50 protein-coding genes and 1 tRNA gene (1 of these 51 cut by a window edge) are annotated in these 57,671 nt (G+C 56.0%); 26 read left to right on the forward strand and 25 right to left on the reverse strand.

Features of this window, described 5'->3' with window-relative positions; translation table 11 throughout:
• Positions 1–185: 185 nt before the first annotated feature.
• From mutY to IBT47_RS08660, 4 genes are all read left to right on the forward strand, one after another.
• Positions 186–1,274, forward strand: a complete 1,089-nt coding sequence (mutY, locus tag IBT47_RS08645) for an A/G-specific adenine glycosylase (RefSeq protein WP_200560267.1) — start codon at positions 186–188, stop codon at positions 1,272–1,274.
• A complete protein-coding gene (locus IBT47_RS08650; protein WP_200546306.1) occupies positions 1,274–1,546 on the forward strand; it encodes an oxidative damage protection protein in 273 nt (90 codons plus the stop codon). Before mutY ends, IBT47_RS08650 begins: the two co-directional genes overlap by 1 nt.
• A 79-nt stretch (positions 1,547–1,625) precedes the next feature.
• Complete coding sequence (mltC, locus tag IBT47_RS08655) at positions 1,626–2,705, forward strand: membrane-bound lytic murein transglycosylase MltC (protein WP_200560120.1); 1,080 nt, start codon at positions 1,626–1,628, stop codon at positions 2,703–2,705.
• A 448-nt stretch (positions 2,706–3,153) separates the two neighbouring features.
• On the forward strand, positions 3,154–3,762 hold the full coding sequence (locus tag IBT47_RS08660; protein WP_200560121.1) for a TetR/AcrR family transcriptional regulator: 609 nt from the start codon (positions 3,154–3,156) through the stop codon (positions 3,760–3,762).
• Positions 3,763–3,822: 60 nt separating this feature from the next.
• Here IBT47_RS08660 and IBT47_RS08665 read toward each other — a convergent pair whose 3' ends face one another.
• Complete coding sequence (locus IBT47_RS08665) at positions 3,823–5,973, reverse strand: ornithine decarboxylase (RefSeq protein WP_200560122.1); 2,151 nt, start codon at positions 5,971–5,973, stop codon at positions 3,823–3,825.
• A 686-nt stretch (positions 5,974–6,659) separates the two neighbouring features.
• Here IBT47_RS08665 and IBT47_RS08670 point away from each other — a divergent pair.
• A tRNA-Phe gene (locus IBT47_RS08670) sits at positions 6,660–6,735 on the forward strand.
• Positions 6,736–6,862: 127 nt separating this feature from the next.
• On the opposite strand, the gene IBT47_RS08675 is transcribed toward IBT47_RS08670, so the two are convergent.
• From IBT47_RS08675 to IBT47_RS08685, 3 genes are all read right to left on the reverse strand, one after another.
• Positions 6,863–7,792 (reverse strand): alpha/beta fold hydrolase, encoded by a 930-nt coding sequence (locus IBT47_RS08675; RefSeq protein WP_200560123.1) that lies wholly within the window; start codon positions 7,790–7,792, stop codon positions 6,863–6,865.
• An 82-nt stretch (positions 7,793–7,874) separates the two neighbouring features.
• Entirely contained in the window at positions 7,875–8,486 is a 612-nt protein-coding gene (locus IBT47_RS08680; protein WP_200560124.1) for a TetR/AcrR family transcriptional regulator, read from the reverse strand.
• Positions 8,487–8,654: 168 nt separating this feature from the next.
• Positions 8,655–9,281: a helix-turn-helix domain-containing protein gene (locus IBT47_RS08685; RefSeq protein ID WP_200560125.1), complete on the reverse strand. Its 627-nt coding sequence runs from the start codon at positions 9,279–9,281 to the stop codon at positions 8,655–8,657.
• A 408-nt stretch (positions 9,282–9,689) separates the two neighbouring features.
• On the opposite strand from IBT47_RS08685, the gene IBT47_RS08690 reads away from it, so the two are divergent.
• Positions 9,690–10,322, forward strand: coding sequence for an acyl-homoserine-lactone synthase (locus tag IBT47_RS08690; protein ID WP_200560126.1), 633 nt, complete (start codon positions 9,690–9,692; stop codon positions 10,320–10,322).
• Here IBT47_RS08690 and IBT47_RS08695 read toward each other — a convergent pair.
• Complete coding sequence (locus IBT47_RS08695) at positions 10,294–11,043, reverse strand: LuxR family transcriptional regulator (RefSeq protein ID WP_200560127.1); 750 nt, start codon at positions 11,041–11,043, stop codon at positions 10,294–10,296. The genes IBT47_RS08690 and IBT47_RS08695 overlap by 29 nt on opposite strands.
• A 668-nt stretch (positions 11,044–11,711) precedes the next feature.
• On the opposite strand from IBT47_RS08695, the gene IBT47_RS08700 reads away from it, so the two are divergent.
• Genes IBT47_RS08700 through IBT47_RS08720 form a run of 5 tightly spaced genes read left to right on the forward strand, consistent with a single transcriptional unit; the run spans position 11,712 to position 18,400 of the window.
• The gene (locus IBT47_RS08700; protein ID WP_200560128.1) at positions 11,712–13,298 is read left to right on the forward strand and encodes an ABC transporter substrate-binding protein; all 1,587 of its coding nucleotides are present in this window, start codon (positions 11,712–11,714) and stop codon (positions 13,296–13,298) included.
• Positions 13,299–13,358: 60 nt separating this feature from the next.
• Positions 13,359–14,324: an ABC transporter permease gene (locus tag IBT47_RS08705; RefSeq protein ID WP_200560129.1), complete on the forward strand. Its 966-nt coding sequence runs from the start codon at positions 13,359–13,361 to the stop codon at positions 14,322–14,324.
• Positions 14,321–15,208, forward strand: coding sequence for an ABC transporter permease (locus IBT47_RS08710; RefSeq protein ID WP_200560130.1), 888 nt, complete (start codon positions 14,321–14,323; stop codon positions 15,206–15,208). Before IBT47_RS08705 ends, IBT47_RS08710 begins: the two co-directional genes overlap by 4 nt.
• A 26-nt stretch (positions 15,209–15,234) precedes the next feature.
• On the forward strand, positions 15,235–16,761 hold the full coding sequence (locus IBT47_RS08715) for a Sapep family Mn(2+)-dependent dipeptidase (protein WP_200560131.1): 1,527 nt from the start codon (positions 15,235–15,237) through the stop codon (positions 16,759–16,761).
• Positions 16,748–18,400, forward strand: coding sequence for an ABC transporter ATP-binding protein (locus IBT47_RS08720; RefSeq protein ID WP_200560132.1), 1,653 nt, complete (start codon positions 16,748–16,750; stop codon positions 18,398–18,400). The genes IBT47_RS08715 and IBT47_RS08720 overlap by 14 nt, the downstream gene beginning before the upstream one ends.
• Here the strand turns inward: IBT47_RS08720 and IBT47_RS08725 are convergent.
• From IBT47_RS08725 to IBT47_RS08735, 3 genes are all read right to left on the reverse strand, one after another.
• Positions 18,378–19,052 (reverse strand): DUF3142 domain-containing protein, encoded by a 675-nt coding sequence (locus IBT47_RS08725; protein ID WP_370569872.1) that lies wholly within the window; start codon positions 19,050–19,052, stop codon positions 18,378–18,380. The two genes, IBT47_RS08720 and IBT47_RS08725, sit on opposite strands and share 23 nt — an antisense overlap.
• A 236-nt stretch (positions 19,053–19,288) precedes the next feature.
• Positions 19,289–21,457, reverse strand: coding sequence for a hypothetical protein (locus IBT47_RS08730; RefSeq protein ID WP_370569868.1), 2,169 nt, complete (start codon positions 21,455–21,457; stop codon positions 19,289–19,291).
• A 55-nt stretch (positions 21,458–21,512) separates the two neighbouring features.
• Positions 21,513–21,938, reverse strand: coding sequence for a GNAT family N-acetyltransferase (locus tag IBT47_RS08735; protein WP_200560133.1), 426 nt, complete (start codon positions 21,936–21,938; stop codon positions 21,513–21,515).
• Positions 21,939–22,301: 363 nt separating this feature from the next.
• Here IBT47_RS08735 and IBT47_RS08740 point away from each other — a divergent pair, with 363 nt between their 5' ends.
• The 3 genes from IBT47_RS08740 (at position 22,302) to yjiA (ending at position 25,723) form a co-directional block, all read left to right on the forward strand.
• Positions 22,302–24,455 (forward strand): carbon starvation CstA family protein, encoded by a 2,154-nt coding sequence (locus IBT47_RS08740; RefSeq protein WP_200560134.1) that lies wholly within the window; start codon positions 22,302–22,304, stop codon positions 24,453–24,455.
• Between the two features lie 75 nt (positions 24,456–24,530).
• Entirely contained in the window at positions 24,531–24,734 is a 204-nt protein-coding gene (locus IBT47_RS08745) for a YbdD/YjiX family protein (protein WP_105592421.1), read from the forward strand.
• Between the two features lie 11 nt (positions 24,735–24,745).
• A complete protein-coding gene (yjiA, locus tag IBT47_RS08750) occupies positions 24,746–25,723 on the forward strand; it encodes a GTPase (protein ID WP_200560135.1) in 978 nt (325 codons plus the stop codon).
• A gap of 127 nt (positions 25,724–25,850) precedes the next feature.
• On the opposite strand, the gene IBT47_RS08755 is transcribed toward yjiA, so the two are convergent.
• Positions 25,851–27,881: an alpha-amylase gene (locus IBT47_RS08755; protein ID WP_200560136.1), complete on the reverse strand. Its 2,031-nt coding sequence runs from the start codon at positions 27,879–27,881 to the stop codon at positions 25,851–25,853.
• Positions 27,814–28,053 carry a hypothetical protein gene (locus IBT47_RS08760; RefSeq protein ID WP_200560137.1) on the reverse strand — a complete coding sequence of 80 codons (240 nt, stop codon included), beginning with the start codon at positions 28,051–28,053 and terminating at the stop codon, positions 27,814–27,816. The genes IBT47_RS08755 and IBT47_RS08760 overlap by 68 nt, the downstream gene beginning before the upstream one ends.
• A gap of 142 nt (positions 28,054–28,195) precedes the next feature.
• Between IBT47_RS08760 and IBT47_RS08765 the strand changes: the two genes are divergently transcribed.
• Positions 28,196–29,023 carry a protein bax gene (locus tag IBT47_RS08765; protein ID WP_200546288.1) on the forward strand — a complete coding sequence of 276 codons (828 nt, stop codon included), beginning with the start codon at positions 28,196–28,198 and terminating at the stop codon, positions 29,021–29,023.
• A 35-nt stretch (positions 29,024–29,058) separates the two neighbouring features.
• On the opposite strand, the gene btsR is transcribed toward IBT47_RS08765, so the two are convergent.
• The 5 genes from btsR to IBT47_RS08790 form a co-directional block, all read right to left on the reverse strand.
• Entirely contained in the window at positions 29,059–29,778 is a 720-nt protein-coding gene (gene btsR, locus IBT47_RS08770; protein WP_105592425.1) for a two-component system response regulator BtsR, read from the reverse strand.
• On the reverse strand, positions 29,772–31,460 hold the full coding sequence (locus tag IBT47_RS08775) for a sensor histidine kinase (RefSeq protein ID WP_200560138.1): 1,689 nt from the start codon (positions 31,458–31,460) through the stop codon (positions 29,772–29,774). Before IBT47_RS08775 ends, btsR begins: the two co-directional genes overlap by 7 nt.
• 155 nt (positions 31,461–31,615) lie before the next feature.
• The gene (locus tag IBT47_RS08780; RefSeq protein ID WP_200560139.1) at positions 31,616–32,371 is read right to left on the reverse strand and encodes an amino acid ABC transporter ATP-binding protein; all 756 of its coding nucleotides are present in this window, start codon (positions 32,369–32,371) and stop codon (positions 31,616–31,618) included.
• Between the two features lie 12 nt (positions 32,372–32,383).
• Positions 32,384–33,052 (reverse strand): amino acid ABC transporter permease, encoded by a 669-nt coding sequence (locus tag IBT47_RS08785; protein ID WP_123331230.1) that lies wholly within the window; start codon positions 33,050–33,052, stop codon positions 32,384–32,386.
• A 4-nt stretch (positions 33,053–33,056) separates the two neighbouring features.
• The gene (locus IBT47_RS08790) at positions 33,057–33,854 is read right to left on the reverse strand and encodes a transporter substrate-binding domain-containing protein (RefSeq protein WP_105592429.1); all 798 of its coding nucleotides are present in this window, start codon (positions 33,852–33,854) and stop codon (positions 33,057–33,059) included.
• A gap of 228 nt (positions 33,855–34,082) precedes the next feature.
• Here IBT47_RS08790 and IBT47_RS08795 point away from each other — a divergent pair, with 228 nt between their 5' ends.
• The 4 genes from IBT47_RS08795 (at position 34,083) to mdtI (ending at position 37,340) form a co-directional block, all read left to right on the forward strand.
• Positions 34,083–35,411, forward strand: a complete 1,329-nt coding sequence (locus tag IBT47_RS08795) for a CapA family protein (RefSeq protein ID WP_200560140.1) — start codon at positions 34,083–34,085, stop codon at positions 35,409–35,411.
• Between the two features lie 73 nt (positions 35,412–35,484).
• Entirely contained in the window at positions 35,485–36,234 is a 750-nt protein-coding gene (locus IBT47_RS08800; protein WP_200560141.1) for a hypothetical protein, read from the forward strand.
• Positions 36,235–36,661: 427 nt separating this feature from the next.
• Positions 36,662–37,024: a multidrug/spermidine efflux SMR transporter subunit MdtJ gene (gene mdtJ, locus IBT47_RS08805; RefSeq protein ID WP_370569873.1), complete on the forward strand. Its 363-nt coding sequence runs from the start codon at positions 36,662–36,664 to the stop codon at positions 37,022–37,024.
• Positions 37,011–37,340, forward strand: a complete 330-nt coding sequence (mdtI, locus tag IBT47_RS08810) for a multidrug/spermidine efflux SMR transporter subunit MdtI (protein WP_200560143.1) — start codon at positions 37,011–37,013, stop codon at positions 37,338–37,340. Before mdtJ ends, mdtI begins: the two co-directional genes overlap by 14 nt.
• Positions 37,341–37,510: 170 nt before the next feature.
• On the opposite strand, the gene IBT47_RS08815 is transcribed toward mdtI, so the two are convergent.
• From IBT47_RS08815 to IBT47_RS08830, 4 genes are all read right to left on the reverse strand, one after another.
• A complete protein-coding gene (locus IBT47_RS08815) occupies positions 37,511–38,269 on the reverse strand; it encodes an ABC transporter ATP-binding protein (protein WP_105592436.1) in 759 nt (252 codons plus the stop codon).
• The gene (locus IBT47_RS08820) at positions 38,266–39,162 is read right to left on the reverse strand and encodes an iron chelate uptake ABC transporter family permease subunit (protein ID WP_200560270.1); all 897 of its coding nucleotides are present in this window, start codon (positions 39,160–39,162) and stop codon (positions 38,266–38,268) included. Before IBT47_RS08820 ends, IBT47_RS08815 begins: the two co-directional genes overlap by 4 nt.
• 70 nt (positions 39,163–39,232) lie before the next feature.
• A complete protein-coding gene (locus IBT47_RS08825) occupies positions 39,233–40,192 on the reverse strand; it encodes an ABC transporter permease (RefSeq protein ID WP_200560144.1) in 960 nt (319 codons plus the stop codon).
• The gene (locus IBT47_RS08830; protein ID WP_200560145.1) at positions 40,193–41,137 is read right to left on the reverse strand and encodes a siderophore ABC transporter substrate-binding protein; all 945 of its coding nucleotides are present in this window, start codon (positions 41,135–41,137) and stop codon (positions 40,193–40,195) included.
• 404 nt (positions 41,138–41,541) lie between these two features.
• Here IBT47_RS08830 and IBT47_RS08835 point away from each other — a divergent pair, with 404 nt between their 5' ends.
• The 4 genes from IBT47_RS08835 (at position 41,542) to lldD (ending at position 47,604) form a co-directional block, all read left to right on the forward strand.
• A complete protein-coding gene (locus IBT47_RS08835; protein WP_234471800.1) occupies positions 41,542–43,677 on the forward strand; it encodes a TonB-dependent siderophore receptor in 2,136 nt (711 codons plus the stop codon).
• A gap of 347 nt (positions 43,678–44,024) precedes the next feature.
• Positions 44,025–45,677, forward strand: a complete 1,653-nt coding sequence (gene lldP / locus IBT47_RS08840; RefSeq protein WP_200560147.1) for an L-lactate permease — start codon at positions 44,025–44,027, stop codon at positions 45,675–45,677.
• On the forward strand, positions 45,674–46,438 hold the full coding sequence (gene lldR / locus IBT47_RS08845; protein WP_200560148.1) for a transcriptional regulator LldR: 765 nt from the start codon (positions 45,674–45,676) through the stop codon (positions 46,436–46,438). Before lldP ends, lldR begins: the two co-directional genes overlap by 4 nt.
• A gap of 20 nt (positions 46,439–46,458) precedes the next feature.
• Complete coding sequence (lldD, locus tag IBT47_RS08850; RefSeq protein ID WP_105592442.1) at positions 46,459–47,604, forward strand: FMN-dependent L-lactate dehydrogenase LldD; 1,146 nt, start codon at positions 46,459–46,461, stop codon at positions 47,602–47,604.
• A 32-nt stretch (positions 47,605–47,636) separates the two neighbouring features.
• Here lldD and IBT47_RS08855 read toward each other — a convergent pair whose 3' ends face one another.
• A complete protein-coding gene (locus tag IBT47_RS08855) occupies positions 47,637–48,059 on the reverse strand; it encodes a DUF2000 domain-containing protein (RefSeq protein ID WP_105592443.1) in 423 nt (140 codons plus the stop codon).
• Between the two features lie 155 nt (positions 48,060–48,214).
• Here IBT47_RS08855 and IBT47_RS08860 point away from each other — a divergent pair, with 155 nt between their 5' ends.
• The gene (locus tag IBT47_RS08860; RefSeq protein WP_200560149.1) at positions 48,215–48,685 is read left to right on the forward strand and encodes an Lrp/AsnC family transcriptional regulator; all 471 of its coding nucleotides are present in this window, start codon (positions 48,215–48,217) and stop codon (positions 48,683–48,685) included.
• 99 nt (positions 48,686–48,784) lie between these two features.
• Here the strand turns inward: IBT47_RS08860 and IBT47_RS27340 are convergent, their stop codons facing one another.
• Positions 48,785–49,642 (reverse strand): AraC family transcriptional regulator, encoded by an 858-nt coding sequence (locus IBT47_RS27340; protein WP_172606577.1) that lies wholly within the window; start codon positions 49,640–49,642, stop codon positions 48,785–48,787.
• Positions 49,643–50,238: 596 nt separating this feature from the next.
• Here IBT47_RS27340 and IBT47_RS27345 point away from each other — a divergent pair.
• Complete coding sequence (locus IBT47_RS27345) at positions 50,239–50,355, forward strand: small membrane protein (protein WP_146114129.1); 117 nt, start codon at positions 50,239–50,241, stop codon at positions 50,353–50,355.
• A gap of 1,199 nt (positions 50,356–51,554) precedes the next feature.
• Complete coding sequence (locus tag IBT47_RS08875; protein WP_200546273.1) at positions 51,555–52,559, forward strand: LacI family DNA-binding transcriptional regulator; 1,005 nt, start codon at positions 51,555–51,557, stop codon at positions 52,557–52,559.
• Between the two features lie 865 nt (positions 52,560–53,424).
• On the opposite strand, the gene IBT47_RS08880 is transcribed toward IBT47_RS08875, so the two are convergent.
• From IBT47_RS08880 to IBT47_RS08895, 4 genes are all read right to left on the reverse strand, one after another.
• Positions 53,425–54,402, reverse strand: a complete 978-nt coding sequence (locus tag IBT47_RS08880; RefSeq protein WP_105592597.1) for an ABC transporter permease — start codon at positions 54,400–54,402, stop codon at positions 53,425–53,427.
• A gap of 17 nt (positions 54,403–54,419) precedes the next feature.
• Complete coding sequence (locus tag IBT47_RS08885; protein WP_200560150.1) at positions 54,420–55,907, reverse strand: sugar ABC transporter ATP-binding protein; 1,488 nt, start codon at positions 55,905–55,907, stop codon at positions 54,420–54,422.
• Between the two features lie 54 nt (positions 55,908–55,961).
• Entirely contained in the window at positions 55,962–56,879 is a 918-nt protein-coding gene (locus IBT47_RS08890; protein ID WP_105592446.1) for an ABC transporter substrate-binding protein, read from the reverse strand.
• A 74-nt stretch (positions 56,880–56,953) separates the two neighbouring features.
• On the reverse strand, positions 56,954–57,671 hold the 3' portion of the coding sequence (locus IBT47_RS08895) for an alcohol dehydrogenase catalytic domain-containing protein (RefSeq protein WP_105592447.1). It continues 350 nt past the right edge of the window; 718 of the gene's 1,068 nt are visible here — the last part of the coding sequence; the start codon falls outside the window, past its right edge; the stop codon is at positions 56,954–56,956.

Genomic DNA, 57,671 nt, shown 5'->3' on the forward strand with positions numbered 1-57,671 from the left:
TGCTGCCAGCCTTTCAGCCAGTGGAGATCGCCCGGTGAAGGCGCTTCGTTTCGCTTAAGGGCAAGAAAGTGGCACAAAGCCCCTGTCCAATAACAAAATGCAGCGATTATCCGGTTTACACACCCTTTGGTCTGTGCTGGAATTCCTGCCTGATTTAACTGAAACAAGAGATCGTGGTTTACATGATGCAAGCGTCGCAGTTCGCACAGCAGGTACTGGACTGGTATCAGCTCTATGGCCGTAAAACCCTGCCGTGGCAGCTGGATAAAACCCCTTATACCGTCTGGCTCTCTGAAGTGATGCTGCAGCAGACGCAGGTGGCCACGGTGATCCCCTATTTCGAGCGCTTTATCGCGCGTTTCCCCACCGTCAGCGATCTGGCCGCCGCGCCGCTGGATGAGGTTCTGCATCTGTGGACCGGCCTCGGTTACTATGCGCGCGCCCGCAATCTGCACAAGGCGGCGAAAACGGTGGTGGAAAAACACGGTGGCATCTTCCCGCAAACCTTTGAGGAAGTCGCCGATCTGCCAGGCGTTGGCCGCTCCACTGCCGGGGCGATCCTTTCCCTTTCGCTGGGCAAACACTTCCCCATTCTCGACGGCAACGTGAAGCGCGTGCTGGCCCGCTGCTACGCCGTGGACGGCTGGCCGGGTAAGAAAGACGTGGAAAAACGCCTGTGGCAGGTCAGCACCGAGGTGACGCCAGCGGTCGGGGTCAGCCAGTTTAATCAGGCGATGATGGATCTGGGCGCGATGGTCTGCACCCGTTCCAAACCCAAATGTGAGATCTGCCCGCTGAAGAACGGCTGCATCGCCACCGCCCACGGCAGCTGGGCAAAATACCCCGGTAAAAAGCCGAAACAGACCATCCCGGAGCGCACCGGCTGGCTGCTATTGATGCAGCAGGGCCAGCACGTGTGGCTTGAGCAGCGCCCACCTGTCGGTCTTTGGGGCGGGCTATACTGTTTCCCACAGTTCGCCACCGAAGAAGAGCTGCGCAAGGCGCTTCGCCAGCGCGGCATTGACGATCGGCATCTGCGCCAGATGATCGCCTTCCGCCATACCTTCAGCCATTTCCACCTGGATATTGTGCCTATGTGGCTGGATCTGCCATCGCCCCGTGCGGCAATGGATGATGGTCCGGGTCTCTGGTATAACTTAGCGCAGCCGCCCTCTGTGGGGCTGGCCGCGCCGGTAGAGCGCCTGCTACAGCAGCTGCGCCAGCCACAACAAATGGTGCTGAGTGCTCGCGCTACAGAAGAAGAGGAAGAGTAATGAGCAGAACTATTTTTTGCACGTTCCTGCAACGTGACGCCGATGGACAGGATTTCCAGCTTTACCCGGGCGATCTGGGTAAGCGCATCTATAACGAGATTTCAAAAGAAGCCTGGTCAAAATGGATGGCCAAGCAGACCATGCTGATCAACGAAAAGAAACTCAGCATGATGAATCCTGAAGACCGTAAGCAGCTGGAGCAGGAGATGATCAAGTTCCTGTTCGAAGGTAAAGAAGTGCATATCGAAGGTTACACACCGCCAGCAGAGTAACGCAACCTGACTGGCGAAGCAGGCATACGTTGGGCCTTGATGATGAGGCCCTTCTACATTGTGGGCAATACACTGAAAGATGAATAAAAAACTCCTGAGTTTGCTGATTATCGCACCGCTGCTGGTCTCCTGCTCCGGCAAAAAGCAGAATGCTTACCATGAAGAATGGGTGAAAGACACCAACGGCTTTGATATTTTGATGGGACAGTTTGCCCACAACATCGAAAATATCTGGGGTATGAATGAGGTGCTGATCGCCGGTCCGAAAGACTACGTGAAGTACAGCGATCAATACTACACCCGCAGCCACATCAACTTTGACGCCGGTAGCATCACCATTGAGACGATCGCCGGTACCGATCCGATGGCCAGCCTGCGCCAGGCGATTATTACCACCCTGCTGATCGGCGACGATCCGGGTAATGTCGATCTCTATTCCGACGCCAACGATATTCAGATCAGCCGCGAGCCGCTGCTTTACGGCCAGGTGCTGGATAACACCGGCCAGCCGATTCGCTGGCAGGGCCGCGCCGGAAACTTTGCAGACTATCTGTTAAAGAACAAGCTCCAGCGCCGCACCTCGGGGCTGCACGTGATCTGGTCCGTAACCATTCCGATGGTACCGAACCACCTCGATAAGCGTGCACACAAATACCTGCCGCTGGTGCGTCAGGCCGCTGAAAAATACGGCGTTGATCAATCGCTGATTCTGGCGATTATGCAGATCGAATCGAGCTTCAACCCCTATGCGGTCAGCCATGCCGATGCGCTGGGACTGATGCAGGTGGTGCAGCACACCGCGGGCGTTGACGTGTTCCGCATGAAGGGTAAATGGGGCAAACCAAGCCGCAGCTACCTGCTCGATCCGGCCAACAACATTGATGCCGGTACGGCGTATCTGTCACTGCTGCAGGGTAACTACCTTGCCGGTATCAGCAACCCGACCTCGCGCCGCTATGCGGTTATCACCGCCTATAACGGTGGCGCGGGCAGCGTGCTACGGGTGTTCTCCAGCGATAAAGACACCGCCTTCAGCAAGATTAACAACCTGTCGCCGTCGGACGTTTATCAGCAGCTGACTACCAACCACCCTTCCGCTGAGTCTCGTCGTTATCTGTATAAAGTGAATAACGCGCAGAAGAGCTATCACCGCTACTAGCCTTATCCCACGGGGCGCACGCTGCTGCGCCCCGCACTCCTTACCGTCGCCTGTCGCCACCATCAACGCTTCGCATTAAATCACCAAATTTCGTTAATATCCCTCATGAATTAAATGTATTTTTCGTGCGCCATTTTCTCATTTTCATTTTTAGAAGACGCCATTTAGATTAATAACGAATTGATTAAACTGAATTAAAAAACTTAAATAGCAATAAACAGATAAAGATGGCCTGATTGACACTTTCATCGGGTCTTAAAATATTGTTAAATCAATCGAATGAAACTGAGATACTCATAATGTATTGATAATCCATAACGATCGTGAGGAATGGCACGCTCCTCAGACTGTTTACGCCGGTTCACGGTACGGTTTGCCGCCCGGTCCAATATTAGGCAGGTTTATACCAAGAGATGAGGTTACTGTGGAGCAAAGGGATTCCGCCGGGATGTTAGGACTAACATCTACACGCGCAAGAACGCGTCGCTTACTGATTGAAACCGCTATGCGATTATTTGATAGCGGTGCATTCCCTTCTATTACCGAAGTCGCCCATGAGGCGCAGCTTTCGCGGGCAACCGCCTACCGCTATTTCCCTACTCAGAGTGCGCTGGTGTCGGCGATTGTTTCCGAGACGCTTGGCCCGATTAAAAACTGGCAGCCGACCCGACAGGATGCCACCGGGCGCATTGATGAGCTGTTCAGTTTCGCCTTCCCCCGCATGCTGCAACACGAGGGTACACTCCGCGCTGCGCTTCACCTGTCGCTAACCCAGTGGGCGCAGGAACAGGCTACCGACACCTTTCCGGTTAAGGAGAAGCTGGTGCGCGGCAACCGCAAAGCGATTCTGGCTCAGGTGGTGAAACCGCTAAACGATGAACTCCCGCCGGAGCTGATGGATCGGGTTATTCGCTCGCTGTCGCTGGTTTATGGCTCAGAGATTTTCGTGGTAATGAAGGATATCTGGGGCTGCCATAATGACGAGCTGGAGGATATTGGTAAATGGATTGCTAAAGCGATTGTGCGCCAGGCGCGGGAAGATGCGCAGGTAGTCTGAGCCAGCCAGCCAGCCAGCTGGCCAGGATAATCATTTATACTGGCTGGCTGTCGTCAACATTTACTCGGTGATTACATAGCCATACAGGTGCTTAATCCCGTTTTCATCGGCCTCGGCATACACGCCCTGTAGCTCCGGCGAGAAGCCCGGCAGCAGGTTAAGCCCCTCTTCCAGCGCCAGGAAGTAGCTCTGCACCGCGCCGCCCCACACTTCGCCTGGCACCACGCACAGCACGCCCGGTGGATAAGGTAGCGCGCCCTCGGCGGCAATACGCCCTTCCGCCTGAGCAATCGGCACCAGCTCAACGTTGCCACGGATAAATTCGATATTGGCATCCTGCGGATTCATCACCACTTTCGGCAGGCTCTGCTGGCGGAACATCGCCTTCTGCAAATCCTTCACCCCGTAGCTGACGTAAAGCTGGTGCATTTCAAAGCACAGACGACGCAGGGTATAACCGGCGTAGCGCTTGACGTTTTTACGGTAGATGGTCGGCAGCACGTCGCTCAGCAGCGCATCTTCCTTCACGTGCTGTTCAAACTGCGCCAGCTTGGCCACCAGGTGCGCCATCTTCTCCACGCTTTCCGCCGGAGTCAGCAGGAACAGGATTGAATTCAGATCGCACTTCTCCGGCACCACGCCGTTTTCCCGCAGATAGTTGGCAAGAATCGTCGCCGGAATGCCGAACGACGCGTACTGGCCGCTGGCGGCGTCAATACCCGGCGTGGTCAGCAGCAGCTTGCAGGGATCGATCAGATACTGATCTTTCTCATAGCCGGCAAAACCGTGCCAGTCTGCCCCCGGCGCAAAGCTGAAATAGCGCGGGTCGCGGGCGATGGTTTCGGTTGGCGCATCCTGCCACGGCTTGCCGTCCACGTCATCCGGGATAAACGGGCGGATCATTTCGCAGCGTGCGAGGATCGCCTTGCGGGTATCAATCCCCAGCGTAACGCACTCGTGCCACAGGCGGCGGCCCGCCTCGCCCTGATGCATTTTGGCGTTGACGTCCAGCGCGGCAAACAGCGGATAAAACGGGCTGGTTGAGGCATGCAGCATAAAGGCATTGTTCAGCCGCTTGTGGCTGCAAAAACGCTGCTGGCCGCGAATGTGGTTATCTTTTTTGTGGATCTGCGAAGTTTGCGAGAACCCGGCCTGCTGTTTATGCACCGACTGGGTGACGAAGATCCCCGGATCTTCCGGCTTCAGATCGAGCAGCAGCGGCGAACAGGCCTCCATCACCGGAATAAACTGCTCGTAGCCGACCCACGCAGAGTCAAACAGGATGTAGTCGCACAGGTGCCCGATGCTGTCGATCACCTTACGGGCGTTGTAAACCGTGCCGTCGTAGGTGCCCAGCTGGATCACCGCCAGGCGGAACGGACGTTCCTGCTGCGCGCAGTCTGGCGCTACCTGACGGATCTGATTGCGGATATAGGTCTCATCAAAGCAGTGCGCATCAATACCGCCAATAAAGCCGAACGGATTACGCGCCGTTTCCAGATACACCGGCGTGGCCCCGGCCTGGATCAGCGCGCCGTGGTGGTTCGACTTATGGTTATTGCGATCGAACAGCACCAGATCGCCGCGCGTCAGCAGCGCGTTGGTCACCACTTTGTTGGCGCTGGAGGTGCCGTTCAGCACAAAGTAGGTTTTGTCGGCGTTAAACACCTTCGCGGCAAACTTCTGCGCGTGCTTGGCCGAACCTTCGTGGATCAGCAAATCGCCGAGCTTCACGTCGGCATTGCACATATCGGCACGGAAGACGTTTTCACCGAAGAAGTCGAAGAACTGCCGCCCCGCCGGGTGCTTTTTAAAGAACGCACCGCCCTGATGGCCTGGACAGGCGAAGGTACTGTTGTCCATCGCCACGTACTTGGTCAGCGTATTAAAGAACGGCGGCAGCAGCCCGCTCTGATACTCCGCGGCAGCGGCTTCCAGGCGGATAGCATCGTCGGCGGCACCGTTCAGAATACCGGTTACTTCCGGCAGTTCCTGTTCCTGGGCCTGCTCCGGATAATCCAGCGCGATAAACACCGGCAGGTTAAAGCCGGTGTGGCGCAGCAGCGCCAGCATACCGCTTCGCGAGTCAGCAACGGAGACGACCACGGCCGCCACATCGGTAAAGTCGGTTTTCTCCAGCGTAACGACTTCGCGCCCGGTCTGGAGGTGGATGGCAACGGTAGTACTGGCTGCAATTTTTAATGGTGTCATAACACAAATCCTCAGGCGGCAAGGATGAGTGGGTGCCAGAGGCACACAATAGGAACGCGAGCAGAGCACGGCATTCCCGGCGAAAGGTGTCAGAGAGCTGTCAGCAGAATGGGTATCCGCTTCGACCGCCAGACATCAGTAAAATCAGATCGCACCTGTTTTTACTGATGGCTAAAAGTAAAGCGTATGAAAACCTCACCGCATGGTGAGAGATTTTATCGACAAGGTGTGACAAAGCGGAGATCGGCAGGCGCACGGCATCATCAGATGACGGGTAACAGTGCTGATATGCAGCAGTGAACCTTTCATGGCGGCGACCTCAAAGTAGAATGGATGCGGCTAACGCAAAATTTGCGCAATAATGGCATCTTTTAAAGGCAGGTACAACCCGCTCCGGGCAGTTAATTATGCATAAAAAGTGAGGAAACATTCAGTCATAAATAGCTGGCGCGATCGACAAAAGAGACGAGATTGCCAGGGGAAAAGGCATCGGCTGAAAAATAGCCATGCGCTAAGTAAGGATTGGACGCCCGGTCAGCAGAATAAAAAGCGCCCTTCCCCGCTGGGCATTTAATGTCCTTAAAGGTGATATTTTGCCACCTTTGATGAAAAAGAGTGCAATCAGTCTGATTTCCAACATAAAGCCATTGACGCCACAGGCCGGTTACGGTTTAATGCGCCCCGTTGCCCGAATAGCTCAGTCGGTAGAGCAGGGGATTGAAAATCCCCGTGTCCCTGGTTCGATTCCGGGTTCGGGCACCACATTTAAAGAACCCGCCTAACGGCGGGTTTTTGCTTTTTGGGGTTTGGTGGATTTGGGCTGTAATGAACGTCAATTTCATCATTCTGCTTTGCGCTGTGCCTTAAGACTTAATCTGCTCCCTAATCATCAACCCCTAAAAAACGCCTCCAGCTCCCGCGCAATCCTCGGCCCCGTCTCTTCAGGCAGATAGTGCCCTGCCCCCTCAACAACCACACCTGTGACATCGTTACCCAGCGGCTTCAGCGCTTCCAACATGGTGGCACCCACGCTGCGCTCTGCGCCAAATACCCTGACCGGCATCGCCAGTTGAGTTTCAGCGCGCTGACGATTGGCCGCCAGCCCTTCGGCACCATAGGCCGCGCGGTAGTAGCAGCCTGCGGCGCGCAGAATTCCCGGCACCGCCATCTGACGGGCGTAAAAGGCGATATCTTCTGCGGCGATGGCCGACGTATTTTGCGATTTGGCGCGGAAAAACCACGTCAGGAACGCTTCTTCCCTGCCGGATATCAGTATCTCGGGCAGATCGTGCAGGCGGTTAAAGGCGAAGTGCCAGTTCCGCAGGGCAATCTCCTCGGAGGGAAGATCGCTGCGCGGCACCGACAGGCCCGGGATCAGCGCATCGAGCAGTGCGATTTTACGAATGTCCTGCGGCCAGTCGGCAGCATACGCGTAGCCGATCCACGCGCCAACATCGTGACCGGCAACGTCGATTGGCCCCCGTTCGGTCAGCTTCATCGCGGTCACGAAACCGTGGATATCCGCCGCCGTCGTGGTCAGATCGTAACCGTCCAGCGGCGCATCGCTGTCCCCCATGCCGCGCGGGTCCAGCGCAATTACTCGCCGCCCGGCCTTTACCAGATCGTCCATCACGTAGCGCCACGTATACCAGCTCTGCGGCCATCCCGGGATCAGCAGTATCGGCTCACCTTCACCGCCCTCAACATAGTGCATTTTGATTTCGCCAACGCGGATATGGCCGTGGCGGAACGTCTGCCAGAAGTTGCTGCGGTTGAAAAATTCCTGGCCAACGTGGCGGGGTTTGTCCTGTTCCTGCATGTTTTCCTCCAAATGGAAATGTTCATTTCCTAATTAGGTCAAAATAAACCCCGATGCGGTCATCGGGGTTTAACGAATTGGGCTAGTGCTGGAGCAGCGAAATCGCCTTATCGGCAATCGCCTGCATTCTCTCACGCGAACTGCCGGATTTACCCAGCACGCGCATTCCCTGGGTCATGGCAATCAGTAGATCGGCGCAGCTGGCGATATCATCCTGTTTTGGCAGCGAGCCGTCGCGTTCCGCCTCCTGCAATAGCGCCGTAAACTGGGCCCGGCGGCTGGCTTCCTGGCGGGCCAGCCGTGCGGCAATGACCTCATCGCTTGCCGACAGCTCCATGGCCGTTTCCACCACCAGGCAGCCGACCTCACCGGAATTTCCACTGCTGATATCGGCATAATGCCCAAGCAGCGCCTCAAGCTTTGCCAGGCCATTAGGCGCAACGCTGAGTAACTGTCCGACCGCCGCCGAGCGCAGCTCGATGTAGCGTTCCAGGGCGGCGATCAGCAGCCCGTGCTTGTCGCCCCAGGCTTTATAAATACTGCCCGTGGTCAACCCCAGCGCCGCGTTCAGGTCGCTGATTGAGCTGCCATGATAGCCATGGACGCTGAAATGATGGATGGCACTCTCCAGCGCGAGGTCGGTGTTGAACTCGCGCGGACGGCCAGCAGTGAGGGTTCGGGATTTTTTTTGCATAGCGCATCATAGGAAACAATCATTCCCTAATAAAGGATAAATTTCCATAGCTATATTGCTAAAGCGTGGAAGACTGCAAGATATACTCTGGAGCAGACGCACCGATCGGACTGGTGATGTCCGATTATCTCCGACGGGCTAAAGATTAACTCACAATATCATTGAGTTTCAGACCGCCCGATACACCGGCACCCGCCGCAGCGTACCGGTCAGGCTGTCAAAGATCTCGGTTTCCGCCGTCGCAATTCTCATTCCGCTCTTTCTCAGCCGCTGGATATCCGCCGCCATCCGCTGAATGCCGAACCAGAACATGCCATCAAGCACCGTCACCTGTAGCCCGCTTTCCAGCGCGGTTCTCAGACGATCGCGCGGTGCTTTGGTGTCTTTGGCTATCTGCTGAAAGGGTGCCGCCGAATTACCTGTGGCATCTTCTCGCCGGATGCGGGTTGATAAACGGTACTGAAATGCGTCAGGGATCGCGCTCAGATCGGTTTTGAGACTGTAAACACAGCCGAATCGTTTACCGTTGAAAATGACGTTTTTCTGCCGGACGGGAAGCGTTTCGCGCACGCTGGCGATCAGCTGCGGTGCACGAATCAGCAGCAGCCGGAACGGCAGTTCGAAGCTGGTAACGTAGTCCACGTTTTGCAGGGCCAGCCGCAGTCGTTCCTCAACCCCGGCGTGTACCTCACGGCATTGTTCAGTGACTTCAGCCCACTGCCGGGTAAGATGTTGCGGCTCGTTAAGCTCGGTAAAGCTGTATTTTTCAATCTGATAATCTATTCTTCCGGCCACTCTGAATTCCCTTTTGGCTACGTTTCAGCATCGGTTGTTCACTTTACCAACACCGGGATACAAGCGGAAGCCTGGCGGGCGGGCAAACCCGCAGCAAATGGGGTTTGGACCATGAAAAACGTTAATTTTTTTCGTTATAACGCCTGTATATTTCTTTTACAGAATGGATATTTCACCCCTCCGCCATGCAGGAATAAACCACAGGTTATGCCTGAAATCCGCGGATCAACGTCTGAAATTTAAGGTTTTTGCTGATAGAGCATGCGCAGTGAACTAAACAGCCTGCTTCGCTAGCATAAAATCACTTTTACGCCATAAATTGTTTTTACACTGAACGGAACGTTAAAAAATTTGTAGAATCCTCTTGGAAGCGGCAAGAAGAGCTGCGGATTTTTTAGGGGATAAGGAATGCTTGAACTGTTTGACGTTAGTTATGAAGAGTTGAAAACCACTCGCTCTGAAGAGCTGTATAAACTGAGGAAAACAACCTTCAGCGATCGCCTCGGGTGGGACGTTGTGTGCAGCCAGGGAATGGAGTCAGACGAGTTTGACGAACCGGGAACCCGCTATATCCTCGGCGTTTATCAAGGTCAGCTGGTGTGCAGCGTACGCTTTATTGCCCTCAAACGCCCGAATATGATTACGCACACCTTTAATGCCAGCTTTAATACTGTCGCGCTCCCTGAGTACGGTACAGAATCCAGCCGATTTTTTGTCGATAAGGCCCGTGCACGCCAGCTGCTGGGGGAACACTACCCGGTGAGCCAGGCGCTGTTTTTGGCGATGGTTAATTGGGCACAGCGTCATGATTATGCCAGGATTTACACCATCGTAAGCCGCCCGATGCTGACGGTTCTGCGGCGTTCAGGATGGAATATCACCGTGCTTAAAGAAGCTTATCTCAGCGAAAAGGAGCGAATTTATCTGCTGACGCTGCCCGCAGAAGACAAGGACAGAGCAATGTTGTCGAAAAAGTTTCTTAGCCGCGCGGCCTGCGAGGAACAATCTCTGGCTATCTGGCCGCTGAAGCTGCCGGTCTGATCAGATCCAATTCAACGCCCAGCCGGATAGCCTGCCGGGCGTTACTGACCCCAAGCTTGGCCACCACATTTTTGATATGAAACTTTACCGTACTGACCGAAATGCCGGTGATAGCGGCGATTTCTGCATACGTTTTTCCCATACTGGACCAGTAAAGCACTTCGTTCTCCCGCAGCGTAAACATCGCCCGATCTGCCCCCTCACGCTTTACCTGAGTCCTCTCAGCATTTAAGCCCGCCAGACGGTACATCTGCTCATTAAAATCAATCAGCAGCATCTGTAGCTCGCCCTGTCCGGTGGACAGCCGCTGCTCCAGCGCGCCCTGATCGTTACCGTCAATGATCAGCGACAGCAGTGCAAGGTTATTCATATGGTCGTGCAGAACGAAAGTGAAGCCGTTAAGAATGTTGTACTGCTTCGAAAGCGAGAAGATTTTAGTAAACCGAAGGTCCGACATCAGCGTGATGTTTTCGTCCCAGGCAAAAGGTGAGGTTCGTTTAAAGGCATTAAGGATTACCGGATCGGTGAGCTGGAAATTATTGGAGCGATAGAGACTCACCCACTCATCGGGATAACTGGAAATAATTAGAACATCTGAAGGATTCTTCTTACTGACAACGGTGAATGCATACGCAGGATTGCCATAAGGGAAAAGTTTTCTCTGTATGTATGCCTGAAGAGTATCCGTTACTGTTTGGTTTTCATCGAAGAAAGAAAACATTCAAGCTCCATGTGAATTCTGACACAACGTTAGAGCAGCACCTGCACTTTAGTATAGGCATCACAATACTTAAGAACCAATTACAAATAAACCCCTAAAGGTTACACTCATCCCCGTTGTTAAAGCATTAAAAAACCTGACCTATTGGGTCAGGTCGCTAAAACAGCCAACACCAGGAAAAAATTCCGGTCAGACGAGACATCAGTATAAAGTCATCGCTGGCCGGGAATCCCATGCTATCACCGCTTAAAAGCCCAATCAAACCACCATCAGATTGCCCGTCATCTTCAATACCCCATGCGAGTAACAGGCCGGTAATGGCTGCGCCCACTCGATGTTTACAGGAGCATCAGCGGACAAAAATGGATAAATTTTGATCGCATTCATTTCGCAAAAAACAACGGCGTCACCTTCTTTTCCCCATCATTCGCTAATCCAATAATCAGATATTTTAAGCCTATTTCCGCATTTGCCTGCATCCCTGCCCTTCTGTTAGCTTTAATTACAGCACCTCGTTTTATGTATCTTATTCAGGAGTTTGAATATTCAGCATCTGAAAAATAAATCAATCAAACTCAGGCGATGTTAAATAACCATCCGAATTTCACTCCCATTGATGGGATGTTTTACTTTAGTAAAAATAACAAATAACACTACCCGGGGTTTTCATGAAAGCATTATCAAAAGCCATATTTATTGCCGCCGTCGGAATAAGCGCATTCGGTGCCTCAGCCGCCAGCGACAATAGCGTGATTCGCTATGCCATCTGGAGTAATCCGAACGGAACCTTTAACCCGACGCTTTATTTCACCGATTACGATCGCGCGGTCATTTTTAACGTCTTTGGCCGCCTGTTTACCCTGGATAAAAATCAAAATCCACAGCCGTCACTGGCCGAGCGCTATGATTATTCTGACGACGGAAAAACGCTGACGCTGCACCTGCGTCAGGGCGTGAAATGGCACGACGGCAAACCGTTTACCGCCGAGGATGTCGCCTTTACCTATGGCTCAGAGGCGGCACCAGACTTCCCACGCGACCAGCCTGACTTCGTTAAGCACCTGGTCGGCTATGAGGATTACCATAGCGGTAAAAGTGCCGATCTCTCCGGAATAAAGGTCATTGATCCGCAAACGGTCAGCTTCTCCTTCACCGCGCCGTACGCCGCGGCCTTTGCCCACTTCGCCGATCGCCCGGTGCTGGCAAAGCACATCTGGAATGCTATTCCGGTAAAAGAGTGGAATACCGCCACCTCGCTGCTGCGTAATCCGGTCGGCACAGGGCCGTATAAATTCGTTGAATTCGTCTCCGATCAGTACGTCAAACTTGAGCGTAACGAGGCGTACTTTGGCGGTGCACCAAAGATTAAAACCTTTATTTTTAAAGTCTCCAATGCCCAGACGGTACAGAACGAATTAATTAACGGCGATGTCGATATTGCCGAGCTGTCATCATGGAACAAACGTGATGTAGAAACTTATCAGAAAGCAGGCATCCGTATTGTTGAACAGCCTGGCGTCACAGCACAATATTTAAGTCTGGATACGCGAAACCCTAATCTCAGCGACCCGCGCGTGCGCCAGGCGCTGGCTTACGGCATCGATCGCCAGCTGATTGTGGATAAATTACTTTTCGGTCACGGGCTGGTATTTAATACCAAAGATCACCCGCAGAGCCAGTATTACCCGAAGGACCTCAACACCTATTCTTACGATCCGAAAAAAGCGCAGGAATTATTAAAAGAAGCAGGCTGGAGCGATACTAACGGTGATGGCATCGTGGATAAAAATGGCCAGAATCTGACCTTCACCCTGAATTATCCGACCGGCAACCGCACCCGCGAATTAACCGCGCCAATTATTCAGCAGAACCTGAAAAAGATCGGCATTAACGTGGTGCTGAACGTAGCGGACTTCAATGCCACGCTGGCCATCCTGCAGGATAAAAACAAAGTTTACGACGGCGTGCTGATGGGCGGCACCTTCAGGCCGGGGCTGTATGAAAACAACTTCTGGTGGGAACGTTTCTCCACGCCGAAGCTGGATGCCCTCGCAGAGCAGTTTAATACCACCGTGGATGCCGAAAAGCTGAAAACCAGCATCGGCGACTGGCTGAAAGAGGTCAATCAGCAGGTGCCGCACGTGTGGCTTTATATCCCGAATCAGGGTTACGCGCTCAGCAAGCGGGTCAGCCACTACAGCGCCTATCCCTACGAGCCGTTTGCCGACGTCACGCAGTGGACGGTTAATCAGTAATAACGCCCGCCGCAGCCGTGGCACTCCAAGCCACGGCATCATCGTTAATCAGGAATCGCTATGCTGCGCTACGTATTACACCGACTGTTGATCCTCATTCCCGTGCTGATCGGAATTTCGGTGGTGGTGTTCTTCCTTATTAAGCTTCAGCCAGGCGATCCGTTCGTCGGTATGATCGCGCCGGAAACTACTCCGGAACAGAAGCAGGAGCTGCTGCGTCAGGCCGGCTATCTCGATCCGATCTGGATTCAGTACCTGCGCTGGGCATCGCACGCCTTTGTGGGTGATTTTGGTTACTCAACGCAGAGCGGTGCGCCGGTCCTGATGCTGATTCAGGAACGGATAGTGAATACGGTGTTACTGGCGGTCAGTTCGTTATTTTTAACCCTGCTGATTGCTTTTCCACTGGGTATTTACCTTGGACTACACCGTGGTGGAAAGGTGGATACGGCCATTTCACTGATCTACTTTGTTGTTGTGTCCGTTCCGGTGTTTTTTATCGCCATTCTGCTGGTTAAGGTTTTTGCCATGAATCTGAAGTGGTTCCCGGTATCGGGGGCCACCACGCTGGGCAGCAACTACAGCGGCGTAAAGCATCTGCTGGACGTGCTCAGCCATTTGTTCCTGCCTGCAATGGCGCTGGCCGTTGCCAATATCGGGATATTCAGCCGCTATCTGCGTTCGGGCATCAGTGAGTTAATCAATCAAAACTTTGTGAAGGCGCTGTTTGCACGTGGGGTAAGCCGCTCGCGGGTGATTTTCCCCCATCTGGTTAAAAACGCCGCCAGGCCGCTGATTACCGTAGTCGGCATGGAAATCCCTTCGCTGCTGTCGGCCACACTGCTGACGGAAATCATCTTTAACTGGCCCGGTATCGGCCGCCTGAGTTTTGATGCGATCCAGGCACGCGACTACTCGCTGTTGATGGGCATCGTGCTGTTTCTGGCGGTGATTACTCTGGTGACCAATTTCCTGGTCGATATTCTCTATGCGCTGGTCGATCCGCGCATCAGGCTCAGCCAATGACGACACCCGATACCCTCAACCTTACCGCTGGTCGCGCAGGCCATCCCCTGCTGCGCGATCGTTATTTCCTCACCGGACTGGTGATTTTGCTGCTGCTGACTCTGGCTTCGCTCAGTGCGCCGTGGCTGGTCGCCTTCCACCCGGACGATATCGACCTGATGGCAATCGAAGCACCACCGGGAGACGGGCACCTGCTTGGCACCGATGAAATCGGCCGTGATGTGCTGTCCCGCCTGCTTTACGGCGGCAGAGTATCGCTATTTGTGGCGCTGGCGGCGGTCATTTTTCAGGGTGCAATCGGCATTACCCTGGGCAGTCTGGCCGGATATAAAGGCGGCGTGGTGGATACGCTGATCATGCGCCTGATCGATATCATTATGTGTTTCCCGTTTTACGCTCTGGCCATCACCCTCGCGGCGATTATGGGTGCCAGCTCGTGGAACGTGATTTTTATTATCGGCATCCTGCACTGGACCGGCATTGCCCGCCTGGTACGTGCAGAATTCCTCTCGCTGCGCGAAAGTGGCTACGTCTTTGCGGCGAAATCGATCGGCGTCAGCGGCGTCACGGTTGTATTCCGCCATCTGCTGCGTAACGCCTGTGCCCCACTGATTATCAACCTCACCCTCGCCGTGGCGAATGCGATTCTGGCGGAAGCCGCGCTGAGCTTTATCGGCCTCGGCGTTAAGCAGCCGCAGCCCTCCTGGGGAAATATGCTGGCGGCAGCGCAGAGCATTCGGGTTATCGACTACGAATGGTGGCTGTGGGTGCCACCCGGCCTGACGATTGTGTTGATGGTACTGGCGATCAACTTCATCGGCGAAGGGCTTTCCCGCGTACTGAATCCACGACCGGCGGTGCCGGTAAAAGACATCTTAAATTAAACCGATCCCCCAAACAGGAGTGTGTAATGGCGACTGAAAACTATCACCATCTGAGCCAGGACGAGCTGGCGCTGAGCGAGAAACTGGAACACTGGTTCGATCAACATCGTGCGGAGTTCGTGCAGGATCTGCTGGAGCTGGTCGCCTTTCCCAGCGTCGGGGATGAGAAGCTCGCCGCACCGGGTAAACCCTTTGGACAGGAAGTAGAAAACGTCTTCCAGCACGTTATCCGCAAGGCTCAGAGTTACGGCTTCACCACTGAACAACACGACGGCTACGCCATTTCGGTACTGGCCGATACGCGGGATAGCGTGCCGGAGCTGGGGCTGATTTCCCATCTCGACGTTGTGCCGCCGGGGGATAACTGGACCTTCGAGCCGTTTAAACCGTTTGAGAAAGACGGTTTTGTCATTGGCCGTGGATCGTCAGACAACAAAGGCCCGGCGCTGCTGGATCTCTATCTGCTGCGCGCCTTCCGCGATCTCGGCGTGCCGCTGCATCACAAGCTGCGCATCGTTTACGGCGGAGCGGAAGAGATCGGCATGGCCGACATTAAATACTTCGCCGAGCACGGACCGGTTCCGCGTTTTTCGATCATTACCGACGGCGCGTTCCCGGTGAACCACGCGCAGAAAGGCGGGCTGAATCTGGTGTTGCATATTCCGGTGGGATCGGTGCTTACAGGCGTAAACGCGGGCGTGGCGGAGAATGCCGTTCCCGCTACGGCAACGCTGACGCTGCCCGCCAGCGAGGCGGCGCGGCTGGAGCAGGCGATTGCCGCCCTGCCGGAGGAGCAACGTCAGGTGCTGGCGATTGCTGCCGTTGAGCAGAACGTCCAGCTGACGGCGCGCGGACAGTCCGGCCACGCCGCGTTCCCGGAAAATACCCGCAACGCAATCCCGCTGCTGCTGGATGCGTTGCTTGCCGCAAACCTGCTGGAGGGGGACGATCTGACCGCTGCACGAATTATCAGCCAGCTGCTGGCCGATCCCTGGGGCATCAGCGCCGGTTTCGTCGCCGAAGATGGGCCAACCGGTAAACTTACGCTCAACGGCGGCCTGCTTACCCCACATCACAACGGCCTGAATCTGCATCTGGATATCCGCTATCCGCTGGCGACCGACAAAGACGCACTGCTGGCAACCCTGCGCAAGGCCATTGCCCCGCTGAACGGCACCCTGAGCATTACCAGCGATGCGTCGCCGATCCACGTCGATAAAGAGAGCGAGCTGGTGAAGCGCCTGCAGCAAACCTACGACACCATCGCCGAGGTGATTACCGAGCCTTACTCCATGGGCGGCGGCACCCACGCACGCTACCTGCCGAACTCGATCACCTTTGGGCCGGGCTTCCGCCGCATTGAAGGCGAACTGTTCCAGGGCGAGTCGGTGCGTACCAAACCGGCGTTTATTCCGGCCGGTCACGGTTCTCCCCACGGCCCGGATGAGTTCGTGGTGATTGAAAACCTCAAGCGCGCGTTTAAGGTGTACGCGGTAGCGATACCCCGCCTGGACAGCTGGCTGGAGCAGGGACTGATTGATGGCGTCCACTAACTCTGTACCGCTGTTAGCCGTTAATCAGCTGTCGGTCATTTATCCGGGCCATCAGGGTGAGGTGAAGGCGGTGGACGGCGTATCGTTTAGCCTGGCCGCCGGTGAGATTCTGGCGGTGATCGGTGAATCCGGCGCGGGTAAATCCGCCATTGCGCAGGCCATCCCAGGCCTGCTGCCGGGGAATGCGCGCCTGGCAGGACAGATCCTTTACAAGAATCGCGACCTGCTGAATCTGGACCGCCGCTCGCTGGCGGCGCTGCGCGGCCGGGAAATTGCCATGATTTTCCAGGACCCTTCCGCATCGCTGGACCCGGTTTTCTCCATCGGCCGACAGATGGATGAAGCGATTGCACTGTATGAACCACAGCTTTCCGCCGCGCAGCGCCGCTCCCGGGCGGTTGAGCTGCTGACGCTGACCGGTATCCCCCAGGCGGAAAAACGCCTGCGCAGCTACCCGCATCAGTTCTCCGGCGGCCAGATACAGCGCATCATGATTGCCGTTGCGCTGGCCGGAAGGCCGAAAATCCTGATTGCCGATGAGCCAACTACCGCGCTGGATGTCACCACCCAGCAGGAGATCCTCGATCTGCTGTTTCGCCTGAACCAGCAGTATCAGATGGCGGTGCTGCTGATCACCCATGATATGGGCGTGGTGGCGGATATCGCCCACCGCGTGCTGGTTATGCGCCATGGTAGAGTCGTGGAACAGAACGCGGTTGAGCCACTGTTCTCCGCGCCCGCTCATGCCTATACCCAACAGCTGCTTGCCGCCGTGCCTTCTGCGACGGGAGAACATCACGCAGCCACATCGCCACCCGAGCCGCTGTTGCAGGTTGAGCATTTGCACATTAGCTACGCGTCCACGCTGGGCAGACGGCATCCGGTGGTTAACGATGTCTCTTTTGCTATCGGCAAGGGGGAGTTTCTTGGCCTGCTGGGTGAATCCGGGTCGGGGAAAACGACCATCGGGCGCAGCCTGCTGGGCATGATCAAACCGGACGGCGGCACCATCTGCCTGGCGGGAGAGCCGCTTTACGATGCAAAGCACCGCACCACAAAGGCCAGCCGGGCCAAAATTGGGGCGATCTTCCAGAACCCCGCAAGCTCTCTCAATCCGAAGATGAGCATCAGCCAGTCGATTGCCGAGCCGCTGATAACCCACACCTCGCTGGATCGCGCCGCGCTCGATAAACGGGTCAGCACGCTGATCGACCTGGTCGGTTTGCCTGCCGCCTGGCGGGACAGATATCCGTATGAGCTTTCCGGCGGCCAGTGCCAGCGTATTGCGATTGCGCGAGCCATTGCGCTTCGGCCACAGTTGCTGATTGCCGATGAACCCACTTCGGCGCTGGATGTTTCTATTCAGCAGGCGATTCTGACCCTGCTGCGCAATCTGCAGCAGGAATATCAGTTTGGCTGTCTGTTTATCAGTCATGACCTGGCGGTGGTACGCAGCCTGTGCCGGTCAATTGTGGTACTGAAAAACGGCCAGGTGGCCGAACGGGGCAGCGTGGAACGCATCTTCACGCGGCCGGAGAGTGACTACACGCGTACGCTAATCGACAGTATCCCTCTGGCCGATCCGCGCTATCAGCAGGATAAGCGACGGCTTCGTACTAACGCCCTGGACGCAGCATAAACACCACGGTTCCGCGATACCAGCGTGAGGTGGAAAGCTCACGCTCATAGCGCGGTTCCCATTCGCCGTTCTGAACCAGCCCGACACGAAACGGAATATGTAACTTTTGCAGTGCGGGCAAATAGCTGGCATAGCCCTGCACACTGTGCCGCCCCTGATAGGTCTGCACCACCAGCTCATCCACCGGCAGGCGGTTCAGCGTGGCGATGTCCCCGGTACTGGCCCAGTCAAGCAGCCCGGTCACCCCCAGGGCATACTCTCGCGGCAGCTTTTGCCGCAGCGCGGTCAGGAACTGTGCGTAATCATCCAGCTTTCGGGTTGCCGCATCGAAGTCGATTTGCAGGCCGACAACGTGATTACCACTCTGGCTCCAGCGCGTCATCAGGCCGATGATTCTTGCTGAGATATCGTCCGGCATCTCCAGCGTGGTTAAGCGCACGGTTAGCCAGATACGGGGGAAGCTAAGCCTGCTGACCGGCAGGCCCACGCGTTCAAATACCGGGCTGCCGCGATGCAGATTCACTTCCCCCTGATGCAGATAGACCACCTCTGCTTCACGCATTTCTGCCGAGCTGCCGACGCCCGACCACAGCCAGAAGGCTCGGTGGTCGGCGGCGCGAACACGATGGCCAGGCGCTGATAAAACGGCGATAGTCGGCGAGTTGGCGCTGGCAGCGACGTTTTCATCAGCACTGGCATCAGCACTACTGACATCAGCATTATCATTCGCAAAGGCACCGGGATTTTCACCTCTGACACCGACACGCTCATTGGCACTGACGTTAGCATCAACACCGGCAACGGCACCCGGATTTTCCCCCCTGCCATCAGCACGATCGCTCGCGCTGGAACTGACACTGCCGACAGCCACCAGACTGCACAGCATCATTACCAGTAGTATTTGAGCCGCTGCGCCCATGGCCCGCCCCGATAGTCCGCTTTCAGACGGTTAAACCAGGCTTTACGCGCCGCCGGTTCAGCATCCTGCCCGCCGCAGTCGTTGTAGCCCGACGGCGCATAGCACATCACCGCACGGTAAAGCGCAAAGCTTTTATCTTCCGGCTCGGCACGCGGATTCTGGATCACCTGCGTATAGTACGCCTGACGATTGGGTGCGCCGCCACTGCCCTCACCCACTGCGGCTCCCAACGCCAGCGTCCCATCCTGTTCCGGCCAGCTGTCCACCTTCGCCTGCGTGGTGCGGAAAAACTCGCCGAGGCAGTTCAGCGCGTGGGGGTCGTCGGAACGGGCGTTCAGCGTGCTGACCGTCTGCTCCAGCGAGGCACAGCGATAGCCCGGTTCGGCTTTTTCGCCCGTCCAGTTAAATACCGTCAGATCGACGTCGGAAAAACTGTTGTCCACCAGCGGCTGGGTGATATGGCTGCCCAGCGCCTTATCCTGTAGCCAGTCGCCGTAGCGCCCGGCAATCAGGTCTTTTACCAGCAGGGTGTGCAGTGCGATGGTCTTCTCTTCGCTGCTGCTCCCCTCTTTTACCTGCTGACGCAGCAGGTCGGGGGTCGCCAGCTTCTTCAATACCAGCGAGCGGTAGCGCAGGTTGGTCACCGGGCTGTCGGCGGCAAAGATTTGTCCGGTCTGCCCGCTGTTGACCAGCGTCGCCGCCAGCATCGCCTGTAGCATCTGCTGCTGCTCTTTATCTTTGGCTATCGTGAGCAGATGCAGCCAGTGCTGGCGCGCGGCATCCCAGTTTTTCTGATCCATCAGCACGTCGCCGTACAGCACCTGCTGACTGAAGGCCAGAATGTCATGCTCGGGCAGGGATTCCACCGGTTTAATGGCGTCGAGCACCGTGGCGTAATCCTGCTTCTGCTCTGCCAGCAGCAGCGTCAGGTACTGCCACAGCGGCAGCTGCTGGCCCCTGTCGAAAATCGGTTTGATCTGCTCAAGATACGCCCGATCCACACAGGGTGCTTTGCCGTCGCATTCCGTGCTGCGCATCAGGCGCAGCGTCTGGGTAAAGGTCAGTAGCGGGGCGTCCGGCGCATTGAGGAAATACGCCTCGTTGCGGGTCAGATCCTTACTGAGCAGCTTATCGTCGACCTCGGCTATCAGTGAAATGAGCGATTCCACGCTGCCCGCCTGCTTCAGCGCCTGCTCGGATTCCTGCGCCAGCGAGTCCCAGCCCTCAAGATACCAGTTAATGCGGCGCAGCATGCCGCGTGCCGATTCGGCATACAGGCCATCCGGCCATTTTTGCAGATAGGCCTGCGCCTGATTAAGCGCCTCCGTGGCGGCGGCTTTATCAATGTTTTTCACATCAAAATCACCGTACATGCCGCTGGCGTTAGCGCTACTGCGGTTTAATCCTGTACGCATCAGCATATAGGCGGCCGTTTCAGCCAGCCACGGCTGCTGACCTGCACTCAGCGCGGTAAAGGCGGTGGCCGCCGCCGCATAGTCACCGGCATAGAACTGGTTTGCCGCCAGCAGATAGTGCTGAAACTGCCCGGCCACGGTGTTTTCCGGGTAGTTCAACGCCGCAATAGCAGCCTGCGCTTCAGCGCTGCCGTTGACCTTGAGCCGCGCCAGAGCCAGCGACTGGCGCTGTTCCGGGGTCAGCGAGGTTTCCGCCAGCAGCGCGCGGTAAAACTGTTCGACGGATTCGAGCGTGTTGGACACGCGGCGATCTTCCAGGCCATCGTTCTGCTGGCGGAAGCCGTCCAGCAGCGCATCATCAACGCCTATCTGCCTCGCCTGCATCGCCAGCGGCAGCTCGGCGACCGAGGCATCCGGTGTCGCCTCATCCTGCATATGGTCGTACCATTCCGACAAATGCGGTGCAAAATAGTAGTTACGACTGTGAACAACATCGATGGATTCCGGCAGTACCGGCAGCGGGAAGGCCTTTTTCTCACCCAGCAGCCGCAGCAGGTTATCGCGGGTATCGTTACCAATATCGAGCACCGGCGGGCTGCTTATCAGGCACCCTTTAGCACTCCAGGGGCAGCTCCCCATATCCGACGAAGCCTGCGCCCACTGGCTGAACAACCCCACGCTGCCTGCTGCCAGCATCCATCCCAACACGTTGTTATGTTTCACTATCGGCTCCTTTCCTGCGAAATCACGCATTATCATCCTGAAGAGTAGTACCTATTTAAGCAGGAAACTCACCGGCCTTAATGGTCCAGGCGCTGTGGTGGTGCTCCATGCCGATTTTCGGGTAGTAGCCTTCTGCCAGCGGTGCCGCTATCAGTATCAGGCGACAGGCGGCATCAAGCTGGCGGCAGGTTTCCGCAATCAGCGCCTTGCCGATGCCGCCCTTCTGGACCTTTTCGGACACGGCGAGGTCGGACAGGTAGCAGCAGAAGGTGAAATCCGTCACCGAACGGGCAACGCCAACCAGCGCCTCACCCTGCCACGCGGTTACCGTCAGGTTGGCATGCTTCAGCATCTTCGCAATGCGATCGTCATCCGCCAGCGGCCTTCTTGCGCCTAACGAGGTTTCACTCAGCAGATCGATAAACTGCTGCGAAGTGATCGGATAATTCACCCGATAAACAATATCTGCGTCGTTTTCCATAGCCCGGTCATCCCCTGTTCGATTACACATATCTTTGTGAAACATCACCTTATGCCAGTTATTTCTGCTTAGCAACGTCGCTCAGATTAGCACTTGCCGGTGACACACGCATGAAGCTGCACCGCTTTCGCTGCCAGCGAGATCTGCATCACATAATTCAGTGGGTTAGCTTCAGAGCGAAACCGCTCAGCCCCTCAAGCAACCGCTCACTGCTGCATATGACCGCTTAACCACTCTTTCCACCGCTCAGGGGGAAAAATTGCCACCATATACCCAGCATGATTTTGTGCCCTTCGATAAAAACTCAGAGGCTCAGCCGGGATGCTGAGATCGTTTTCATCAATTATAAAAACCAGGTTTCCTATGAATAAAAACTCATTATTCAAACACATCCCCTGGATGATTCTTGGAATCATCGGGGCATGTTGTCTGGCCGTCGTTGCCCTGCGGCGCGGCGAGCATATCAGTGCACTGTGGATCGTCGTCGCTTCCGTGTCGGTCTATCTTGTCGCTTACCGCTACTACAGCCTGTATATCGCCCAGAAGGTGATGAAGCTCGATCCAACGCGATCGACACCGGCGGTGATCAATAACGACGGCCTGAACTACGTACCGACCAACCGCAACGTGCTGTTTGGTCACCACTTTGCGGCAATTGCCGGTGCCGGTCCGCTGGTTGGTCCGGTGCTCGCCGCGCAGATGGGCTATCTGCCCGGCGTGCTGTGGCTGCTGGCGGGTGTAGTGCTGGCCGGTGCGGTGCAGGACTTTATGGTGCTGTTTATCTCTTCCCGCCGTAACGGCGCTTCGCTCGGCGAGATGATCAAAGAAGAGATGGGCCCGGTTCCCGGAACCATCGCGCTGTTCGGCTGCTTCCTGATTATGATTATTATTCTCGCCGTGCTGGCGCTGATCGTCGTGAAGGCGCTGGCGGAAAGTCCGTGGGGCGTATTTACCGTCTGCTCGACGGTGCCGATCGCGCTGTTTATGGGCATCTACATGCGCTACCTGCGGCCCGGCCGCGTGGGTGAAGTGTCGGTGATCGGTATCGTGCTGCTGGTCGCCTCTATTTACTACGGCGGCGTAATTGCGCACGACCCGTACTGGGGCCCGGCGCTGACCTTTAAAGACACCACCATTACCTTCACGCTGATCGGTTACGCGTTCGTTTCCGCCCTGCTGCCGGTATGGCTGATTCTGGCACCGCGCGACTATCTGGCTACCTTCCTGAAAATCGGGGTGATCGTCGGCCTGGCTATCGGCATCGTGATCCTCAATCCTGAGCTGAAAATGCCGGCCATCACCCAGTATATCGATGGTACGGGTCCGCTGTGGAAAGGTGCGCTGTTCCCGTTCCTGTTTATTACCATCGCCTGCGGCGCGGTGTCCGGCTTCCATGCGCTGATCGCCTCCGGCACCACGCCGAAGCTGCTGGCCTGTGAAACCGACGCACGCTTTATCGGCTACGGTGCCATGCTGATGGAGTCCTTCGTGGCGGTGATGGCGCTGGTAGCGGCGTCGATTATCGAACCGGGCCTCTATTTTGCGATGAACACCCCACCGGCCGGTCTGGGCATCACCATGCCTAACCTGCACGAGCTGGGCGGTGAAAACGCGCCGATGATCATGGCGCAGCTGAGAGAAGCGACCGCGCATGCGGCGGCAACCGTCAGCTCCTGGGGCTTCGTGATTACCCCGGACCAGATTCTGCAAACGGCAAAAGATATCGGTGAGCCTTCGGTACTGAACCGTGCCGGTGGTGCGCCAACGCTGGCGGTGGGTATCGCCCACGTCTTCCACAAGATTGTGCCAGTGGCCGATATGGGCTTCTGGTATCACTTCGGTATTCTGTTTGAGGCGCTGTTTATTCTGACCGCGCTGGATGCCGGTACGCGTTCAGGCCGCTTTATGCTGCAGGACCTGCTGGGTAACTTCGTGCCGTTCCTGAAGAAAACCGACTCGCTGGTGGCAGGAGTTGTAGGCACAGCAGGCTGCGTGGGCCTGTGGGGCTACCTGCTGTATCAGGGCGTGGTTGATCCGCTGGGCGGCGTGAAGAGCCTGTGGCCGCTGTTCGGTATCTCTAACCAGATGCTGGCCGCCGTGGCGCTGATTCTGGCAACCGTGGTGCTGGTGAAAATGAAGCGCACCAAATACATCTGGGTCACCGTGCTGCCAGCCGTCTGGCTGCTGATCTGCACCACCTGGGCGCTGGGCCTGAAACTGTTCAGCAACAACCCACAGATGGAAGGCTTCTTCTATATGGCCGGGCAGTATAAAGAGCGTATCCAGGCAGGCGGTGCCGAGCTGACCCAGCAGCAGATCAACAATATGCATCATATTGTGATCAACAACTACACTAACGCCGGACTGAGTATCCTGTTCCTGATTGTGGTGTACAGTATTATCTTCTACGGCATTAAAGCGTGGATGAAGGCGCGCCAGACAGACCAGCGCACCGACAAAGAAACGCCTTATGTCCCGGTGCCGAAAGAAGGGGTGAAAGTCTCTTCCGGCCACTGATAATCTCTGAATCTCAGCCCCGCGATGCGGGGCTGTCTCCTGCCTGACGGCGGGGGATCACCAAAGGAGCGGCGTATGTTTGATAACTTAGGCGCGGCAAAAAAATACCTCGGTCAGGCGGCAAGAATGCTGGTAGGCATCCCCGATTACGATACCTACGTCCTGCATATGCAGACCAATCATCCGGACAAACCGGTGATGACCTATAAGGAATTTTTCCGCGAACGCCAGCAGGCCCGCTACGGCGGCGACGGCAAAGGCGGAATGCGCTGCTGTTAACAGGAACGATTATGACCCCGATTGCAGTTACCGTTTTAACCGGTTTCCTCGGCGCAGGTAAAACCACCCTGCTGCGCCATATCCTGCACGAACAGCAGGACTACAAAATCGCCGTCATTGAAAATGAGTTCGGCGAAGTCTCGGTAGATACCCAGCTGATTGGCGATCGCGCCAGTCAGATTACCACCCTGACCAACGGCTGTATCTGCTGCACTCGCTCTAACGAGCTGGAAGATGCGCTGCTGGATCTGCTCGATGGTCTGGACAACGGCAGCCTGAGCTTTGACCGGCTGGTGATTGAATGCACCGGCATGGCGGACCCTGGCCCGATCCTGCAAACCTTCTTCTCCCACGAAATTATCTGCGAGCGCTATCTGCTGGACGGAGTGATTACCCTGGTGGATGCGGTGCATGCAGACCAGCAGTTAAACCAGTTCAGCCTGGCGCAGTCACAGATCGGCTACGCGGATCGCATTCTGCTGAGTAAAACCGACGTCTCCGGCGATAACAGCGCGCTGACCGAACGCCTCCAGCGCATCAACGCCCGCGCGCCGATCTATCCGGTGATCCACGGCCAGATCGACCTTGCCCTGCTGTTTGATACCCGCGGCTTTATGCTGGAGGAGCAGGTGGTGGTGGCGAAACCTCGCTTCCAGCGCATTCACGAGGCGCAGAACGCCATCTCGTCGATCGTGGTGGAGTTTGACTACCCGGTGGTGCTGGGTGATGTGTCGGCGGTAATGGAAAACCTGCTGGGCAGCTTTGCCGAAAGCCTGCTGCGCTATAAGGGGATGCTGTGGATCGCCGACCAGCCGTGCCGCCTGCTGTTCCAGGGCGTGCAGCGGCTCTACAGCGCCGACTGGGATCGCCCGTGGGAAGCGGACGAACAGCCGCACAGCACGCTGGTGTTTATTGGTGTGAACCTGCCGGAAGCGGAGATCCGCAGCGCCTTTAACGGACTGAAAACGAACCCGCCTGCCGCACAGTAGCCATTTCATCCTGTTCTGTTAGCGACGGCGAACCGGCATGGTTTAGCCGTCGCGCAACGGCAGTGCATCCCACCACATCCTTGCCGTTACCCGCTCGCGATCGCTGCATCATCGCCGGGCAAGCGCCTCACTTTTCCCGGCCAGCCCACACCACCATCACCCGGTCATCGCCCTTTTCGCGCACAAAGCCGTAGCCCTGCGGCAGCGTCAGCGCGGTCTGCTTCCCGGCACCCAGCGCCGGATGGCGGGCGCGAAACTGCCCGATCCGCTGCCAGTGCCGCAGGCTGGCCGCCGCGCTGCCGTTGAGATCCTGCCAGTTCATGTCCGATCGTGTGCCCTGTAGCGGGTCCGATCCGGTCGGGCCAAACGGACGTGCGGACTCATCACCGTAAAAGATCTGCACGGCGCCGGGTGCCAGTAACAGCAGCTCTGCCGACGTTGATCCACCTTCGCGGAACAGGCGGGTATCGTGTGAAGAGAGATAGCTAAGGACGTTGAAATCCTGGAGTTTTTCCGCCATCTGCTGCCAGACACCGTCCATATTCGCCAGACAATTCGCCGCGCTGGCGGCCTGATCCTGGTAATCAAAATTGATCATCGCATCGAAGCCGTGCTGGTAGTAGGCGCTTTGCATCACGCCGTGCCCCCAGGATTCACCGGTCATCCAGAACGGCGCATCATCGATTTTTTTCTGCGGGTTAGCCTGTTTCCACGCCGCCAGCGCCTCGCTGGCCTGCGTTTTTAGCTGCTGCCAGGCTTCCAGCTCAACGTGTTTGGCGGTATCCACGCGGAAACCGTCGATGCCGTAGTCGCGCACCCACTGGCTCAGCCAGTGAGTCAGGTAATCGCGCGGCGTGGCTCCGGCGATTTCCCGCGCGGCGGTATCGGGCTTATGGCGATAAAACAGCGGCAGCCCGGAAGGTTCGGTGGATTCGGTTTTCAGATCCGGTAAAAAGGCCAGCGACATGGTCAGATCGTCAAAACCGGGGTTGTCGTAATCGCCAATATCGGTACGTATCCACTTTTTTCCCCACCAGTTTTGCCAGGCGGTTTTGTCGCTGAAGTTGATGTAGTCGTTAAAGCTGTGCCAGTTCTGCCCGGCGGCGGGCTGCCAGTCGGTCCAGCTTTCACCGAGGATCTTGCCGCGCTCGGGCTCGTTCAGATAGAGCGCGCCGAACTGATAAGTTTGCATATCCGCCAGCGTCGCGTAGCCCGCGTGATTCATCACCACGTCAAACAGCACACGGATGCCGCGCCGGTGTGCCTCATCCACCAGCGTACGCAGGTCGTTTTCATCGCCCATGTTGGCATCCAGCCGCGTCCAGTCCTGGGTGTAATAACCGTGGTAAGCATAGTGCGGGAAATCGCCTTTCGTGCCGCCGCCCACCCAGCCGTGGATCTGCTCCAGCGGCGAGCTGATCCACAGCGCGTTCACGCCCAGCTGCTGCAAATAATCGAGTTTGCCGGCCAGGCCTTTCAGATCGCCGCCGTGAAAGGTGCCGATCTCCTGCATGCCGTCTTTATGCCGTCCGTAGCTGTTATCGTTTGACGGATCGCCATTGGCAAAACGGTCGGTCAGCACGAAATAGACCGTGGCGTTGTGCCACTGAAACGCTGCTGCCTGATGGGTTTTCTCCGCTTCCAGCAGCAGGAGTCCGTTACTTTCCGCCGCCGGCTGCAGGGTAATTTTTCCGTCGCGGACGATGGCAGTTTGCTGGCTGTAAAAGTCCCGCACCACGCTGCCTTCGGCAAAGGTTTGCCCGACGGGGATAGTCAGCGGTTTCCCACTGCTCACCGGGCACTGGCGAGCCACGAGGGCAGGCGCATCGCCCGCACCCTTCACGCTCAGCAGCAGCGTGGGCGTACCGGAACGGGTATCCAGCTGCACCTGATAATCGCCGTCGCGGAACCGTCGCCACTGCGGCGCACTGCCGCTACAGGGCTTCAGCGACAGCATCTGATTAAGCCTGATGTCGCCCGATGGCTGCCAGCACTGCTCGCCCTGCTTCAGAGTTATCGGATGCGCGCCTTTTTTCAGCGCGGCCTGGCTGCGCCAGACACCGGTGCCGTCGTCGGTCAAGGGAGGGAAGTCAGACGCTGTCCAGCTGGCGCAGGCAATACCGGGCAGTAAGAGCAGAAGTAACGCTGAATGTTTCATTAAAGAGCCCCGTCATGGCGATTTTCCCCAGTGTGCCGCTGAAGTCAAACGGGTGAATCATCCCCTTTAAAAATCCGCAGGGAGGAGAGGCGGGGATGAGATAACAGACCGTTTTCGCGACATTCTTCAGGGCGAAAAACACTATTTGCATCAATATTTGATCGATTTTCATACGATTTATCGTGACATGATTTCGGAATTGGACTATTTCTGTACGTGCCCTGCGAGGTTATTTTTGGTACAATTTCCGATTCATCCGACAAAAAAGCGCATAACGAAAGGATTGGAATGCTTACATTCGACCAGGAGAGCTAATGATATCGATACCCAAGCGACGACCTGGGGCGGCGATACTCATGTTTTTCACCCTGATGTTTTCAGGGGGCGTGCTGGCAAAGACGCACGCAGAAACAACGAGTCACAAAGCCCACGTAGTTAAGACCAGCGTTAAGAAACAGGCAAGCAGTAAACAAGAGTATTCTCGCAATAGTGTTAAGAGTAGTTCACTTCCTGATTTGCGAAAATACCCTTCCGGAACCCCAAGGAAAAAAGCGTTTCTCCGGACGGTTATGCCTTATATCACCAGCCAGAACGCGGCGATTACCGCCGAGCGTAACTGGCTGCTCAGTAAGCAGTACACCAGTCAGTGGTCGCCTGCTGAACGCGCGCGCATGAAGGATATTGCCACACGCTACAAAGTGAGCTGGTCCGGTAATACGCGCCGTATCCCGTGGGACGCGCTGCTGGACCGCGTGGATATTATCCCCGACAGCATGGTCGCCACCATGGCGGCGGCAGAGAGCGGCTGGGGCACCTCGAAGCTGACGCGCAGCAACAACAATCTTTTCGGCATGAAATGCGCGAAAGGGGGCTGTAAAAATGGGCCAGGCAAGGTGAAAGGCTACTCCCGCTATGATTCCGTGCAGGAGTCAGTTGCGGCTTACGTGGCTAACCTGAATACCCACGCGGCCTATGCGTCGTTCCGTAAATCCCGCGCTCAGCTGCGCAAAGCGGATCAGGAAGTGACGGCAACGGCGATGATCCACAAGCTGAAGGGCTATTCCACCCGCGGTCAGAGCTATAACAACTACCTGTTCGCCATGTATCAGGATAACCAGCAGCTGATTGCTGCACATATGTAACTTCCCGCCTTTAACGGGCTGTCGGGCCAGCTGGCCTACAGCCCCAGCGCTTCCTTCAGACTTTTCAGATAGCGGCGGCTTACCGGTACGGTATGGCCGTCGCGCAGCAGCAGCTCCGCCTGACCATTGTCCTCCAGGCGGATTTCCTTCAGCTGGGTCATATTCACCAGATACTGCCGATGGCAGCGCAGCAGCGGCGTGCGGCTCTCCAGCGTGCGCAGCGTCAGCTCGGTAAAGCCCTCTTTGCCATCCTGGCTGGTGACGTAAACGCCGCTCATGCGGCTGCTGACGAACGCCACCTCATCCATTTGCAGCAGCCAGATGCGGCTGTGCCCACTACAGGGAATATACTTCAGCGGCTGCTGGTTCTCCGGCAGCAGAGAAATATCCTGTACCTGCCGCTCCTGGCGCAGCCGCGCCAGCGTCTTGCCCAGCCGCTGCTGCTCGATGGGCTTTAGCAGATAGTCAAAGGCATGCTCCTCAAACGCCTGGATCGCGTACTCATCAAAGGCGGTCAGAAACACAATATAGGGACGATGCCGCCGATCGAGCATCCCGGCCATCTCCAGCCCGCTGATGCGCGGCATCTGGATGTCAAGAAACAGTACGTCCGGCCGCAGATTATTCACTGCACCAATCGCCTCAATCGCATTGCTGCATTCGCCGACAATCTCGATATCGCTCTCGTCCTGTAGCAGGAAGCGCAGGTTTTCACGCGCCAGCGGCTCATCATCAACAATCAGCACTCTTAACATGCGGTTTCCTCCATCGGCAGACGCAGCGTCACGCGGGTAAAGCTGTCCGGTTCGCAGCTGACCGTCAGCCCGTAGCCGTCACCAAATCGCGCGCGCAGACGCTTATCCACCAGGCTCATGCCTAATCCATTGCCGCTGCTTTTCGGCTGATACAGCCCGGCATTATCCTCTACTTCGACAATCACATGTTGCCCTTCACTGCGGGCGCGGATAGTAATCGCCCCACTGCCCAGCAGCTGCGAGGTGCCGTGCTTAATGGCATTTTCCACAATCGGCTGTAGCGTGAAGGCCGGTAAATGCTGATGCGCCAGCGCCTCCGGCACCTGCATCTCTACCCTTAGCTGCGACTGGAAGCGCGCCAGCTCAATTTGCAGATAGGCATTGATGTGCTCAATCTCATTGTCCAGCGTGACAATCTCGGAAGGCCGCTTGAGGTTTTTACGGAAAAAGGTCGACAGATACTGCACCAGCTGCCCGGCGCGCTCACCGTCGTGGCGGATCACCGCTTTCAGGGTATTTAGCGCGTTAAACAGGAAGTGCGGGTTAACCTGGGCATGCAGCAGCTTGATCTCCGACTGCGCCAGCAGCGCCTCCTGCCGCTCGTATTTCCCCGCCAGGATCTGCGCCGACAGCAGCTGCGCAATCCCCTCCCCCAGCGTGCGGTTGATCGAGCTGAACAGGCGGTTACGCGCTTCGTAGAGTTTGATGGTGCCAATCACCCGCTGGTTCTCTCCGCGCAGTGGGATCACCAGCGTCGAGGCCAGCTTGCAGTTAGGGTGCAGCGAACAGCGGTAAGGCACTTCGTTGCCGTCGGCATAAACCACTTCACCGCCTTCGATGGCGCGCCAGGTATAGCTGGAAGAGATCGGTTTACCGGGCAGATGGTGATCGTCGCCGATACCGGTAAACGCCAGCAGCTTCTCCCGATCGGTGATCGCCACGGCGCTGATATCCAGCTCTTTGTACAGCACCTGCGCCACCTTCATGCTGTTTTCTTCGTTAAAGCCCTGCCGTAGTATCCCTTCGGTGGAAGCCGCCACCTTCAGCGCGGTGGCGGAAAACGCCGAGGTATATTTTTCAAACATCGCCCGCTTATCGAGCAGGATGCGCATAAACATCGCCGCCCCCAGGGTATTGGTCACCACCATCGGCGCGGCGATGCTGCCCACCAGGTGCAGGGCATCCTGAAACGGCCGGGCGATCAGCAGGATAATCAGCATCTGCACCACTTCGGCCACAAAGGTGATTGCGCCCGCGGTCAGCGGGTTGAACAGCTTATCGATGCGGCCGCGCCGGATCAAAATGCTGTGCAGCAGGCCACCGAGCAGCCCTTCGGTAATGGTGGAAACCATGCAGCTCAGCGCGGTCATTCCCCCCATCGAATAACGATGCAGACCGCCGGTCAGCCCGACCAGGCCACCGACCACCGGGCCGCCGAGCAGGCCGCCCATTACCGCGCCGATCGCCCGGGTATTGGCGATGGAGTCTTCGATATGCAGACCAAAGTAGGTGCCCATAATGCAGAACACGGAGAAGGTGATATAGCACAACAGCTTGTGCGGCAGGCGCACCGAAACCTGCATCAGCGGGATAAACAGGCGGGTTTTGCTCATCAGCCAGGCAATAACCAGAAACACACACATCTGCTGCAACAGCAGTAAAACTAAATTGAACTCGTACATGCCCTGCCGTCCACAACCGTTAAGGCGGATAACATACCGCTATTAGCGAAACGTTTCTTTGCCACAGGCCAGAAAAATGCGATCGCGCAGGTCACTTTTTACGTTGAGAAGGGAAATCGGGCAGCACCGCGGCGCTGCCCGTTAAGGAGAGTCGCTTACGGGCGATGCCCGCTGACGTCATTTTGATAGCTGAGCAGGAAGCGCTGGGTGCGCTGATGCTGCGGCCGGGTAAAGATCTGCTCCGGCTCGCCGTCTTCCACAATCGCGCCGTCGGCCATAAAGATAATGCGGTCGGCAATATCACGGGCAAACGACATCTCGTGGGTCACCAGCAGGATGGTGGTCTGATGATCGATAATTGAGCGGATCACCTGTAGCACCTCCTGTACCAGTTCCGGGTCCAGCGCCGACGTCGGCTCATCCAGCAGGATCACCTTCGGCTTCACCGCCAGCGAACGGGCAATCGCCACGCGCTGCTGCTGGCCGCCGGAAAGCATCGCAGGATAGCTGTCGGCCTTCTCGCGCAGGCCGACCTTCTCCAGCAGATTCAGCCCGATGGCATCCGCTTCCGCCTTCGGCATTTTTTTGCCGATAATCAGCCCTTCGGTGATGTTTTGCAGTGCGGTTTTATTTTTAAACAGGTTGTAGTGCTGGAACACCATGCCGGTTTGCTGGCGCAGGGCGTTTTCCTGTTTGGTACTGATTTTGGCGACATCCACCGTCAGATCGCCGATGGTCAGCGTGCCGCTTTCCGGCTTCTCCAACAGATTGATGCAGCGCAGCAGCGTTGATTTCCCCGAGCCGGAAGGCCCGATAATCGCCACCACTTCCCCCTGCGCCACCGAAAGATCAACGTCCTTCAGCACGTGAGTTTTGTCATAAAATTTATTCAGCTTGCTAATCGTCAACATCGGCTGGGTTCCTTAGCGATAAGGCCGGTTAAGGCGCTTTTCCAGACGCTTTTGCAGCATGGTCAGCAGAATGGTCACGGCCCAGTAGATCAGCGCCACCGCGATATAGCTTTCCAGGAAGCGGAAGGAGTTACTCGCCAGGATCTTGGTCTGCGAGAAGATCTCCGTTACGCCCACGGTAAAGGCCAGCGATGACTCTTTAATCAGCATAATCAGATAGTTGGCCATACCCGGCACGGCAACGCGAATGGTCTGCGGCAGAATAACCCGGCGGAACCCCTGCCAGCGGGTCAAACCCACTGACAGGCAGGCTTCCATCTGGCCCGGCTCGATGGCGTTCATCGCGCCGCGGAACTCCTCGGCGAGGTTGGCGGCGTTCTTAAAGCTGAGCGCAATAATGGTCGCAGAGATCGCGTTCATCATGCTGATGCCGGGGAACAGCTGCGGGATACCGAAGTAAAAAATAAACAGCGTTACCAGCGTCGGCACCGAGCGGAAAAACGAGATATACAGCTCGGCCAGCGGAGTCAGGATCATGATGCGGTTGCGGATCAGCAGCGCAAGGCCAACGCCCATCACCGAAGCGATCACCATCGAGGTGACCGCCAGGAACAGCGTCATCGGTAAAAAGCTGAGCAGCGAAGGAAACGCCTCCAGCATAAAACGCAGATCGAAATTCATCGGCTTACTGTTCCTTGCTGACGTCCTGTTTCAGATACTGCTCGGACAGTTTGGTCAGCGTACCGTCGGCGGCCAGTTCTTTCAGCGCTTCATCAAACTTGGTGCGCAGCTCGTCGCCCTGGGCATTTTTCACAAACGGGAACGCTTCCTGATAGCGATAGACCGGGTTACCGGACAGTTTCAGCGGCAGGCGGGAGTTATCAATCAGCAGCTGTGCACCCGCGCGGTCCATGATGTAGGCGTCAATACGGCCCAGCGCCACATCCTGCACGATAGCGCTTGGCTCTTCGTAGGTGTGGATGTTGATACCGGCATCCGGGTAGTTTTTACGCAGGAAGTTCTCTTTGCTGCTGCCTACATCCACGCCCAGGCGCTTGCCTTTCAGATCGTCGATAGTCTGGATAGAGTCGTCGTCTTTGCGGGTCACCAGCTGCGCGCCGGAATAGATGTAGGTCTGGGAGAACTGGTATTTTTCACGGCGTTTTTCGTTGGCTTCAACCTGGTTGGCGATGGTGACGATTTTGCCGGAATCCAGCATACCGAACAGGCCGGTCATATCAGCAGTGGTTAATTCCACACGGGAATAACCCAGCTTTTTCGCCACCGCGTTTACAACCGCAATATCATATCCTTCTAAATCCTTGCCGTTTTGACGGTAGGAGAAACCAATACTCACGCCGAATGTACCGACCTGAAGGACTTTTTCTGCATCGGCGGCTTTCTCTTTATTATTATCACAGCCGGCCACCAGAACCGATAACCCCAGAACCAGTGCGAGAATACCTTTATTTGTAGATTGCATTATTTACCCTGATTTAAATTTTCTAGAAATAACAATATTATAGAGGCGAAGACGTATAACGCGGCGCCGGGATGCTTGCTACCAACAAAAAGGAATAAGATATAACAGAAGGTTATATAAAATTCCCAGATGAAACAGGATAGCAGTTGCACCGCCGGTATAGTTAATAAAATAATAAGAACCATCTTAATCCGCAAAATAACGGATTTTCTAACCAGAGAGAGAATTATGCGTATTGTAGCCTGTGGTGACCTGCTATTTTCCAGCCGTAACCTGGTCAACCGCCTGGATAAAAGAATTATTAACTTACTTCAGGGGGCAGATGCAGTGTTTGCTAATGCTGAATTCAGCTGCCCGCAGCCGAATATTCCCCCTGCGGCAGGGCGTGGCTACATCACGGCCGTCAAACCGGCAACGCTGGATGAGTTTGTCGATCTGAACATCAAGCTGGTTTCCTTCGCCAACAACCACACCGGTGACTTCGGCTGGGAAGGTGTACTGAGCACCATCGACGCGGCGGAAGCGCGCGGACTGGTTCCCTGCGGCGTGGGCCGCAACCTGGATGATTCCCGCCTGCCGCGCTTCCTCGATACCGCCGCAGGACGCGTGGGCGTGGTGGCACTCGGCTCAACCCGTTCAGAAGTGTTCCTGGCCGCCAACGGCGGCGCGGGCACCGTGGCGCGTCCGGGCCTGAACCCGCTGCGCTGGGGCCGCGCCTACGTGCTGCCCGACGAACAGTTCGAGCAGCTGAAAAACATCACCCGCCTGCTGGGCACCGATGAAAGCGTGCGCGAAGGCATGCGCGTTGAGGTGATGGCCGACAAGGGGCCGGACGAGTTTAAATTTGGCTCGCTGTTCGAAAGCTCGCTGCAAATTGAGCGCGGCGAGAAAGCCGGTGTACGCACCTGGTACAACGAGCAGGACTGCCAGGAAAACGAACACAGCGTGCGTGATGCCGCCAATCGCAGCGACTTTACGCTGGTCAGCCTGCACACCCACGAAGGCGATAAAGACAGCTGGTACAGCCCGGACGCACCGGAGTTCGTCGAATCCTTCGCCCATCGCGCGGTAGAGGCCGGTGCCGATGCGGTAGTCTGCCACGGGGCGCACTTTATGCGCGGGGTGGAAATCTACAACGGTAAACCGATCTTCTATAACCTCGGCAGCCTGATGATGGAGTTCGAAGCCGGTGAATCGATTATCGGCCCGGAAATGTACCAGGCCTACGGCCATAAAGTGGATGCGCGCCCGTCGGATCTGCATCGTGCCCGCGCGAAAAACAGCGCAGGCGAGTTCACCGGTTTTAATGCCGAAGCGCGCTTCTCACAAAACGCTCTGGCGGTGTTTGACGTGGAAGGCAGCAATATTCGCGTGCAGCTGCTGCCGCTGGATCTGGGTATGGACAGCCCGCGCGTACTGGATCGCGGCCTGCCGCAGATCGTTAGCCACCAGCAGGGGCATGAGATTGCCGCACTGCTGACACGCATGAGCGAACGCTACGGCACCGAGTTCAGCTACCAGGAACAGGACGGTATGATCGCCTTTAACGCCCGTTAAGCGTCATTAAATACATCCGGTCGCCGACCGGATGTATACTTTGACTATTGATAAATAAAGGAACCGGGCCGAAATGGATGTAATACACCCCCACCCACAGCGTAAAACACGGCTGGCAGCCTTCATCTTCGCCGCCACCTCACTGTTCTCTGCCGCCGCTAACGCGTGGCAGCCGATTGATATTGATGATGACAGCGTGCTGCGTTCCCCGCCTTCGATTGCGGTGCGTAACGGTACACTCTACTTCGACGGCAAAATCATCGAAGGCTCCGCGGAAGCGTTGCTTCGCCAGCTGGACATGCGGCGGGTGGAAAAAGTCTCGTTCAACAGTATCGGCGGCGATGCCAAAGAAGCGATGGAGATGGGCCGTGAAATTCACAAGCGCAAAATGGATGTGGAAGTCAGAAACGTTTGTGCCTCCGCCTGCGCTAACTATATCTTTCCCGCCGGGAAAAATAAGTTCATTACCCAAAACGCTTATCTGCTGTGGCACGGCAGCCTGCACAGCCCGACCGATGAAATCGCGCTGGAGTCAAACGATCAGGGTCAAACTCACGAGATGCTGGTGACTTCAACGGTTTTCACCGAGTTAAAGCAGCAGGAAGCGGAATTTTATCAGCAGATCGGCGTTAATGGCGATTTCGCCTGGTGCCCGCAGCGGCAGTCGGACTACCACGAAAAATTCCCGGAAAAATGGTTCTCCTGGTCGCAGGCTAACCTGGCGAAGTTCGGCGTCAACAACGTTCGCTTTGCCACCAACGCCGCCCGCTGGCAGAGCACCATGAGCGGCAAAGGCGTGATATTTGCCGACTACTGCCAATAATTTCCTCGCAAGGCCAGGCCAGATAATTACGCCAGTTAAATACGGATAAAAGGTCTGATTAACTGGCTTTTCACCACTGAGTAGCGTAAAGAATTGCAAATGACGAGCTAAAAAACATGCCGCGTGGTAGAAATATCAGGTGTTTAACTCCCGAGGACAATTTCCTTTCCGCATCGACGAGAAGCAACAACGCGGATAAGTTGTAAAAATTATGGACAATCAGTTCAGAAACGAACGCTCTACCCCCACTGTCGTACTCGCTTTCCCCCACGCCCTTTCCGGTGAACAACACTGGCGCAACGCGCTTTAGTCCCGATCTTCCGTTTTGGCATCACGCACGCCGTGCGTTCATTTGCCCTGTTTAATTTCAGCCTGCGTCGGTTAATCCGCGCTTTCAGGCTCGCTATTCACATCTTACGGAAGATGCATCATGATTTACTGGCTATTACTGGCGCTGGCCATCGCCTTTGAAATTACCGGCACCATGCTGATGAAGTGGTCCGGCGTCAGCGGCAATCCGCTTGGCTATTTTTTAATGCTGCTGATGATCGCCCTCTCCTACATCACCCTGTCGTTTTCGATTAAGAAAATCGCCCTCGGCGTGGCCTATGCGATGTGGGAAGGGATCGGCATTCTGTTTATTACCCTGTTCAGCGTACTGCTGTTTGAAGAGTCGCTGTCGCTGACTAAGCTGCTCGGTCTGACCACGCTGGTGGTCGGTATTGCACTGATTAAGTCCGGGACCCGCGCGGCGAAGAAAACCGTGGAGGTGCAGCATGCAGGCGTTTGAATGGGTGCATGCGGCATGGCTGGCGGGTGCCATCGTGCTGGAAATCGTCGCCAATATTTTCCTGAAACTGTCCGACGGCTTCCGACGTAAGTTTTACGGCGTGCTGTCGCTGGGCGCGGTGCTGGCGGCGTTCAGCGCGCTTTCTCAGGCGGTGAAGGGCATCGATCTGTCGGTAGCCTACGCGCTGTGGGGCGGCTTTGGTATTGTTGCTACCGTCGCCGCGGGCTGGGTGCTGTTCGGCCAGCGCCTGAACCGCAAAGGCTGGGCCGGTCTGCTGCTGTTGCTGGTGGGGATGGTGCTGATCAAGCTGGCGTGATGACTATCCAGAACGGTGCCGCGCCCTGCAAAGCAGCACGGCACCCGCCGCAGGAGGCGAATAAACGCCGTTGCATCCTGCGGCGATTAAACGCCGCAGATCCGCGAGGCCGAGCAGCGAAGAGACAGCGTGCAGCACCAGCGTTCATGCCAGCCTGAACGCCAGAACAATCAGCGGTAGTACACCGCGATGCGCTGGCCGTTCAGCTCTTCGATGGTGACCGGCAGATCGAAGATATCCTCAATCACCTGCGGCACCATCACCTCCTGCGGCGTACCGCGAAACACCAGTCTGCCGCCCTTCATCGCCAGAATATAGTCCGACCACGCCGAGGCGAAGTTGATGTCGTGGATCACCAGCACAATCGATTTACCCAGCTCATCCGCCGCGCGACGCAGCTGGCGCATCATCGCCACGCTGTGCTTCATATCCAGATTGTTCAGCGGCTCATCCAGCAGCACGTATTTCGTGTCCTGGCATAACACCATCGCCACGAAGGCACGCTGGCGCTGCCCGCCGGAAAGCTCATCCAGATAGCGGTTTTGCAGCGGGATAAGATCCAGAAAGCCCAGCGCCTGCTCAACGTGGCGGCGATCGTCGGCGTTCAGCCGCCCTTTGCTGTAGGGGTAGCGGCCAAAGCTGACCAGATCGTACACCGTCAGGCGGCTGGTAAAATGGTTCTCCTGGCGCAGCACCGACAGCACCTGCGCCAGCTTTTCGCTGTTGGCATCGCTGACGTCCAGCGCATCGACGCTGACGCTGCCGCTGTCCGCCAGCAGCAGGCGGCTGATCACCGACAGCAGCGTGGACTTGCCCGCGCCGTTGGGGCCGATAATCGAGGTCACACCCGAAGATGGCAGAGTGGCACAGATATCCTGCAGAACCGGCTGCTGGTCATAGTGTTTACTGACGTTCTTTACTTCAATCACTTTTTGGCCTTCTTCAGCAACAGGTAGATAAACAGCGCACCGCCGGTAAATTCAATCACCACCGACAGGGTTCCGGCCATATCGAGCAGGCGCTCCAGCACCAGCTGGCCGCCCACCAGCGTGACCATGCCGATCAGCACGCTGCCGGGCAGCAGATAGCAATGCCGCCAGGAACCGATCAGCGGATAGGTCAGGTTGACGATCAGCAGGCCGAGGAACATCATCGGCCCGACCAGTGCGGTCGAGGTAGCCACCAGCAGCGCCACCAGCAGCAGAATGCCGGTCACGTTACGGCGATACGGCACGCCCAGCGCGGTGGCGGAATTGGCCCCCAGCGCGATCACGTCCAGCCGGTGGCGCATCCGCCAGACCAGCAGCGACACCAGCGCCACAATCAGCGCGCAAACCATCAGCACGCCGCCGTCAGCGCGGGTAAAGGTGGCGAATATCCGGCTTTGCAGCACGGCAAACTCGCCGGGCGACATCAGCCGCTGCATCAGACCGGAGGCGCTGCGGAACAGCGTGCCGCACACCAGACCAATCAGCAGTACGCGGTGCAGATCCATCCCGGAACCGCTCAGCAGCCAGCGATAGAGCAGCGTGGCAAAGGTTACCAGCAGCGCGCCTTCCGCCAGGAAGCGGCCCACGCTGCCCAGCATGCTCAGCCCGCCGATATCCAGCGCGAAGATCAGCACGGTTTGCAGCAGGACAAACAGCGACTCCAGCCCCATCACCGACGGGGTCAGAATGCGGTTCTGCGTCACCGTCTGGAACAGCAGCGTACCGATGCCGGAAGCAAACGCCACCAGCACCATCGTCGCCAGAATCTGTCCCCGGTGTTTGAGGATGTAAGCGATATTGCCGTGGAGCTGGATGGTCATAAAGATCGCCATCAGCACCAGCACCAGCGCGCTCAGCAGCAGCAGGCGGCGGCCCGGCGTGAACCGGCTGGCGGTTGAGTTCTCAGTATACACGGCGTTTTGACCTCACAATCAGCACGAGGAAAATCACCGCGCCCAGCACGCCGAGCAGCGCACTGACGGGAATTTCAAACGGATGGATAATCAGGCGGCCGATAATATCGCAGGCCAGCACCAGCATCGCCCCCAGCAGCGCCACCCACGGCACGGTGCGCCGCAGGTTATCGCCCAGCGCCAGGCTGACGATATTCGGCACGATTAAGCCGAGGAACGGTAGCACCCCCACCACCACGATCACCACGCCGCTAATCAGCGCGATCATCGCCATGCCGATCAGCATGGTCTGCTGGTAGCGCAGGCCAATATTCACCGAGAAGTCGCGGCCCATACCGGCAACGGTAAAGCGGTCGGCAATCAGTGCGGCCAGCAGGGTGATAATCCCCACGCCCCACAACAGCTCGTAGCGGCCCTGCATCACGCTGGAAAAATCACCGGACTCCCAGGCACCCAGCGCCTGCAGCAGATCGAACTTCATCGCCAGGAAGGTGGTGACCGCGCTGAACACCGCACCGAGCATAATGCCCGCCAGCGGCACCATCAGCGACGATTTCATCCGGATGCGGTTAATCAGCAGCATAAACAGCGCAGTGCCGAACAGCGCAAACAGCGAGGCTACGCCCATTTTCAGCATAATCGGCGCGGCGGGGCTGACGATCATCACCAGCAGCAGGCCAAGGCTGGCCGACTGGGTAGTACCGACGACGGAGGGTTCAACAAAGCGGTTCTGCGTCAGCATCTGCATAATCAGACCGGCAACGCTCATGGCGCTACCCGCCAGCAGCAGCGCGGCAGTACGGGGGAAACGACTGATAAGCAGGATCTCGCGCATTTCAGGATCGGTCCACAGACTGATCAGGGTAACGCGGCTGACGCCCACAAACAGGCTAAAAACAGTAAGGCCCAGCAATAATGCCAGGCCTGCGGTAAAGGCGAAGGATTTCATTTACGGCTGGGTTTTCGACTTATCCAGTACCTGCTTCACCTGGGTCATCAACAGGCTGTAGCTTTGCAGACCACCGGCGATATACAGCGAACCGGAGTCCAGATACACCACCTGCTGTTTTTTCCAGGCGTTGGTTTTGCGCACCAGCGGGTTATCCAGCACCTGCTGCGCAGAGCTGCCTTCTTTACGGCCAATCGCGCTGTCGCGATCCAGCACGAACAGCCAGTCCGGGTTAGCTTCCATCACGAACTCTGGCGATACCGAGTTGCCGTGGTTGCCGGTTTCCTTAAAGGTGGTAGCCGGTTTAAAGCCCAGCACATCATAGATGAAGCCAAAGCGGGAACCCGGTGAGTAGGCGCTGAGCTTGCCGCCGTTAACCATCAGCATCATCGCGCTGCCGGCATTGGCAGACTCTTTACGAACGTCGGCGATCTGGGCGTTGAATGCCGCCAGCACTTCTTTCGCTTTCTCCTGCTTGCCGAAGATTTCACCGAGCTGCTCGGTGCGCTCGGTCATGCTGGCGAGGAATTTGTGCGGGTCAAGATCCGGAGAGATAGTCGGCGCAATTTCACTCAGTTTGCCGTAGGCATCACGCGCGCGGGCACCGGCAATAATCAGGTCGGGTTTGGCGTTGCTCAGGGCTTCAAAGTTTGGCTCAAACAGCGTACCGGCATCGAAATAGTCCTGGCCGTTATATTTTGCCAGGTGCGCCGGATAGTGGGCGCTGGTTTTCGGTACGCCAATCACCTTCACGCCAAGCGCATCGGTAATATCCAGCGCGGCCGGGCTGAGGACCACCACGCGCTGTGGATTCTTCGGAACGGCCGTAGTGCCCTGGGCATGAACGATGCTGACCGTTGCGCCTTCAGTGGCAGCAAACGCCGCAGGTGAGCAGGCAAGTGATAGCGCAAACAGAGATGAAGTTAAGGCCTGAGGGAAACGCATTTTCTCTCTCCTGAGAATCAGAAAACTGACATAAATGAGAACTATTCGTATTAAATTTTGTTGCGGGATAATAACGACAAAATCCTGAAATGTGTAGTGTTTGAGATCAACACATCGTGCTAAATCCCTGGTTCCACACAAAATCTACACAATTTCACGGAATGTAAAGGCAAAAATGACACTTAACGGACTGAAAATACGCATTTACTGGAATTTTGCAGATAAAAACTGACAAAAGTCGCCAATTGTGGAGATATTGTGAATTCGTCCTTACGGGTCTTTTAGTGATAACAATTCTCGTTATCATACACATCATCTTACAATCCTCCACAATTTGAGATTATTTGATGAACAGATATGGACGTTTTCGGATTCACCCTCTGGCTCTGCTTCTTACCGGTTTAATGGCGACCACAGCCAGTGCAGCGGAAGACGCAGAAAGTAACGACAGCGACACCGTGATGACGGTCCAGAAAACCGCTGAACAGGAACTGAAACAGCAGCCCGGCGTCTCCATCATCACCGCCGAAGATATTGCCAAAAGCCCACCGGTCAACGACCTCTCCGACATCATCCGCAAAATGCCAGGCGTCAACCTGACCGGCAACAGCGCCAACGGCAGCCGCGGCAACAACCGACAGATCGACATTCGCGGCATGGGCCCGGAAAACACGCTGATCCTGATCGACGGTGTACCGGTGAATTCCCGTAGTTCGGTGCGCTACAGCTGGAAAGGCGAGCGCGACACGCGCGGCGACACCAACTGGGTACCTGCCGAGCTGGTTGACCGCATCGAGGTCCTGCGCGGCCCGGCGGCGGCGCGCTACGGTTCCGGCGCGGCGGGCGGGGTGATCAATATCTATACCAAGCGCCCAACCAAAGACTGGCACGGCTCGCTTTCCCTGTTCACCAACCAGCCGGAAGACAGTAAAGAGGGCGACACCAAACGCGCCAACTTTAACCTCAGCGGCCCGCTGGCCGGTGATGCGCTGACCATGCGCCTGTACGGCAACATCAACAAAACCGACGCCGATGCCGCCGATATCAACAACGCGCAGAACGGCTCTTATGCCGCCGGTCGTGAAGGGGTGCGTAATAAAGACATTAATGCCCTGTTCTCCTGGAAACTGACACCGTCGCAGATCGTCGATTTCGATTACAGCTACAGCCGCCAGGGCAATATCTACGCTGGAGACACCCAGTACAGCAACGGCAACCTCAGCCCGAATGGTCTGGTCGACTCGCTGTACGGCTCTGAAACCAACCGCCTTTATCGCCAGTCCTACGGCCTGACCCACAACGGCTTCTGGGAGTGGGGAACGTCGAAATTCACCGCGTCGTATGAAAAAACCAACAACACGCGCCTGAATGAAGGCTCCACCGGGCGTGTGGAGGGGATGATTAACAGCGACGAGTTCAGCACCAGCCGTCTGGAAAACTACCGTACCAGCGGCGAAGTAAATATCCCGATTGAACAATGGCTATCGCAAACCGTTACCCTCGGCGCGGAGTGGAACCGAGAAGAGCTGAACGATCCGGCCTCGATCAGCGCCACCGATGCCAGCGGCGTGACCGTGGGCGGCCAGTCGGGCAATCCGGCGGACCGTAACCCGAAAAACAGCGCCACCACCGCGGCCGTCTACTTCGAAGACAACATCGAACCGTGGGTCGGCACCTTCCTGATCCCGGGCCTGCGCTTCGACCACCACAATCAGTTCGGGAACAACTGGAGCCCGAGCCTGAACCTGTCGCAGGATCTCGGCGAGTTCTTCAAGGTGAAGGCCGGTATCGCCAGAGTGTTTAAAGCGCCGAACCTCTATCAGTCCAGCGAAGGCTACCTGTTAGGCACGCGCGGCAACGGCTGCCCGAAAACCATCTCCAGCGGCAGCTGCTACCTGTTGGGTAACACCGACCTGGATGCCGAAGTCAGCGTGAACAAAGAGCTGGGGCTGGAGTTCGCTGCCGAGGGCTACTCCGCCGGCATCACCTGGTTCCGCAACGATTACAAAAACAAAATCGTCGCCGGTACCGACATTATTGCCACGACCACCAGCGGTTATAACGTGCTGCAGTGGGAAAACGGTGGCAAGGCGCTGGTGGAAGGGCTGGAAGCCAACCTGACCGTACCACTGCTGCGTGACGTGCTCGACTGGCGCACCAACGCTACCTATATGATGGAGTCGAAGAGCAAGGAAACCGGCAACCCGCTGTCGATCATTCCGAAGTACACCATTAACACCATGCTGGATTATCAGGTGACCGATAAGCTTTCCACCGCCGTCAACTGGACGATGTACGGCCGTCAAAAGCCGCGTGAATACAGTGAAACGCGACTGGAAGTGGATGCGATGTCCAGCACTGAAATCGGCGCGTACTCGGTGGTTGGCATCAGCCTCAACTACGAGCTGACCAAAGATCTGCGCCTGAACGGCGGCGTCAGCAACCTGCTGGATAAACAGCTGTACCGCGCCAATGATGGCGCATCGACCTATAACGAACCGGGCCGCGCGTACTACGCCGGTGTCACTATGTCGTTCTAAGTCCTGTTTTAAGTCTCTGCATACAACGGGCGGCCTGGCTGCCCGTTACTATTACGGATAACTCCAACCCGATCCCCATTTCCCTGCTCGAACTTTTTCATCGTCATTTCGTACGGATTTAAATCAATTCGTCACTTCTGAATACCCGCATTTTCCCTGCCAGAACCCCAGAATTTGGCCGGACCAATTTATATAAAATGTGAATGCCACGCACAGAAAGGCAAAATAAACATCACATCTGTTGTTTTATACTAACAAAATATTAACCATCAGCGGCAGCACACACGAAATCGCCATTTTGGTCCGACCAATCTGGTTATAAAAAGAATGTTTTTGGAGACGCCGCCATGCAACCCTGGCAACAAGTTTACGATCCGCTCGGCAATATCTGGCTGTCCAGCCTGATCGCCGCTATTCCGATCATCTTCTTCTTCTTCGCCCTGATTAAGCTCAAGCTGAAAGGGTACGTTGCCGCGACGATCACCGTTGCGCTGGCGCTGCTGGTAGCGCTATTCCTCTACCGGATGCCTATCGATCGCGCACTGGCGTCGGTGGTTTACGGTTTCTTCTACGGGCTCTGGCCGATCGCCTGGATCATCGTCGCCGCGGTGTTCGTCTACAAAATCTCGGTGAAAACCGGGCAGTTTAATATTATCCGCGCCTCGATCCTGTCGATCACCCCGGACCAGCGCCTGCAAATGCTGATCGTTGGCTTCTCGTTTGGTGCCTTCCTGGAAGGTGCCGCCGGATTCGGCGCGCCCGTGGCGATCACCGCCGCGCTGCTGGTCGGACTGGGCTTTAACCCACTCTACGCCGCCGGTCTGTGCCTGATCGTCAACACCGCGCCGGTGGCCTTTGGCGCAATGGGCATTCCGATTATCGTTGCCGGGCAGGTTACCGGACTGGACAGCTTTGAAATTGGCCAGATGGTCGGCCGTCAGCTGCCGTTCCTGACCATTATCGTGCTGTTCTGGATCATGGCGATCATGGACGGCTGGCGCGGGATTAAAGAAACCTGGCCAGCGGTGATTGTGGCGGGTGGTTCGTTTGCCCTGGCACAGTACCTCAGCTCTAACTTCCTCGGCCCGGAACTGCCGGACATTATCTCGTCGCTGGTTTCACTGGTGTGCCTGACGCTGTTCCTGCGCGTGTGGAAGCCGGTGCGTATCTTCCGCTTTGCTCCCACGGAGAACGCCACCGTGCAGCCGCTGGTGGTGGAAAAGTATCGTCCTGGGCAGATTATCCGCGCCTGGATGCCGTTCCTGTTCCTGACCGCCACCGTTACCCTGTGGAGCATCCCGCCGTTTAAGGCGCTGTTCGCTCCGGGCGGCGAGCTGTATAACCTGGTCGTGAACATCCCGGTGCCGTTCCTCGACAAGCTGGTGGCGAAGATGCCGCCGGTGGTTGCGGCCATCACGCCGTATGCCGCGGTGTATAAGTTTGACTGGCTATCCGCGACCGGCACGGCGATTATCGTTGCCGCGCTGATCTCTATCGTTTATCTGAAGATGAAACCGGCCGACGCGCTGAGCACCTTTACCAGCACGCTGAAAGAGCTGACGCTGCCGATTTACTCTATCGGGATGGTGCTGGCCTTCGCCTTCATCGCCAACTACTCCGGCCTTTCCGCCACGCTGGCGCTGGCACTGGCTCATACCGGCCACGCGTTTACCTTCTTCTCGCCGTTCCTCGGCTGGCTGGGCGTATTCCTGACCGGTTCGGATACCTCATCTAACGCCCTGTTCGCCGCGCTACAGGCCACCACCGCACAGCAGATTGGCGTGTCGGACCTGCTGCTGGTTGCCGCCAACACCACCGGCGGCGTGACCGGCAAGATGATCTCGCCGCAGTCGATCGCCATCGCCTGCGCCGCCGTGGGCCTGGTGGGCAGAGAATCTGACCTGTTCCGCTTTACGGTGAAGCACAGTCTGATTTTCACCTGTATGGTAGGGGTCATTACTACCTTACAAGCCTACGTGCTCACCTGGATGATCCCATGACCCTTGCGCCATCGCCTTCCGGCACCCTGCTCCTCGCCGGGCGTATTAAAACCCTGATCCATCAGCGACAGCTGGAGCCGGGGGCACGTCTGCCCGCCGAGCGCCAGCTGGCGCAGGAACTGGGCGTCTCACGCTCTTCACTGCGCGAGGCTATTCGCTCGCTGATTGGTGAAGGCGTGCTGTACAGCAAACGCGGCGGTGGCACCTGGCTCTGTGATGAAAATACCCGCTGGTCGGAGGAACGCATCGTGCAGCCGCTGAAGGTGCTGGTTGCCGATGATCCGAACTATCACAACGATATTCTGGAAGCGCGCCACGCCATCGAGGCCAGTACCGCCTGGTATGCCGCGCTGCGGGCAACGCCCGCCGACAAAGAGCGGCTGCAAAGCTGCTTTGACGCCATCCAGCAGCAGGAAAGCATTTCAGCCGATATGGCCAACCAGGCCGACGTGCGCTTCCATCTGGCGATTGCGGAAGCCTCACACAACGTAGTGCTGCTGCAAACCATGCGCGGCTTCTTTGACCTGCTGCAAAGCTCGGTAGCGCGCAGCCGTGAACGGATGTACACCGTCCCGACCATCTTTGCCCGCCTGACCGAACAACACGAAGAGCTGCTGCTGGCGATCCTCGCCAGCGACCCGGAACGGGCGCGTAAAGCGGCTCAGCACCACCTTGGGTTTGTCCTCACTACGATGAAAAACCTGCATGAAGATGAAGCCCGGCAGCAGCGAATTACCCGACTGCCGGATGACAGAGAATGATGTAACAAAGGATAGATCTGATGATTATTTCGGCAGGAACTGACTATCGCGCGGCGGCCAAACGTATGCTGCCACCCTTCCTTTTTCACTATATCGACGGCGGTGCCTACGCCGAGCATACGCTGCGGCGCAACGTTGAAGACCTGGCGCAAATCGCCCTGAAGCAGCGCGTGCTCAACGATATGTCCGAACTGAGCCTGCAAACCAAACTGTTTAACGAAAGCCTGGCGATGCCGGTGGCGCTGGCACCGGTGGGACTGACCGGAATGTATGCCCGCCGGGGTGAAGTTCAGGCGGCGCGCGCGGCGGCGGCAAAAGGTATTCCCTTTACGCTCTCCACCGTTTCCGTCTGTCCGATTGAAGAAGTCGCCCCGGCGATCAACCGTCCGATGTGGTTCCAGCTCTACGTGCTGAAGGATCGCGGCTTTATGCGCAATGCGCTGGAGCGCGCCAAAGCCGCAGGCTGTACCACGCTGGTGTTTACCGTCGATATGCCAACGCCCGGCGCGCGCTACCGCGATGCCCACTCCGGCATGAGCGGCCCGAACGCGGCGATGCGCCGCTATATGCAGGCCGTGCTGCACCCGCAGTGGGCGTGGGACGTTGGCCTTAACGGTCGTCCGCACGATCTCGGCAATATCTCCACCTACCTCGGCAAACCGACCGGGCTGGAGGATTACATCGGCTGGCTGGCAAACAACTTCGATCCGTCCATCAGTTGGAAAGACCTGGAGTGGATCCGCGAGTTCTGGGATGGCCCGATGGTGATTAAAGGCATTCTCGATGCTGACGATGCCCGCGATGCCGTGCGCTTCGGTGCAGACGGCATCGTGGTATCCAACCACGGCGGACGCCAGCTGGATGGCGTGCTGTCTACCGCGCGGGCGCTACCGCAGATCGCCGATGCGGTGAAGGGCGACATCACCATTCTGGCCGACAGCGGCATCCGCAACGGTCTTGACGTGGTGAGGATGATTGCGCTCGGTGCCGACAGCGTGCTGCTGGGCCGCGCCTTTGTTTACGCACTGGCCACCGCCGGGCAGGCAGGCGTCGAAAACCTGCTGACGCTGATCGAGAAAGAGATGCGCGTAGCGATGACGCTGACCGGAGCGAAAACTATCGCCGACATCACCCGCAGCTCGCTGGTGAATAACGGCCTGGCGTAAATCAGGACGGGGCCGGGCTGATGCCTGCCCCATCACTTATACAGCGGCAGATTACCGGTCAGGCGGCTGATTTTCTTTTTCGGTCCAATCAATCCGATTGCCACCAGCTCAATCTGCCGGCTGTTCACCGGGGAAATGCGCTCGCCGTACTCCTCGTAGGTTCTGCACGACTGCGCCAGCGCACTAAACGGCATGGCATAGATCTCTTCATCCTCGCTGGCGATATGCAGCAGCTGCTGCACGTAATCATCTCCGGCCAGCAGCACCGGCAGCGGAGCATAAATCACCCCCGGATAGTTCACGCCGTCCGCACTTTGCAGATCCGGCCCCACCAGATTTTCAACCGTACGGCCAAAGCTGATGCCGATCACGCTGGCGGCATTCATCGCCAGCCCCGGGCTGAGCTGGTCATTAATCACGATGGTACAACGGTGCTGACTGGCATCAAATTTCATCTTATTTCCATACGCTCAGGCGTTTAATAGATCAATATTCAGGCCTTTATTATGCGCCGACGGGCCGGGAAAAAGTTGTCTTAATCAGTTGAAAATTGACCAGATAAGGGCATGATTTACCTTTAACAACCCACTAAAAGACTGAGTCTGCCCCTATGAGCTTAGGCCCCACCGAGATAAAAATTCTTTCACTGCTGCAGCAGGATGCCCGCATGACCAATCAGACCCTGGCTGATGAAATTGGCCTTTCGGCTTCGCCCTGCTGGCGCAAAGTACGCAAGCTGGAAGAGGACGAGGTAATTCAGGGCTACCGCGCCGTGCTGAACCGTAAAAAAATTGGCCTGGGGGTGATGGTTTTTGTTCGCGTCTCCATCGACAGCCACAGCGAGTCCGAAGCGCGTCGGTTCGAACAGGAGGTCGCGGAGCTGGAGCACGTGGTGGCCTGCTACAGCATCGGCGGTGATGCGGATTTTCTGTTACAGGTGGTGGCCCGGGATCTGGATGCCTACGCGGATTTCGCCATGGCGGTGATCCGTCGTCTGCCGGGAATCAAAGAAATGCAAAGTATGTTTGTACTCAAGGAGATCAAACCGCTGGTCAGCTATCCAATCGTTAAACCGGGATAAATCGTCAGGTGAAAGAGGTGGCCTCATCCAGAGGCCGTGCTGCTGTCCATACTGGTCTTTACAGGTCAGGGACAGCACGATGAGCAGCCGGGCGTTTAATCAGCCGCAGGCGTTACTCTCTTCCGCAGGGTAAAAAGAATAGCTGTTAATAAAAGCCTGACGCCATGCCTTAGGCGACATGCCGAAACGCAGTTTAAAGAGCTTACTGAAAATGCTGGGACTGCTGAACCCACACTGGTAAGCGATGGTATCAATACGCTCTTCCGCAAAATTTTCTAAACGGTATCGGGCTGCTTTAAGGCGCACTTCCTGCAGCACACGCATCACGGAAGTGTGCTGTTCAAGAAATGCACGATCCAGGCCCGAACGCGAACAGCGCAGCGCAACGGCAATCGCATCCGGCGACAGATTTACCTGAGCATAGTTTTGCTCGATGTAGCGCTTGGCGGCGGAAAAAATAAAGTTCTTACTGCCTTCGATACGGTTACCGCGTTCCCTGCCAATATCCGCCAGCATCAGCAACGACACGTTATACAGCCCGTCCAGAATGCTGGAGATGGCTTTAGTGCTCAAATGGGCCGCGTGAGCATCCAGCAGCATCATCTGCGAGCGAATAAACGGAGCCAGCGGCTGATCGTCAAGGGATAACGCCAGCTCATCCAGACCACCGCCCAGCGCAGCACGTGCATCGGCATAGGGCAGGATCAGAAACAGCTGCTTCACGTGGCCGCTATTGTAGTGCAACGGTTTATCCCGCTCGTACAGCGCCAGCGATCCGGCCGTCATCACCTTGGTTTCTAACAAGGTCCGCCCGGTCAGCTCTACGGTGCCCTGTAATAGCAGGGAAATGAACAGGCTGTCAGAGTCCGGTTTATACGGGTTGAAAATGGCGTTGCTCGTGCCACCGAGTACGGAACTGAAGCTCCCCTGTGCAGCATCCGATGGCCGCTGAGTCACCTTTCGATCTCCAGCCCGGCGGTTGTGCGCAGTATCCGTTGTATAAGGTTTACAATTAGTTGTTAAAAATTCGTAACGCAATTCACTTTCTATTTCGGCAGTATCAACCGTATGGAACTGATACAGTCCCTCAGGTCTTGGTAACACTATCGAAATGGGTCGTTTAATCAGTTGCTGATTCATTTGGTTTCACCTGCTGTATTAAATACGCAGAATCCTTTCCCACGCACGAAATCTAAACAAAAAAAGCAATTAAAAAAAGACTCTGATCTTTCTTTTTCGGCCTGTGAGGGAGAAAAACAAAAAATGACGGGCAAAGATATTTGATAGAATAGTTATTTTACTTAGTATTGTCGTAACCAGTAGCATACCTTAACAGTTTAGAAAGCCCCAATTTTACACTTTCTTTACGGTCTTATGTCGCTCTCAGGGCATAGGATGTTGAGCTAATGGTGAAACGCACACACAGCAAAGCATTAGATTGTTTTATATATGATGATTTTTTTCGAAAACCTATGAGTTGAAAGTATAAATCCACTTTATATTTTCTTTTTTGCTCTGAAAAAATTAATAAAAGATCTTTTGAGGAACGTATAATGAGCGACCTGATATTAATGACAGTAGCGATACTATTAATTGTCGTTTCTGCATATAGTCTTTTTTCTTATATTAAAGACAGAAAGACCTCGTCTTTCCCTAAGAAAAAACGCTAGTTTATTTAAGTATTTTTTAACTTTTTATTATCTTTTCAAACCCGACATTTTCGGGTTTACTGCACTCTTTTTGTCTAAAATCAGCGCAAAGGATTGCGCCGATCGCTACAGCTGCCACCACCTATCTATCTGATTCACGCCGTAATGTCGATCCCTGCCCCGGCTAACCCGCTATTATCGTGCCTGCCTGCAAAGCGTTCCTGTGCCCAGCATCAGCATAAAAAACCTTGCTGCCTGCGCATCCCTTGCACCCAACGTACTGCACATGTCCCACTTTTCCGGGGTCGCAGCTGCCCAAATAGGATGGCGGCCTGGAATGAGATTTAGCCAATATTGAAGCATGTTGCATTTCGATAAGCACGGTATTGGACGCAAATCCACCGTATATACACCCGGACATTCGCACTAATTGACACAAATAAGGGGTTTACAAAATCTCATGTAGCTTAGTGCATTTAAAATGCATTTTCACAGCATCTTAAGTGAGCAGGAGTAACCACTATTCTTAACCGAATCTTCAGTAAGATCCTGCCAATAACAGGGCATCACTGGCGATAGAAACGATATTCTTAACTGTTTCAGTTGTAAGGTTAAGGCAGCGTATTCCGATAGGATGATAAACGGATACTTCAGCATCTGAAGATTTCACCTCCGGGCCGGGTGCGCAAAGCAACAAAACGCGAGGATAAATGATTTGTGCCCCCCCACAGAGACATGCAAAAGAGCAGGATGCCATGCTTCGTTCTATACATATATACATAGCGCAACCACCAATGCGTATACTTTGCTATATACAGATATACATAGTGAAAGCACGAATGCACCTGCCTGCTACACACCGAGAGACATAGCTACGTTCGGGGATGCGAGCTTTACCTCGTGCAGAGATGCGTGCCTGAAGTTTGCATAAACGCCCTAATTCTTCTCAGAGTAAGCAGGCACGTGAGGTGTAAAGCACATCGCGGCCTGGTCCTGAAAATTTCCAGCCCCTGACAAGCCAGCCAGAGCCTCAGCCGAGGCCGTCTTCTTATACGATGATAACCCCTCGCCCCAACGGCTTAAACCTTCAGTAAACCGGCAACCCGAGCGCAAAATGCGCTTTATCCGGAACAGGATCGTCACCCTGCGTTACATCTGGCTTATTTGAAAGCGCTTCCTTACAATAAGGGATCTGTTCACAGCAAATGCAAGGAATGACGGTGCCGAAAGCTATTCCAAATTCCACTATCGTGGATATTGCCCGACGAGCTGGCGTCACTAATATCACGGTATCACGCGCGTTTAATAAACCTGAACTGGTTAAACCCGCTACTCGTGAAAAGATCCATGCGATAGCCAAAGAACTGAATTATGTCCCGAATGCGTTTGCCCAGGGATTAAAAAGCAGCAGCAGCCAGATTATTGGTATTGTCACCAGCAGCCTGTATAATCCCTTTTATTCTTCGTTAATTCAGAGGGTGTCGCGCATTGCCCGTAAACAAGGTTATCAGATTATGTTATTTGATACGGACGGCAGCGAAGAGGCGGAGAACCAGGCAATACAGGCACTGTTCAGCTATAAGGCCCGGGGTATTTTACTCTCGGCAGTACGAGATGATAAACAGTATCAGCCCGCCTATCTTGAGCAGGCCGAAGCCTATCATATCCCATTGATTCTTATAGACAGGGATATTTTCAACCGGCAGTTAAGCGGCGTTTTCCTGAATAACAATGAGATAGGTCTGCTGGCCGGGGAATATCTTGCCGCTCAGCCAGAATCTAAGATGCTTATTCTCGGTGGGCCGGCGAACTCTGAAATCACGCTCAGCCGAACTGCAGGCATTTTGGATGCACTGTACGGTAAGAAAAATCACATCACTATTATAAACGGTGATTATGATTTTATATCACAGGAGCAGGAAGTCAGAAGCTGGCTAATGCAGGAAGAGAATCAGCCGGAATATATCATCGGTCTGAATGGAATCATTACGCTGGGCGCAATGTCCATATGTCATGAGTTAAATATCTATCCTCAAGTGAAATTTTTCTCCGTGGACAAGCCGCCAGGCTCGGCCAGTTATGGAATGCGTATTGCCGGGGTTTATCATGATACGGAAATGCTGGGAGAGATTGCGGCGGAATTATTGTTTAACGCGATAAAAACGGCGGATAGCGATCGGGTTGTACGGCGCGAATTTTTCACTGGGAGCCTGCTGGTTCCGTGAGTGGGGTTGTGTCGCTGCACTTCCGGTACTTAGGCGACCGTTTTGGGGCGTGAATTCTGAGACATCTTTTTTGCTGCCAGCGCGGGGTCAGGGCGACCGTTACGGGGAATAACGCCGGGTCGCCGTGAACACGTCCGTGTGGGCTTGGCTGCCGCATCCTTGCGGCAGACACCCGGCTTATCTTCCCCGTAACGTTCGCCTTATCAATCAATGCGTTGCTTCGAATGCCCCTAAACGTTCGCCTTTCTCAGCATCGCGCTGTTTTACTCACAGCGAAACCTCAGCCTGTGAGCAATCGGTGACGGGCGGGTTCGCGGACCGTTGAGCGCAGGGATGCGCGAATCGAGGCCACACGGACGTGTTCACGCCGAGTCCGCGAACCCGCCCGACACCGATACGCCAGACAACGATCTCCTCGCAACACAACCCCGGCCCCGATAAGCCAGACACATCACCTTCAGCAATCTCAGCCCGGCGGTGACATCACCCCGGCATCAAAAGCCAGATTCAAACCATGCAGCAATCCAACCTGATGCACCAAACCGCACTCGGTTTTACTCACAGCGAAACCCGGCCATTGTGCAATCAGTACGCCAAACCACACTCTGTGTTACTAACAGCGAAACCATAGCCTGTGGGCAATCGGTGACGGGCGGGTTCGCGGACCGTTGAGCGCAGGGATGCGCGATTCGAGGCCACACGGACGTGTTCACGCCGAGTCCGCGAACCCGCCCGTCACCGATAAGCCAGACAACGATCTTCCCGCGACACAATCCCAACACCGCAAGCAAAAAATGGGCTGCCCCAAACGGAACAGCCCTCCCCGCCCCAGGCGGCACGGCCAGATGCACCTGGCCAAACGACACTACTTACGCCTTACTGAACTCAAATAAATCGCCGCAAGAATAATTCCGCCCTTCACCACATTCTGAATATACGGCGACACACTCATCAGATTCAGCCCGTTGTTCAACACACCCAGCATCATCGCGCCCACCAGCGTACCGATAATCGCTCCGCGACCGCCGGAAATCGCCGCACCGCCCAGCACTACCGCCGCAATCGCATCCAGCTCAAAGCCTTCACCGGCATTCGGCTGGCCGCTCATCAGACGAGAAGTCAGCACCAGACCGGCCAGTGCCGCCGTCACGCCGCTGATCACATACACCAGCATCTTATAGCGCTGCACGCGGATACCGCTCAGCCGCGCGGCCTCTTCATTGCCGCCGATGGCATAAACGTAACGGCCAAATGACAGATGGTGCAGCATGATCCACGCCACCACGTACACTGCCGCCATCACCAGAATCGGCACCTGAATGCCGAACACCGTGCCGCGCCCCAGGAAGGAGAACACATCCGGCAGGCCGGAGATCGGATAACCGCCGGTATACAGCAGCGCCAGGCCACGGGCGATGCCCATTGATGCCAGGGTGACGATAATCGGCGGCATCCGCAGCCAGGCAATACAAGTACCGTTCGCCAGACCAAACAGCACGCCGACCAGCAGCGCGGCCAGCACCGCCAGCGGTACAGGAACGGCAGCCATCATCAATCCGGCAGCAACGGAACCGGCCAGCGCCATCACCGGACCGACGGACAGATCGATGCCGCCGGTCAAAATCGCGCAGGTCATCCCCACGGCGATAATGGCGTTAATGGACACCTGACGGGCGACGTTGGTCAGGTTATTCACCGTCAGGAAGCTGTCGTTCAGCAGGCTCATCAGCACAAACAGCACCACAAAGCCAATAAACGGCAGCACGGCAGGATGATGAAGCAGTTTTTCCCAGCGCTTCGCCAGCCCTGGCCCCGCAGCGCGGGGAGTTGAGGTAGATGACATCTGTTCGATTCCGCTCATTATGCGCTCCCGGTGGCATGTAGCATGATGTTGCCAGATTCAATTTCATTCCCGGCCAGTTCGGCGACGATGTGCCCGCCCCGGAATACCAGCACCCGGTCGCAAACGCCGATAATTTCCGGTAGCTCGGAAGAAATCATGATGATGGAGATGCCTTTTGCAGTCAGTTGCTGCATCAGCTGATAGATTTCCGATTTCGCGCCCACGTCGATACCGCGCGTCGGTTCATCAAAGATCAAAATATTACAGTCGTTGTTCAGCCAGCGAGCGATCACTACCTTCTGCTGGTTGCCGCCGCTGAGGGTTGATACCGCGGTATCGGCGTCGGGCGTTTTCACTCCTACCGCGCGGATCAGCCTTTGTACGATGTCGCGCTCTTTGCCGGCATGAACAAAAATCTTGCCGCGCTTTTCATGGCGATTCAGCGTGATGTTCTGCGCCACGGAAAACGGCAGCACCAGACCTTCGGTTTTGCGGTTCTCCGGCAGCAGGCCAATGCCCTGCTGTAAGGCATGTGCCGGGCTGCTCAGCCTGCCGTCCTGGCCGTTAAGCTTGACGCTTTTACGGTAGCAGGGGCTGGCGCCAATCAGCGCGGAGATGGTTTCGGTACGCCCGGAACCCACCAGCCCGGCGAAGCCGAGGATCTCTCCGGCGTGCAGATGGAAATGATCCGTCTGGCTCTGCTTCGTGCGCTGAACGCTGGCTTCCAGCAGTCGCTTAGTCCGATCCGGCACGTGCGACTTCACCGGGAAGGTATTCTCAATTTTGCGGCCTACCATCAGCTTCACCAGTTCGTCGATATCAGTGTCGCTGGTTGGCAATGTTTCGATGTAGCAGCCGTCACGCAGCACGGTGATGCGATCGCAGACGGCGAAAATTTCATCCAGATGGTGCGAGATAAACACCATGCCTACGCCCAGCAGGCGCAGATCGTTCATCACGCTGAACAGGTGCTCGGCCTCGCCCGGCGTCAGTGTGGCGGTGGGTTCATCCAGCACCAGCACGCGCGCGTCCAGCGACAGCGCTTTGGCAATTTCAACGAACTGCTGTTGCGCCACGCTTAACTGCTCCACCGGGCAGTCCATATCGATATCCACCGCCAGGCGTTTAAAGACGCTGCGTGCCTTGCGACGCATCTCACGACGATCCAGCAGCCCCCAGCGATTTTTTATTTCCCGGTTGAGGAAAATATTATCGACCGCGCTCATATAAGGGATCAGCGAGAACTCCTGAAATATAATTCCAATGCCCGCTTCAATGGCGTGGCGATAATTAGGAAAACTACAGTTCTTCCCCTGTAAGATAATTTCCCCTGCATCCGGCTGGTGAATACCGCACATAATTTTCACCAACGTTGATTTACCCGCACCGTTTTCTCCAAGCAGCGCATGTATTTCTCCGGGCTGCACCGTCAGGTTAATACCGTCCAGCGCTTTCACTCCGGGAAAGGATTTTTTAATCTGTTTTAATTCCAGTAAAGGTGTCATCAGCATCGCTTCCGGGTTATCGCTCTGCTTGCGCAGAGCGAATATTTCACGCTATTACCAGCTAAAGCCTTTCGCATTGCTGTGGTCGATCAGCTTAACTTTTACCGGTACGGTTTTCGGAATATTGGCACCCCAGTGGCGGGCCAGCGCAATTCCCAACGCGATGCGCAGCTGGTCACGCGGGAACTGTGCCGAGGTGGCGATAAACGGTGAATCCGCCTTTTCGATCTCTTTAATTGCTTCCGGCTGGCCGTCAACGCTGACCAGTTTCACCTTGGCACCGCTGCTCTGAATTGCCGCCAGCGCACCCAGCGCGCCGGTATCGTTAACGCTGAATATACCGTTCAGATCCGGGGCGGATTGCAGCATGTTTTCGGTGACGGTCAGTGCAGTATCACGCTCCTGCTTGCCGTTCTGCTTGGTGACAATCTTGATATCCGGGTATTTTTTCATCGCGTCCTCAAAGCCGCGCACGCGCTCAAGGATGGGCACCACCGGAATGCCGTCGAGGATGGCGACCTTGCCTTTCCCACCGATAGATTTCGCCAGATACTCCCCGGCCTGTAACCCCGCGTCATAGTTCTCGGAGCCGACAAACGAGTCCACCGGACCTTCTGCCTGGGCATCAATCGCCACCACCACCGCGCCGGCTTTATGGGCAGACATAACGGCGGACTGCACGCCCACCGTATCCGTCGGGTTAATCAGCAGAATATCGACTTTCTTTTGCAGCATGTCTTCAACGTCATTAATCTGCTTGGAAACATCATGGTGAGCGTCGGCAACGTATACCTTCGCGCCAATTTCAGCGGCAGCCTGTTCCAGCGACTGTTTCATCGTAACGAAATAATCGTTATTTAATTCCTGGAAAGAGACGCCAATGGTTAATTGCTTAGCCACTGCAGCGTTTGCAGCCAACAACATTCCGCCCGCGATAATAATCGGCAGCGTTTTTTTGACGAATGAAAACATGGATATTCTCCTGTAGGGGGAAGTATTTTTATTGATTTATTAGCAACGGTATAAATAACATCGGTAAAAATAAACTACGGAACCAGAACAACCTTAATTGAATCGGTGGAGTCGGCCAGAGCAAATGCCTCATCCCATTTTTCGAGTGAATAACTGTGGGTCACGACACCTTTCGATGTCACCAGCCCACGTTCAAACAGGTCGATGGCAATTTCATAGCTGTAAGGGGCCAGATGCGCACCGCGAATATCCAGCTCTTTGCGGTCGCCGATAATCGACCAGTCAACGGTGGTTTCTTTTCCGAACACGCTGAACTCCACGAAGCGGCCCAGCTTGCGGATCATCTGCAGGCCCTGCGTTACGCCCACCGGGGAGCCGGTTGCCTCGATATAGACATCGCAGCCGTAGCCGCCGGTCAGCGACTTAACAATTTTGTCGGCGTCTTCTTTCAGCGGGTTGATCACCACATCGGCACCGTACTCTTTCGCCAGCGCCAGACGATCGTCCATTGCATCAATAACAATCAGTTTTTTGGGCGTTTTCAGCCGCGCTACCTGCACCATGCACAGGCCCAGCGGTCCGGCTCCGGCCAGCACCACCACATCATCCAGCTGAATATCGCCGCGCGCCACGGTGTGGATCGCACAGGCCATAGGTTCAATCAGCACCGCATCTTCATGGCTCAGGCTTTCCGGGATTTTGTGCACGATGGCGTTGGCCGAGAAACGCATATATTCCGCCATGCCGCCTTCGGCCACGTCTTTCTGGAAGCCGTAAATATTGTGGGTTTCA

It is taken from the genome of Erwinia sp. S43, from assembly GCF_016624745.1.
Classification (GTDB): Bacteria; Pseudomonadota; Gammaproteobacteria; order Enterobacterales; family Enterobacteriaceae; genus Erwinia; species Erwinia coffeiphila.

Excerpts from the sequence above, each read along its gene's own strand:
- mutY (WP_200560267.1), top strand. The coding sequence starts at position 186 with ATGCAAGCGTCGCAGTTCGCACAGCAGGTACTGGACTGGTATCAGCTC.
- IBT47_RS08650 (WP_200546306.1), top strand. The coding sequence starts at position 1,274 with ATGAGCAGAACTATTTTTTGCACGTTCCTGCAACGTGACGCCGATGGA.
- mltC (WP_200560120.1), top strand. The coding sequence starts at position 1,626 with ATGAATAAAAAACTCCTGAGTTTGCTGATTATCGCACCGCTGCTGGTC.
- IBT47_RS08660 (WP_200560121.1), top strand. The coding sequence starts at position 3,154 with ATGTTAGGACTAACATCTACACGCGCAAGAACGCGTCGCTTACTGATT.
- IBT47_RS08665 (WP_200560122.1), bottom strand. The coding sequence starts at position 5,973 with ATGACACCATTAAAAATTGCAGCCAGTACTACCGTTGCCATCCACCTC.
- IBT47_RS08675 (WP_200560123.1), bottom strand. The coding sequence starts at position 7,792 with ATGCAGGAACAGGACAAACCCCGCCACGTTGGCCAGGAATTTTTCAAC.
- IBT47_RS08680 (WP_200560124.1), bottom strand. The coding sequence starts at position 8,486 with ATGCAAAAAAAATCCCGAACCCTCACTGCTGGCCGTCCGCGCGAGTTC.
- IBT47_RS08690 (WP_200560126.1), top strand. The coding sequence starts at position 9,690 with ATGCTTGAACTGTTTGACGTTAGTTATGAAGAGTTGAAAACCACTCGC.
- IBT47_RS08695 (WP_200560127.1), bottom strand. The coding sequence starts at position 11,043 with ATGTTTTCTTTCTTCGATGAAAACCAAACAGTAACGGATACTCTTCAG.
- IBT47_RS08700 (WP_200560128.1), top strand. The coding sequence starts at position 11,712 with ATGAAAGCATTATCAAAAGCCATATTTATTGCCGCCGTCGGAATAAGC.
- IBT47_RS08705 (WP_200560129.1), top strand. The coding sequence starts at position 13,359 with ATGCTGCGCTACGTATTACACCGACTGTTGATCCTCATTCCCGTGCTG.
- IBT47_RS08710 (WP_200560130.1), top strand. The coding sequence starts at position 14,321 with ATGACGACACCCGATACCCTCAACCTTACCGCTGGTCGCGCAGGCCAT.
- IBT47_RS08715 (WP_200560131.1), top strand. The coding sequence starts at position 15,235 with ATGGCGACTGAAAACTATCACCATCTGAGCCAGGACGAGCTGGCGCTG.
- IBT47_RS08720 (WP_200560132.1), top strand. The coding sequence starts at position 16,748 with ATGGCGTCCACTAACTCTGTACCGCTGTTAGCCGTTAATCAGCTGTCG.
- IBT47_RS08735 (WP_200560133.1), bottom strand. The coding sequence starts at position 21,938 with ATGGAAAACGACGCAGATATTGTTTATCGGGTGAATTATCCGATCACT.
- IBT47_RS08740 (WP_200560134.1), top strand. The coding sequence starts at position 22,302 with ATGAATAAAAACTCATTATTCAAACACATCCCCTGGATGATTCTTGGA.
- IBT47_RS08745 (WP_105592421.1), top strand. The coding sequence starts at position 24,531 with ATGTTTGATAACTTAGGCGCGGCAAAAAAATACCTCGGTCAGGCGGCA.
- yjiA (WP_200560135.1), top strand. The coding sequence starts at position 24,746 with ATGACCCCGATTGCAGTTACCGTTTTAACCGGTTTCCTCGGCGCAGGT.
- IBT47_RS08755 (WP_200560136.1), bottom strand. The coding sequence starts at position 27,881 with ATGAAACATTCAGCGTTACTTCTGCTCTTACTGCCCGGTATTGCCTGC.
- IBT47_RS08760 (WP_200560137.1), bottom strand. The coding sequence starts at position 28,053 with ATGAAAATCGATCAAATATTGATGCAAATAGTGTTTTTCGCCCTGAAG.
- IBT47_RS08765 (WP_200546288.1), top strand. The coding sequence starts at position 28,196 with ATGATATCGATACCCAAGCGACGACCTGGGGCGGCGATACTCATGTTT.
- btsR (WP_105592425.1), bottom strand. The coding sequence starts at position 29,778 with ATGTTAAGAGTGCTGATTGTTGATGATGAGCCGCTGGCGCGTGAAAAC.
- IBT47_RS08775 (WP_200560138.1), bottom strand. The coding sequence starts at position 31,460 with ATGTACGAGTTCAATTTAGTTTTACTGCTGTTGCAGCAGATGTGTGTG.
- IBT47_RS08780 (WP_200560139.1), bottom strand. The coding sequence starts at position 32,371 with ATGTTGACGATTAGCAAGCTGAATAAATTTTATGACAAAACTCACGTG.
- IBT47_RS08785 (WP_123331230.1), bottom strand. The coding sequence starts at position 33,052 with ATGAATTTCGATCTGCGTTTTATGCTGGAGGCGTTTCCTTCGCTGCTC.
- IBT47_RS08790 (WP_105592429.1), bottom strand. The coding sequence starts at position 33,854 with ATGCAATCTACAAATAAAGGTATTCTCGCACTGGTTCTGGGGTTATCG.
- IBT47_RS08795 (WP_200560140.1), top strand. The coding sequence starts at position 34,083 with ATGCGTATTGTAGCCTGTGGTGACCTGCTATTTTCCAGCCGTAACCTG.
- IBT47_RS08800 (WP_200560141.1), top strand. The coding sequence starts at position 35,485 with ATGGATGTAATACACCCCCACCCACAGCGTAAAACACGGCTGGCAGCC.
- mdtI (WP_200560143.1), top strand. The coding sequence starts at position 37,011 with ATGCAGGCGTTTGAATGGGTGCATGCGGCATGGCTGGCGGGTGCCATC.
- IBT47_RS08820 (WP_200560270.1), bottom strand. The coding sequence starts at position 39,162 with ATGGCGATCTTTATGACCATCCAGCTCCACGGCAATATCGCTTACATC.
- IBT47_RS08825 (WP_200560144.1), bottom strand. The coding sequence starts at position 40,192 with ATGAAATCCTTCGCCTTTACCGCAGGCCTGGCATTATTGCTGGGCCTT.
- IBT47_RS08830 (WP_200560145.1), bottom strand. The coding sequence starts at position 41,137 with ATGCGTTTCCCTCAGGCCTTAACTTCATCTCTGTTTGCGCTATCACTT.
- IBT47_RS08835 (WP_234471800.1), top strand. The coding sequence starts at position 41,542 with ATGGCGACCACAGCCAGTGCAGCGGAAGACGCAGAAAGTAACGACAGC.
- lldP (WP_200560147.1), top strand. The coding sequence starts at position 44,025 with ATGCAACCCTGGCAACAAGTTTACGATCCGCTCGGCAATATCTGGCTG.
- lldR (WP_200560148.1), top strand. The coding sequence starts at position 45,674 with ATGACCCTTGCGCCATCGCCTTCCGGCACCCTGCTCCTCGCCGGGCGT.
- lldD (WP_105592442.1), top strand. The coding sequence starts at position 46,459 with ATGATTATTTCGGCAGGAACTGACTATCGCGCGGCGGCCAAACGTATG.
- IBT47_RS08855 (WP_105592443.1), bottom strand. The coding sequence starts at position 48,059 with ATGAAATTTGATGCCAGTCAGCACCGTTGTACCATCGTGATTAATGAC.
- IBT47_RS08860 (WP_200560149.1), top strand. The coding sequence starts at position 48,215 with ATGAGCTTAGGCCCCACCGAGATAAAAATTCTTTCACTGCTGCAGCAG.
- IBT47_RS27345 (WP_146114129.1), top strand. The coding sequence starts at position 50,239 with ATGAGCGACCTGATATTAATGACAGTAGCGATACTATTAATTGTCGTT.
- IBT47_RS08880 (WP_105592597.1), bottom strand. The coding sequence starts at position 54,402 with ATGTCATCTACCTCAACTCCCCGCGCTGCGGGGCCAGGGCTGGCGAAG.
- IBT47_RS08885 (WP_200560150.1), bottom strand. The coding sequence starts at position 55,907 with ATGACACCTTTACTGGAATTAAAACAGATTAAAAAATCCTTTCCCGGA.
- IBT47_RS08890 (WP_105592446.1), bottom strand. The coding sequence starts at position 56,879 with ATGTTTTCATTCGTCAAAAAAACGCTGCCGATTATTATCGCGGGCGGA.